The sequence below is a fragment of the Deinococcus sedimenti genome (assembly GCF_014648135.1).
Classification (GTDB): Bacteria; Deinococcota; Deinococci; order Deinococcales; family Deinococcaceae; genus Deinococcus; species Deinococcus sedimenti.
The window spans coordinates 164,128-218,774 of the sequence record NZ_BMQN01000002.1; the positions used below are offsets into that span (position 1 = coordinate 164,128).

The window sequence follows — 54,647 nt, forward strand, 5'->3', positions numbered from 1 at the left end:
TTCCACGCCGCAGGAGGCGCTGAGTGCGTTCCTGACGCACTGGCAGGGTGGGCAGTACCACGCGATGGCCCTGGCGCTCCCCGCGCGGGTGTTCCCGACGCGGCGGCGCAGCGTGCGGCAGGTGCGCCGCGCGTACCCCGGCACCCTGAGCGGGTTCAGCATCCTGTCCGCGCGGGACACCGACCCGGCCGCGACGAACGTGGACGTGCAGGTGCTGTGGCGGCAGCGCGGGGGGCTGGAACTGGGCCGCGTGCGCTACCGCATGGTGTACGTGGACGACCGCGACCAGCCCATCGCGCGGCACCACCCGGGCGGGCAGTGGAAGCCGTTCGCGACGTACACCCTCCCGGTGCCCCGGCCCCTGCGGGCGTAACGTGAATGGAGGAGAGGGGGCGGGCCTGCGCGGCTCGCCCCCCCATTTCACCCCCTCCCGGCCTCCCCCCTGAAGGGGGAGGAGAAGGCGTCCCTACGCCGTTCCCACTCCCACAACCCGTTCACTGCACGCGGAAGGCGGCGGCGTCCCGTGCGGGGAGGCTGAGGTGCAGGTACCCGCCGCTGACGCTGACCTTGGCGTCCTGCCCGGCGTACAGGGAGGAGGTGGCGGCCAGCGCGGCCCACTTCACGCCCAGGCTGCTCAGTTTCAGGGAGTAGGTGCGGCGCGCGTTGCCGCTGTGCCACGCGGCGAGGACGGTCTGGCCGTTCAGTTCGCGGGTGAACAGCAGCAGCTGTCCGCTGACGCGGTCGGGGGTGGGCAGCAGGGTCTGCGAGCCGTTGCTGAGGGCGGGGCTGGCCTTGCGCGCGGCGATGGCGGCTTTCGTGGCGTCGAACACGGCGCGCTCGGCGGGGGTCCACTGGTCCTCGAAGCGCATGTCGCGGCGGTTGTCGGGGTCCGTGCCGCCGCGCATGGCGATCTCGGTGCCCTGCCAGATAACGGGCACGCCGCGCAGGGTCATCAGGGCGCGCAGGCCGTAGCGGGTGCGCTCCTGGCCGACGTCCTCGAACAGGCTGCCCTGCGCGAAGCGCGGCACGTCGTGGTTGTCGAGGAACAGCGCCACCTCGCCCGGGCGGGGCAGTTCACCCTGGCGGGCAAGGACGCTGCGAACGGCGTCCAGGCTGCTCTCGCCCATCACGCTGGCCTTCATGGCGTCCTGCAGGCTGAACAGGAACAGGCTGTCGAAGCCCGCCTTCTGCCAGTCGGCGACGGTGCCGGTGTCCGCGCCGAACCACTCGCCCAGCGTCCAAGTGCCCGCCTGCCGGTCGGCGGCCAGCAGGTCGTTCAGGAAGGGCCGCTCGACGTGCTTGATCGCGTCGTACCGGAACGCGTTCACACCCTGTTCACGCCAGAAGTTCGCGTTGCCGAGCAGCAGGTCACGCACCTGCGGGTTGCTCTGGCGCAGGTCTGGCAGGCCCGACAGGGGGCAGTCCACGTCCTTGTTCTGGGTGGCGTCGCAGGTGGCCTGCGTGTTGAACCAGTCCCGGCGGACGCGCACGGCGGCGGCCTCGTAGCCGTAGTGGTTGATGACCTGATCGAGCACGACGCGCATTCCGGCGCCCTGCGCGGCCTTCACGAACGTCCCGAAGTCCGCCAGCGTCCCGAAGTGCGGGTCCACGTTCCGGAAGTCGGCGGGCCAGTACCCGTGGTACCCGGCGGTGCCGAACGAGTTCGCCGCCTGCTGCTGGTACACCGGCGTGAGCCACACGGACGTCGCCCCCAGCCGCTGGATGTATGCGAGTTTCTGCGTGAGGCCCGGCAGGTCCCCGCCGTGCCACGCGCGCGGGTCGTCGCGGTTCACACCCTGGTTGTTCGCGGGGTTCCCGTCGAAGAAGCGGTCGGGCATGACCTGATAGATCACCTGCCCCTCGAAATGGGGGATGGGCAGGGCCGTCTGCGCGCCCGACCCGCCCGTGAGGGAGGTCAGCAGCGCGCCCAGCAGGGCGAGGTGTCGCATGCCCGCATGGTATCGCTTCCAGCGACGGGGTGGATGGGTGACGGTTGAAAGTTGAGAGAGGGGGTCATCCCCAGTCCCCGCGCACGGAAAAGGGGAGAGGCCGCAACCTCCCCCCACAACCGATAGCCCACACCCCAATCGTCAACCGGTGTTGCGGACGCCCGCCGCGATGCCCTGGATGCTCAGGAGCAGGGGACGCTCGAACTCGTCGAGGCCGCCGTCCTTGCCGCGGCTGCGGCGCAGGAGTTCCACCTGGATGCGGTGAATCGGGTCGATGTACGGGTTGCGCAGGCCGATGCTTTCCTTCAGGCGCGGCTCGTTCGCCATCAGGTCCGCGCCCACCACGTCCTGCACCAGCGCCACCGTGCGGGCATAGGCGTCTTTCAGGTGCGTGGCGAGCGGGTGCGCGTCCCCCTCGGGCAGCAGGCGCAGGTACTCGTCGAAGATCAGCGGGTCGCTCTTGGCGAGGCTCATCTGCGCGTTGTCCAGCACCGTCCGGAAGAACGGCCACGTGGCGTACATCTCGCGGGCGGTCTCCACGCCGATCTCCTGCAGGCCCTCCTGAAGTCCGTACCAGCCGGGGAGGTTGGCGCGGTTCTGCGTCCAGCTCATCACCCACGGAATGGCGCGCAGGTTGCCCAGCGTGGGCGCGCCGGGGCGACGCACCGGGCGGGACGCGATGTTCAGCCGGGCGATCTCGTGGATGGGCGTCACGTGCTCGAAGAACGGCAGGAACGCCGGGTCGTCCACCAGCGCGCGGTACGCGCGGGCGCTGCTCGCGGCGGCGCGGGTCATGGCGTCCGTCCACGCGGGCTTCAGCTCCCCGGCGGGGCGCGCGGCGGACAGCAGCAGCCCGTACAGCGCCTGCTCCAGGTTACGGCGCGCCAGGACCGGGTGGCTGTACTTGTCGGCCAGCGCCTCGCCCTGCTCGGTGATGCGCAGCCCCGCGTCGATGGTCCCCGCCGGCTGCCCGAGGATCGCGCGGCTGGCCGGGCCGCCTCCCCGGCCGATGCTGGTGCCGCGCCCGTGGAAGAAGCGCCAGCGCACCCCGGCGCGGCGGCACACGTCACTGATCTGCCGCTGCGCCTCGTGCAGCGCCCAGTTCGCCGCGAGGAACCCCGTGTCCTTGTTGCTGTCGCTGTACCCCAGCATGATCTCCTGCACGTCCCCGCCCAGCACCGCGCGGTACTCGGGCAGCGACAGCAGCTCCCACACGACCTGCGGCGCCCGCTGCAGGTCGTCCAGCGTCTCGAACAGCGGCACGGGCAGGATGCGCAGCCCGACCTCGCGCGCCAGGATCAGAGGTTCGAGCACGTCACTGACCGACTCGGCCATGCTGATCACGTACCGCCCGAACGCGCGCGGCCCGGCGCGGCGCACCGCGTCCCGCACCTCGCGCACCGGACCGACCGCCGTTTCCAGGGTGTCCGGCAGCGCCTCCCCGGCGGGCCACAGCGGGCGGCGCGAGCGCAGCTCGCGGATCAGGAGTTCCTGCTTGGCATGCTCGGGCAGGGCCGCGTAGTCGGCCTCCACGCCCGAGGCGCGCAGCAGCTCCGCGACCGCCGCGCCCGTCTGCCCGCTGTGCTCGCGCACGTCCAGGCTCACGAGGTGCTGCCCGAACACCCGCGCGACCGTCAGCAGCGGCGACAGCAGCTGCTCCGCCGTGCGGCGCTGCCCATCCGCGATCAGGCGCGCTTCCAGCGCCTCCAGGCGACCGACCAGATCCAGCGTCTGACCGTCCTTCACCGCGTCGAACAGGCTCTGCAGCTCCTCACGGTACGCCTCCGCGCCCTCGTCCTCCTGGCTGAGGTCCGCGAATGCCTGCCGGATCAGGCCCAGCATCACCTCACGCGCCCGCTCGCCGTGCAGCGCCAGCGTCTCCCGCGTCGCCTGCGGCGTCACGAACGGGTTCCCGTCCCGGTCCCCGCCCATCCAAGACGAGAAGCTCAGCGGCAGCGTCGCCGCCGTGTCCCGCCCGAACACCTCGCGGAACGCGCCGCGCAGGTCCCGCTGCAACGCCGGGAGCGCCTGCGCGATGCTCGACACGTACGTCAGGCCACCCTTCACCTCGTCCAGCACGGTGGGTTTCAGGCGGCGCAGTTCCGGCGTGCGCCAGAGCGCCTCCACGTGCGCGGCGATCGCGGCGGCCTCCGGGCCGTCCACGCCCCCCTCGCTGAGGGTCGGCAGGGCCCGCGCCACCTGCTCCAGGTGACGGCGCACCGTGCGGCGACGCATCTCCGTCGGGTGCGCCGTGAACGTCAGGCCCAGATCCAGCCTCGAGAGCAGCGCCTCGACCTCCTCGGCCCTCAGGCCCTGCGCCTTCAACTCCTGCATCGCCTGCGCCAGACTCTGCGGGCGCACCCCCACCGACGCGCGCAGCACCCGCACCCGCTCGTACTCCTCGGCCAGGTTCACCAGCTGGAAGTACCACGTAAAAGCCCGCGCCAGGTTCCCCGCATCCTGCCCGGACAGTCCCGCCAGCATCGCGCGCAGCTCCGCGTCGCTGCCCCCGGCCCGCACCTCGCGCACCAGGGCGCGCGTGCGCTCCACCAGCTCGAAGAACGCCTCGCCCTCCTGTTCCTTCAGCACCTGACCCAGCGTGCGGCCCAGCAGGTTCACATCACTCCGAATGCTCATGCTCACTCCCTTCAACCGGCAGGGAACCCGTTCAGCTCTCCTGCCCTTCCACGTAACGGTACCGTTCAATGCCCACGGCGCGGTTCCCCTCTATCTGGACAAAGACGCCGTTCAGTTCCGACGGACCGTCCGCCGCGCCGTACCGGTGCGGACGCTCGGTCACGAACCGCTCGATCGGGCCGTGCGGATCACTGCCGATGATCGACTCGAACGGCCCGGTGAAGCCCGCGTCCGCCTGGAACGCCGTGCCGCCCGGCAGGATCCGTGTGTCCGCCGTGGGCACGTGCGTGTGCGTGCCGATCACCGCCGCCACCCGCCCGTCCAGGTACCGGGCCATGCCCTGCTTCTCGCTGGTCGCCTCGGCGTGGAAATCCACGAACACGCTGCCCAGATCGTCGCGTTCCAGCAGCGTGTCCATCGCGCGGAACGGGTTGTCCACCGCCTCCATGAACACCCGGCCCAGCAGGTTCACGACCGTCAACCGCTCCGTGCCCTGCGCGGTCTTCACGTCGAAGCTGCGCCAGCCCACCCCCGGCGTGCCCGGATCGCTGTAGTTCAGCGGGCGCACGATCGGGTACGTGCCCTCGTCCTGCATCAGCACGTACACGTCCTTGTGATGCCACGCGTGATTCCCCAGCGTCATGCAGTGCGCCCCGGCCTTCAGCGCGCCGTCCGCGCCCTCGCGGTGCAGGCCGAAGCCGCCCGCCGCGTTCTCCATGTTCACCACGATGAAATCCGCCTTCGACCGCAGGGTCGGCAGGTGCGCGCCCAGCACCCGCCGCCCCGCCGCCGCGAACACATCCCCCACAAACAGCAACCTGATCATTCGGTCAGGCTACCGTGTCGCGGCCACCCGGCCGTCACGTGCCCGCGCCGTAACGCGCCCGTAAGTGCCGGGGCGCACCGTGTGATCAGGAGGACATGACATGACATACATCCTGGTCACGACGGACGGCAGTGAACTCGGTCACCTGGCCCTGCCGCACGCGCGGGCGCTGGCGGACGCGCTGCACGCACAGCTGACGGTCCTGAGCGTCGTGCTGGACGACACGATGCTCGTGGGGGAGTTCGCGTACATCCCGCCGGTGAGCGGTCCGGACGAGGCGGCGCGGGTGCAGGCCACGCGGGAGGATCTCGCCGCGCGGCTGCCGGGCGCAGTCGTCAGGGTGGATCTGGCGCGTGGGCGGCACACGATCCGCGCGATCCTCGACGCCGCCGCTGAGCTGCGCCCCGACCTGATCGTCATGGGCACGCACGGCCGCAGCGGGCTGGGCCGGGCGCTGCTGGGCAGCGTCGCCGAGGGGGTCGCGCATCACGCCACCGCGCCGGTCCTGCTGGTGCGCGAGGGGCAGCCCGTGACGCGCTGGGCCGCGCCGGGGGCGCTGGGTGGTCCGGGGGGACGGCCGAGCGGCCCGGTCGCCTGAAGGCGATGTCGGGGGTGGCTCGCGTTCCGGGGGGGACGCGGGTCACCGTCTGCCCCGCGGCGGGCGGGTAGACTGGCGCGTTATGGCGGCGGTCAGGAAACCAGAAGTGATGAGCCCGGTGGGCGGTGAGGCGCAACTGCGCGCCGCAGTGGAGGCCGGCGCGGACGCCGTGTTCTTCGGCGTGAATCCCGCGCGGGGCGAGGGCCGCGCGGACGGGGCGGGCTTCCACGCCCGTGCGAAGGTCGGCTTCGATCTGGAGGCCCTGCCGGACATCATGGGCGGCCTGCACGCGCGTGGCGTGCTGGGCTTCGTGACGTTCAACGTGCTGGTGTTCGACCGGGAGCTGCGGCAGGCCGAGCGGCAGCTGATGGCCCTGGCGGAGGCCGGGGTGGACGCGCTGATCGTGCAGGATCACGGCGTGGCGCGCTTGGCGCACGAGATCTGCCCGGACCTGCCCATTCACGGCAGCACGCAGATGAGCATCACGTCCGCCGAGGGCGCCGAACTCGCGCGGCGCTTCGGGGCGAGCCGCGTGGTGCTGGGCCGCGAACTGAGCCTGCGCGACATCGAGCGGATCAAGAACGCGACCGACATCGAACTGGAGACGTTCGTGCACGGCGCGCTGTGCGTCAGTTACTCCGGGCAGTGTTTTTCCAGTGAGGCCTGGGGTGGGCGCAGCGCGAACCGCGGGCAGTGCGCGCAGGCGTGCCGCCTCCCGTACGAGCTGTTCGTGGACGGCGAGCACCGTGACCTGGGCGACGCCCGCTACCTGCTCTCGCCCGGCGACCTGTACGCGCTGCATCAGGTGCCCGATCTGGTGCGGATCGGCGTGGACTGCCTGAAGATCGAGGGCCGTTACAAGGACGCCGAGTTCGTCGCCCTGACGACCGCCGCGTACCGCAGGGCGGTGGACGAGGCCTGGGCGGGCCTGCCGCTGAGCGTCACCGCGCAGGAGGAACGCGACCTGGAACAGGTGTACTCGCGTGGGTTGGGGCCGCACTTCATGGCGGGCACCAACCACCAGACCGTCGTGCGTGGCCGCGCGCCGAGGCACCGTGGCGTGCGCGTCGGCACCGTGCGCGGCGTGACCGAACGTGGCGTGCTGGTCGAACTGAGCGAGGTCGTGAAACCCGGCGACGGACTGGTGTTCGACCCCGCGAACTGGCGCACCCCCGAGGGACGCGAGGAGGGGGGCTTCCTGTACGGCCTGTGGCAGGACGGCCGTCAGCTGGACGACGTGGCGCTGGACGGCGTGCGCGCCGGCGGCCTGTACGAGCTGCGCTTCGGGCGCGGCGCAGTCGACGGCCGCCGCGTGCGCGAGGGTGACCCGGTGTGGCGCACCCAGGACCCCACCCTGGCCGCCCGCGTGAAACCGCTGGTGGAGGCCGCCGATCCGCTGCACACCCGCCCGGTGGACGCGCACTTCGTCGGGCACGTGGGCCAGCCGCCGGCGCTGACCCTGACCGACGGGCAGGGCCGTAGCGTGACCATCACGCTGCCCGAACCCCTCTCGGAGGCCCGGAATCGCGCGCTGGACGAGGCGGGCCTGCGCGAGCAGCTGGGGAAACTGGGCGGCACGCCGTACCACCTCGGGGCCCTCAGCACCGACCTGCGCGGGGCGGGCTTCCTGCCGGTCAGCGCCCTGAACGCCCTGCGCCGCGAGGCCGCCGCCGCCCTGACCGACGCCCGCGCCGCCGCGCCCGAGCGCACCGTCACCCCGCGCCTGGACGACGCGCTGGCCGCCCTGACCCGCCCGCAGGCCCCCGCGCCCACCGCGACGCGCCTGCACGCGCTGGTCCGCACGCCCGAACAGCTGGACGCCGCGCTTGCGGCCCGGCCCGACTCGGTCACGCTGGACTACCTGGAACTGTACGGCCTGAAACCCAGCGTGGAACGCGTCAGGGCCGCCGGAATCCCCGTGCGGGTCGCCAGCCCCCGCATCCTGAAACCCACCGAGCAGAACCTCCAGAAATTCCTCGAATCCCTGGATGCGGGCATCCTGGTCCGCAGCGGCGGCCTGCTGGAAGGCCTGCATGAGGCCGGGACGACCGCAGAACTGACGGGGGATTTCAGCCTGAACGCCGCGAACGTCCTGACCACCCGCGCGCTGCTGGACCTGGGCCTGACCCGCCTGACGCCCACCTTCGACCTGAACGCGCAGCAGATCACCGAACTGGCCTCCCTCGTGGGCGGCGCCGCACTGGAACCCGTCGCGTATGGACACCTGCCGGTCTTCCACACCGAACACTGCGTGTTCTGCCGCTTCCTGAGCAGCGGCACCGACTACACGAACTGCGGTCACCCCTGCGAATCGCACCGCGTCGCCCTGCGCGACGAGCGGGGCCGCGCGCACCCGGTCATGGCGGACGTCGGCTGCCGCAACACCGTCTTCGAGGGCCGCCCCCAGGTGGCCGCCGCGCACCTGCGCGACTGGCACGCGGCGGGCATCCGCGACCTGCGCCTGGAATTCGTGCACGAGACGCCCGAACAGGTCCGCGAGGTCATCCACGCCCACCGCGCGTACCTGCGGGGCGAACTGACCGCCGCGCAACTCCAGGCGGCGCTGGACGAGCAGGTGGACCAGGGCACCACCGAGGGCAGCCTGTTCGTCCCGAACGACTTCGGGCTGCTGGACGCCCTGCCCATCCTGAGCTGACCCGGTCTCTGAGCCGAGCAGAGGAAAACGGACGCGCTGTCTCCCCCGGAATGCCCCCTGCCGGGGGCGTTTTCCTGGCCCGGCTCGTTTCTCACGTACGGCGCGCGGGGCTGTGTACGCTGGGTCATGGCGACCCTGGCGCACCCGGTGAAGGTGGAACGGCACGACGTGCTGGGTCGGCAGCATCACACGAACACCGGGGTGCGCCCGGTGCACACGTACCACCGCACGCCGCAGGGACTGTACGTCGCGCGGACGTTCGCGGGCCACCCGCGCATCCGGCACTGGCAGGCGCACCTGCTGCCCAAACTGAACCTCGTGGCGTGCCGCTACGACTTCCACGGGCGGCGCGAGCACGACTACTACCTGGACGTGGCGAACATCAGCCAGCAGGACGGCGTGTGGGAGGTCCGGGACCTGTACCTGGACCTGATCGTGCATGACGGCCTGATGGCCGAGATCGTGGACACGGACGAACTGCTGGCCTCACGCGCCGCCGGGCTGATCGGCGAGTGCGAGGCGCTGCGGGCCGTGCAGATCGCGCACGACACGCTGTCCGGACTGGCCCGCGCCCGCTACAGCCTGAACGACTGGCTGGCGACGCGCGGCGTGCGGCTGCACTGGCACGAGTGGAGCCTGCTCAGCCGCTGACCTGCCGCACCGGCGGACCGCCCAGGCCGCTACCCTGGAGGGCATGATCGACGCTGCCGCCGACCCGCAGGCCCGACTGGAGGCCGCCCTGCCCGCCGCCCTGGAGCGCCTGCGGGCCACGCCGGGCGCCTACGCGGCCCTGTGGTGCGGGAGTGCCGCGCGGGGCGAGGGGAACGCGCACAGCGACCTCGACTTCCACGTGCTCGTGAGAGGCGACGACCGCTGGCGCGCGAACTACGTCGTGGAGGGTGTGCCGGTCGAGGCGTTCCACAACCCCGTGCGGAAGGTCCGCGCGATGTTCGCCGCCGGGCAGGGCGACACCATCACCATGTACGCCGAGGGCCGCCCCGTGTGGCCGCACCCGGACCTGGACGCCCTGATCGCCGAGGCCCGCGCCCTGCACGCCGCCGGGCCGGACCCGCGCCCCCTGGGGCAGCAGGCCCGCTTCCGGCTGGTCGAGGAGGTCATGGACGCCCGAGCCCTGGCCGGGGCGGACGACCCGCTGCACGTGCTCGTGGCGTGCCGCGCCGCCGGACTGGCCGTGGAGGCGCTGTTCGGGGCGCGCGGCTGGTGGGCGGTCAAACCGCAGCGCTGGCTGAGCACGCTGGCTGGGCGTGATCCGCAGGCCGCCCACGACCTCCGGGCCGTCCTGACTGCGCCGGACGCCGGGGCGCGGCAGGCGGCGCTGGAGGCCCTGACCGTCCGCGTGACCGGCGACCTGACGTACCACGAGGGCGGCAGCGACCCGGTCCCGGTGCCCTGACCCCCCGATCCCCTGACCGCCGCCGGCGGGGTGAACCTGAAGAGCGTTCAGGCGCCCCTCAGCCGCCCGTGGGGTGGGCCGGGCAGACTGCCGGTCAGATGGCACGCTTCTCGAACCGCAGTCTCAGCAGTGGCCCCGGCGGGCGCGGCACCCGCGTGGACGGCCGGAAAGTCCTCGTCCTGATCCTCGCCGGGGGGAAGGGCGAGCGGCTGGGCGTCCTGACGCAGGAGCGCGCCAAGCCCGCCCTGACCTTCGGCGGCACGTACCGCCTGATCGACTTCGCGCTGAGCAACTGCATGCACAGCGGCCTGCCCGACGTGTGGGTGCTGGAGGAATACCAGCTGCACACCCTGAACGACCACCTGACCAACGGCCGCCCCTGGGACCTGGACCGCACGTACGGCGGCCTGGAGGTGCTGCCCCCCAGCCCGGACACCCTGACCGGCGCACTGGAGGACGCAGGCAACGCGGACGCACTGCACGCCCACCGGCACCTGATCCGCTCGTTCGCGCCGGACGTGCTGGTCGTTCTGTCCGCCGATCACGTGTACACCCTGGACTACACCGAGGTCATCCGCCATCACCTGAAGGTCGGCGCGGCAGTTACGATGGTCACCACCGACCTGCCCGCCGGGGAGGACGCGGGCCGTTTCGGGAACGTGCAGGTCACGAAACGGGGCCGCGTGAAGCGCTTCGCGTACAAACCCGAAGAGCCGCTGGGTGGCTCCATCACCACCGAGGTCTTCGTGTACGACGCGCCCGCGCTGCTGCGCACCCTGGACGACCTGCGCGCCGCCACGCCCGCCGGGAAGGGCCTGGGGGACTTCGGGCACGCGCTGATCCCCGCGTTCGTGAAGGCGAAGACGGCGCACGCGTACGCCCTGGACGGCTACTGGCTGGACGTGGGCCTGCCCAGCGCGTACTTCCGCGCGCACCAGGACCTGCTCGCGGGCCGCTCGGTGCGGCTGGACGCGCCCGACTGGCCGGTCCTGAGCAGCAGCATCCCCCGCATGCCCGCCCGGATCGCGCAGGGCGCGCGGGTGGAGGACAGTCTCGTGTCGTACGGCTGCCACGTGCAGGGCCGAGTGATCCGCTCGGTGCTGTCCCCCGGCGTGACCGTGGAGGCCGGGGCGGTCGTCGAGGACACCGTGATCCTCCGCGACGCGACCATCCGCGCCGGAGCGCACGTCCGCCGCGCCGTCGTGGACGAGGAGGCCGTCATCGCCGCCTGCGTGGACGGAGGCCCGGACGGTCTGGCCGTGATCGGCGCACGCGCCCACATCGCCGCGCCCGTCAAGGGTGACACGCAGGTCGAACCGGGCCGCCGCTGGCGCAGGGGCTCCCGCGAGCGCACCGCCGACGAGTGAAGCAGAACCCCCTCCCACCCATCCGGCCGGAGGGGGCAGGGGAGGGGCCGGTCAGTCCGTCCCGCTGGGCGCGTACCCGGACAGCGCCGGGTCTTCCACCCGCCGCAGCGCCGGGTTCAGCAGTTGCAGGCCTGCTACGACGGCCAGCGTCAGCCCCGCCGCGACGGCCACGCCGCCCGGTGCGTACCGCGCGGCCAGGAGGCCCGCCAGCGCGCTGCTGGCCGGGGACGTGAACTGCGCGATCAGGCGGCGGACGCTGAACACCCGCCCCTGCAACTCGGGCGGCACCTGCGACTGCCAGATGCTCTGCGAGTGCGCGTTCATTGCCGGGAACGTCAGCCCCATGACCAGCAGGGCCGCCGCTGCGCCCAGCACGGTGCCCGCCGCACCGAACGCCGCGAAACTCAAGCCCGAGACGATCATGGGCACCAGCACACCCAGCACCCGGTTCCGTTTCAGGCCGCCCCAGGTGCTGATCAGCACGCCGCCCAGCACGCCGCCGACGCTCTGCACGACGGCCAGGGTCGCCAGCGTGCCCTGGAGCGTCCCGCCGCGTGCCTCCCAGTCGCCATTCAGGCCGAACTTCACGATCAGGGGCTCCAGCACCCCCAGGTTGCTCGTGCACAGGTTCGCCACGGCAAAGGTCAGCAGCAGGGCCAGCAGCGGCCGCCGCTGCCCGATGAACACCCACCCGAAGCGCATGTCCGCCAGCAGACTGCCGCGCCCCGCGCCCTCCCGCCGCACCGGGGACGGCACGCGCAACCGCGACAGGATCAGCACCGCCACCAGGAACGTCACCGCGTCCACCGCGTACGCGAACGGCACCCCGTCATGCAGGCCCGAGAGCCACGCCGGACCGCTCCCATTCTCGCGCAGCAGCGCGGGCACGCCGATCAGCAGCGCCGCCGCCGCCGGACCCACCAGCCCCGCCAGACTCCAGACCGTCTGCATCATCCCGTTCGCGCGCGGCAGCCGCTCGCGCGGCACCAGACTCGTGTAACTCGCGTCGAACGCCGACCCGTGGAAGGTGGACACCGCGCCCATCAGGGCCGTGAGGACCACCATCGCCCACAGTGGCGTCGCCGCCGAACCCACCAGCAGCAGCGTCCCCAGCGTCAACGCGACCCCCGCCACGTCGCACGCCAGCATGATCCGCCGCCGGTCGTGCCGGTCTGTCCACGCGCCCGCCAGCGGCGCCAGCAGCGTCGCCGTGAGCGCCCACGCCAGCGCGGTCAGCGACAGCGCCGCCGCCAGCTGCGGTTTCTGCTCCGCCAGCGGAAACCGCGTCTGCGTCAGGTAGATGTTGAACGCGAACCCCGCGATGGCCGACCCGATCACGCTCAGCGCCTGCGACCCCCACAGCCACAGGAACGTCCGCCACCCATCCGGCGGCGACAGGGATTCAGGGGCAGCAGGGGAGGTCATGCGCCCAGCGTAGGCCCGCCCCCACGCGCCGCACATGCGCCAGATGACCTGCCCTACCCTGACCACATGCTGCGCCTGCACGCCACCCCCACCCCCGACACGGACGCCCTCCTGACCCGCGCCATGTCCCCCGACCCGGCCCGCATCCAGGCCGCGCTGCACCGCGCCCGCACCGACCCCGACTGGCAGCTGCACACCTGGGAGGCCGGGGGGAAGGTCGTCTGCGCCGCCACACTCACCGTCCACGGAGCACACGGCACCGTCCGGTACATCGGCACGCACCCCACTCACACCGGGCAGGGCCACGCCCGAGCCCTCCTGCACGCCCTGATGAACACCCTGCACCTGCACACCCTGACCGCCGAAACGGACGATGACGCCGCCGACTTCTACCGCCGCAGCGGCTTCCACGTCCAGGAAATCCCCAGCCCCTGGGACCGCCGCCGCTACCGCTGCACCCTCACGCGCGAGGCGTGATCAGGCCGGGAGACCGCGCCCGCGTCAACCCCGCAGCGGCTCAGGCCAGAGGTGCAGGTGATCCACAAGGACCTACTTCTGCCGGAGTTTCTTGCGTTCCTGCACGGCGAGTTCGTCCACGCGTTCGTTCTCGCCGTGCCCGGCGTGCCCCTTGACCCACACGAACGTCAGGGCGTGCGTGCGGGCCTGCGCGATGAGTTCCTCCCACAGGTCCTGGTTCTTCACGGGGTCGCCCCCGGCGGTCTTCCAGCCGTTGCGCTGCCACTTCAGGATCCAGCCGTCCGTGAACGCCTTGCGCAGGTACTGGCTGTCGGTCACGACCCGCACCTGGCAGGGTCGTTTGAGGACCTTCAGGCCTTCGAGGAGGCCGCGCAGTTCCATGCGGTTGTTGGTGGTGCCTTCCTCGTTGCCGCTCAGGACGAGTTCCTTGCCCTTGTAGTTGAGGATGGTGGCCCAGCCGCCGTGTCCGGCCTGGGTGTCGCACGCGCCGTCGCTGTACAGTTCGACGTTCTCCCCGGTGATGGGCGCGTCTGGCTGGATGCCGGCCTTGATGGGCAGGCGGTCGCGCGCGGCGGCCTGCGCTTTCTGCGCGGAAGATTGGGGGCGGTGCGGGCGGGACATCCTGGGAACTGTAGGGATGGGCGGCCCGTACTGTCAAGCATGATCCGCTCGCCGCTGACCATTCCTGAACCGGACCGTACACCCGCGATTGTCACGCACCTGTCGCCGCTGGCGGGGTTCCTGATCCCGACGGTGGGGAACCTGCTGGGGCCGCTGGTGGCGTGGCTGGCGTACCGGGACCGCAGCCGCGCTCTGGACGATCAGGGCAAGGAGGCGCTGAACTTCCAGATCAGCTGGTGGCTGTACTCGCTGGTGGTGGGCGTGCTGGGCTTCGCGCTGTTCAGCCTGGGCCTGCTGGGGGGTGCGGTGGGCGCGGCGGCGGGCGCGCCGGACGTGGGGGCGTTCGCGTTCCTGGGGTCGTTCGGAGCGTTCTTCCTGCTGTTCCTGCCGGTGCTGCTGATCACGAGTCTGGTGCCGTTCGTGTTCATGATCCTGGCGGTGGTGCGGGTCAGTGCGGGGCAGGCGTACCATTACCCGCTCAGCATCCGCTTTCTGAAGTAAAGCGCTGGGTAAAGCAGGACATTACCGGGGTATGCTGCCCGCATGCGGATCATGGCTGTGTTTGCGCACCCGGACGACGAGATCGGGTGCATCGGGACGCTGGCGAAGCACGCGGCGCGCGGGGACGAGGTGCTGCTGGTCTGGACGACGCTGGGGGAACTCGCCAGTCAGTTCGGGGACACCTCGCACGAGGAGGTGACCCGCGTGCGCCGCGAGCATGGCGCGTGGGTCGCCCAGAGGATCGGGGCGCGGTATCACTTCTTCGACATGGGGGACAGCCGCATGACGGGCGGCCGCGCCGAGGCGCTGCAACTGGCGCGGCTGTACGCGCAGTTCCGGCCGAACGCGGTGATCACCTGGAGTGACGATCACCCGCACCCGGATCACCGGATGACCGCGAAGATCGCGTTCGATGCGATCACGCTGGCGCGCATCCCGAAGATCATCAACGAGGCGGGGGGCGCCGCAATGCCGCCTGCGCCGGACCTGAGCGGGGACGCCGCGCCGGAAAGTGGCGAGGACGTGCGCCGCCTGGACGCGTGGCGGGACCCGGTGCGTTTCTACCAGTACTTCGCGCCCGCCAGCCCCTACCCGGAGGTGTTCGTGAACACGGCGGACACCCTGGACGTCGCGGCGGAGGTCATGGGCTTCTATCAGGCGTTCTACAGGTGGCAGTGGACGGCGGAGCAGTACCGGGCGGCGCGGGTGGACCTGGGTCGCCTGGCGGGCGTGGGCGCGGCCGAGCGGTTCAACCTGCGGGTCACGCACCTGCCCGCGCGGGACTACCTGCACTGACCGGGACTGCCCTGACCGGCGCCGAGTGAGCGGTTTGGGGGGCGGGACGCGCGCCCGGCGGGGAACGCGCTACAGTGTCGGGGCATGTCGGAGTCCATTCACATCAAGCAGACGATCGTGGTCCGTGCCCGCCCGGACGTCCTGTACCGCCTCGCGCTGGAGCCGAAACGCCGCGCGAAATGGGACCCGAACCTCGCCAAGGCCGAGTACGAGGGCGAGGGCGGCCGCCTCGCGAACAACTCGCTCGTGCGCTTCAAGTTCACGCGCCGCCTGCTGGGCCTGAGCTTCACCGCGAAGTACGGGCAGCTTCAGGCTCCGCAGCGCGGCGGCTGGGAAAGCGTCCGGCACGTCGGCCCGCTGGAGAAACTCACGCAGGGCTGGATCTTCAAACCCATGCCCGGCGGGACCGAGGTGACCCTGACCGTGCACGGCAAGGTCCGTTACAAGTGGGTGCGGGTACCCGTCGAGCGCGTCCTGCACAACATGGTCGCCACGACCCTGCTGGAACTCCAGCGGACCGTGGACGCCCAGGGCGCGCAGCTCATGGAGGACATGGGCCGCGAACTGGCCGAGAAGCAGAAAGCCGACCAGAAGGCCGCGAAGGAAGCCGCGAAGGCCGCCAAGCGCAAGAAGTAAGGTCGACGCAGATCGCGCCCCGGTTCAGCTGGGGCGCGACGTCGTTTGGCGCTCCTCGTCCGGCGTGAGGATCAGCACCGTGCCGTCCTTCGTTCCGAACGCCGTCCAGGGTTCCTCCGCACGGACGCGGTAGCCCTCGGCGGGGCGCAGGCGCACGAAATTGCTCAGCGGGAGATCCACGACCGCCTCGCCACTCAGACACAGCAGCCAGCCGGTCTCGGCAGGCCCGGACAGGGTGCCGGACAGGTTCACGACGCGCACGCGACCGCCGGGCAGCCGCACCCACTCGCCGGGACTGCCCTGCGCCAGCCGCGCCAGATGCAGGGATTGAGGAACGTCAGGTTTCACGGGCGTCACAGTGGAGCACGTCATATCACGCCCCGGCCCGCGTGAGGGCAGAGGGCCAGGAAACGTCCAACGCCCAGCGCACGGCTGTCCAGCTCAGCTGCACTCGATCCGGCCGCATGAAAGATCCCGCCGACTTCTGGGCGAGGTGGCGGGACGTGATGGGCTGACTCCTTACTCGCCGCGCGCGGCCTGATTGAGTTTCTTGCTGGCTTGGAGGGCCATGCCCTTGGCTTTCTTGACGTCCAGACCGAGTTCAGGGGCGACGTCCTCGACCTTGCGTCCCTCGCCGCGCGTGGCGGTCACGAGGCGGCGTTCGGGGTCGCTCAGGACGCCCAGGTGGGGTTGCAGGTCCGCCCAGGTGAACGTGGTCTTGGCGGGTGCGGCTTTCGCGGCTGGCTTCTTCGCAGCGGGTTTTTTGATTGCCGCCTTGCTGGCGGCGGGTTTCTTCGCCCCGGCCTTCGCGGTGGTCTTGCTCGTGCCGGTCTTGGGCGCAGCCTTCTTGGTGGCGGTCGCCTTGCCGGGTTTCTTCTTGGGTTCCTTGCCGCGTTCCTCCAGGATTTCCAGGGCGCGTTCGGCGGTCAGGTTTTCCGGAGTCTCACCCTTGCGCAGCGTGGCGTTGCGTTCGCCGTCGGTCAGGTACGGTCCGAAGCGGCCGTCCTTGAGCTGGATAGCGGCGCGGCCCGGGAACTCGAAGGTGCGCAGCGGTCCGGCGGCGGCGGCGCGTGCCCGGAAGCGCGGTTGCAGGAACAGCGCTTCTGCCTCGGGCAGCGTCACCGTGAACAGCTGCTCGTGCGTGGCGAGGCTGCGGCTGTCGTTCCCGCGTTTCAGGTACGGGCCGTACTTGCCGTTGAACGCCCAGACTTCCTCGCCCTCGCTGCTGCCCACCAGTCGGGGCAGGGTCAGGAGTTGCAGGGCGCGCTCCAGGCTCAGGGTGCCCAGGTCGTCGCCGGGGAAGAGGCTCGCGCTGCGCGCCGGTGGGTTCGTGTCGCCCAGCGTCACGTAGGGGCCGTACCGTCCGGCGCGGGCCACGACGGGCATCCCGGTGTCCGGGTCGGTGCCCAGGGGGCGGTCGCCGCTGGGCCGCGCGAGGATTTCCTCGGCCTTCTCGGCGGTCAGTTCGTCCGGCGCGAGGTCCTCGGGCAGGTTCGCCTTCTGCTCGCCGCGTTCCATGTACGGCCCGAAGCGGCCCACGCGGACTTCCACGCCGCTGCCTTCCAGTTTCGGCACGCGGATGGTGGCGATGCCGCGCGCGTCGATCTCGCCCATCTGCCGCTCGATGGTGGGTTTCAACGCCATGCCCTGCCCCTGGTCCCCCAGGTAGAAGCGCTTGAGGTACGGCACGCGGCTCTCGCGCCCCCCGGCGATCTCGTCGAGGTCCTCTTCCATCTTCGCGGTGAAGTCGTAGTCCACCAGCGTCCCGAAGTGGTGCTCCAGCAGGGCGCTCGTGGCGAATGCCGTCCAGGACGGAATCAGCGCCTGCCCCTTCTTCGTGGCGTACCCACGGTCCTGGATGGTGCCCAGGATGCTCGCGTACGTGCTCGGACGCCCGATCCCGGCGGCCTCCAGCGACTGCACCAGACTGGCCTCCGTGAAACGGGCGGGGGGCTGGGTCTCGTGCCCCTCGGGTTTGGCGCCGTCCGCCGTCACGCGCTGTCCCTCACTCAGGGGGGGCAGGGGCGTCTCGCGGTCCTCCAGCGCGGCGCTGGGATCGTCGCTGCCCTCCACGTACGCGCGCAGGAAGCCGGGGAAGTCGATGGTGCGGCCCGACGCGCTCAGGGCCACCTCCTCACCCCCCTTCGCCTTGCCGCCCAGGCGGACGCGCAGCCCACGACCACGCGCGTCGGCCATCTGGCAGGCGACCGTGCGCTTCCAGATCAGGTCGTACAGGCGCCACTCGTCGCCGGACAGTTCGGTCTTCAGGCTGTCGGGCGTGCGGAAGCTGCTCCCGGCCGGGCGGATCGCCTCGTGGGCCTCCTGCGCGTTCTTCGCCTTCTTCGTGTACACGCGCGGCTGCGGCGACAGGTAGTTCGCGCCGTACATCTGCGCCACCTGCGACCGCGCCGCCTTCACGGCCTCCTCGGAGAGGTTCGTGGAATCCGTACGCATATAGGTGATGTAGCCCTGCTCATACAGGCGCTGCGCGGCGCGCATGGTGCGGGTCGCGGCGAAGCCCAGCTTGCGGCTCCCCTCCTGCTGCAGCGTGGACGTGATGAACGGCGGGTACGGCCGCTGCGTGAACGGTTTTTCCTCCGCGCTCGTGACCGTCAGCGGCTGCCCGGCCAGACCCTCGGCCAGTGCGCGCGCCTCGGCCTCGGTCAGCAGGCGGGCCACCACGCCGTCCTTCAGTCGCCCGGTCAGCGGGTCGAAATCACGGCCCAGCGCCAGCTTCTGCCCCGCCAGATCGGTCAGGCGGGCCGGGAAGCTCTGCCCGTCCGCCGTCTGCGCCGTGACCAGCAGGTCCCACCACGTCGCGCTGACGAAGCGCATCCGCTCGCGTTCACGCTGCACCAGCATGCGCGTCGCGACCGACTGCACCCGCCCCGCCGACAGTTTCGGCGCGACCTTCTTCCACAGCACCGGACTGACCTCGTACCCGTACAGGCGGTCCAGCGCCCGGCGGGCCTCCTGCGCCTCCACGAGGTTCGTGTCGATCTGACGCGGCGCGGCAATCGCCGCCTGGATCGCTTCCTTGGTGATCTCGTGGAACACCATGCGCCGCACCGGCACCTTCGGCTTCAGCTCCTGGAACAGGTGCCACGCGATGCTCTCGCCCTCGCGGTCATCGTCGGTCGCGAGAATGATCTCGTCGGCGTCCTGCGCCAGCTTGCGCAGCTTCGCCACGTGCGCGCGCTTCTCGGGCGACACCACGTACAGCGGCTGGAAGTCGTTCTCGACGTCCAGGCCCAGGCGCGCCCAGGCCTTGCCCTTGTACTTCTCGGGAATGTCCGCCGCACTTTTCGGCAGGTCACGGATGTGCCCGATGGACGACTCCACCGTGTACCCCTTTCCGAGGTACTTCTCGATGGTGCGGGCCTTGGCAGGCGACTCGACGATAACCAGCGTGTGGGCAGAGGATCTGGGCATAAGCAAGGGTGCTCCCCTAAAGAAGTCAGGGGTGAGCGTAGCACGCCCCCGCAGAAGCTTCCGGGAGAAGCGGACCAATACCCCCTTATGAACGGACCCCGTCCCGGACGGCCCGGGCCCACGCGAGAAAGTCCTCAGGATTCAGATTTCCTTCATGCTACGCTGCCCGCATGCGAGCCCGGGGCGCCACGCTCTCCATCATTCCCCTCGCGGTCACCGCCCTGCTCCTGACGGGCTTCCTGACCGCGCCCCCTCTTCAACTCCCCAACTCCGCACCTAACCCCACCCTGATCGTCCTCGGTGCCGCGCAGTACGACGGACGGCCCAGCCCCGCCTTCCAGCGCCGCCTCGACCACGCCCTCAGCCTCTACCGCCAGGGCCACGTCCGGCAGGTCGTCGTCACCGGCGGCCGCCAGCCCGGCGACCGCTACACCGAAGGCCGCGTCGGCACCACCTACCTGTACCAGCATGGCGTCCCCAGCGGCGCCCTGATCGCCGAGGAACGCAGCCGCACCACCGTCCAGAACCTCGAGAACGCCCGCGCCCAGCTGCCCGGCGGGACACCCGTCACGCTCGTCACCGACGCGGCCCACGCCCCACGCGCCCTCGCGCTGGCCCGCGCCATGAACATGAACGCCAACGTCAGCGCCAGCCCCCTGAGCCCCCAGACCAGTCGCCAGTACGTCCTGCGCGAGAAATTCGCCCTGCTCGGCTACGCGCTGCTCGGCATCCGACTGTAAGAAAGAGAGGTGCGGGGCGCAGGAGGTCATCCCCTGCGCCCCGCACCTCTCTTTCCGAACTACCGCTTCAGTCGTCGTGTGACCGCCGCGACTTCCGGCATCCGCAGGGCGAGCGCGCCGCCCAGGTACACGGCGAGGCCCGCGCCGCCCGCCAGGGCCAGGACCGGGAGGCTGGTCAGGATGAACCCCGGCTGGATCGGCAGCGCGCGCGCGATCAGCCACGCCGCGCCCCCGGCCACCCCCGCCAGTGGCACGACGCGCAGCAGGTGCCCCATGACCTCGCGCGCGGGGAAGCCCACCGCGCGGCGGTACAGGACGATCAGGGCCGCCGTCATGAGCAGCCCGCTGATGGTGGTGCTCAGCCCGAAGCCAATCAATCCCAGCGGTGGCACCAGCAGCCGGTACAGGCCGACCTCCAGCACGAAGCCGATGGCGCTGATCGTCACGGCCTCCCGCGTGCGTTCCCGCGCGTAGAAGGTCCGCAGCAGCACCGTCACCAGCGCCCACGGCACCAGCGCCAGGGACCAGCTGCTCAGGATGCCCGCCCCGGCCAGAAATTTCACGGTCTCCTCGGCGCTGCGGGGCGCGTGGGTGTTGATGATGCTGATCACGTACGGGGACAGCGCAATGATCAGCGCGCTCATGGGGGCCGCCAGGAAGGTCGTGGTGCGGATGGTACTGGCCGTCAGCGCGCGGAACTGCGCCCAGTTCTGCTCGGCGGCCGCCTGCGAGAAACGCGGGAAAACCGCCAGGACGGGCGACACGACGAACAGGCCGTTCACGGTGGTGAACAGCGCCTGAGCGTTGAAGTACCCGGCCTGCGTGCCGGACTCGAACAGCCGCGCGTCGGACAGCAGGCGCAGCACGTACACGTTCAGGAACTGCCGCGCACCGGCGGTCAGGGTGAACGGCGCCATCTGACGCAGCACGCGACGCACCGCCGGGTGACCCATCAGGGCCGGGGTGGGCAGCAGCCCGAAGCGGTTCAGGGCGGGCAACTGCACGACCAGCTGCGCCACCCCGCCGAGCAGCCACCCGAACGCCAGCCACTCGGCCTGCTTGGGCAGCAGCACCAGCGCCGCGATGCTGGCGATGTTGAACGCCACGGGCGCGAAACTGCTCTCGCGGAAGTGCTCGTCGGCGTTCAACAGCCCCATGGCGATGGCGGACAGGCTGATCAGCATCAGGAACGGCATGACCATGCGCGTCATGAACAGCGCCAGTTCCCGGTCAATGTTCGACTGCCCGGCCAGCAGCAGGTCCACGAGGTACGGCGCGGCCAGGATGCCCGCCGCCATCAGCAGGAGGTTCACGGCGATCAGCACGCCGCTGAACGCCTGCGCCAGCCGCCTGCGCTCGGCGTCGTCCAGGGTCTTGTAGACCGGGATGAACGAGTTCACCAGGGCGCCCTCGGCCAGCAGTTCCCGCAGCAGGTTCGGGATGGTGATGGCCGTGTTGAACGCCTCGACCAGCGTCACGCTGAACAGGTTGTTCAGGGCCATCTGGCGCAGGATGCCGCTCAGGCGCGAGCCGAGCGTGCCGAGCATCACGATGATCGTGTTCGCCCGCAGGGACTTCTTCGGACTGGCGGGCCGGGGCGCGTCGGGCGGTCCGGCGTCCTCGAAGGTCATGTTCAGTTCGGGTGGGGCGGGCGGCTGGCCCAGCGGGGACTTGCTCACCGGGCCACTGTAGCGCCGCCCACGCTGCGGGGAGAGGGGCGGGTCAGTCGGTCAGGGCGTGCGCCTGTCCGTCCGGCCCGATGAACAGGCGCGCGGACCCCAGCGCCACCGGCAGGCGCAGCGTCCCCAGGTACGCCTGGAGGTGCGCCGGAAAGGCGTCCAGCGTGATGGGCGTGCGTGGCGCGGCGACCAGCCGGTACACGCCAGCCTCGCCGGGCACGTGGTCGTACACGAACGCACCCCGGCGCTGCGGGGCGCACAGGTGCTCGTCGAACCCTCCCACGTCCACGCTGGTGTCCTCGGTCTCGGGGCGGGTATCCAGCCACACGTGCGTGGCCTCCAGCAGTTCCTCGGACGCCAGCGCGGCGGCGGGCACCGTGTCGTCCCCGGCGGCCAGGAACTGCGCCACGAACCCGCGCGGGTCGGTGGCGAACCAGTCGAATTCCACGCCCGCGATCTCCTCGCGGGTCAGGGGTGTGTGCGGCGTTTCCCCGGTCATCAGGGGTTCAGGAGGTTCTGGATGGCCGGGGTCTGCTCGGGGAACTTCACCGCGACGTTCACGGTCGTCCCGGCGGGCGTGGCGGGGTCCACGTTGATCCAGTGGCTGGCCAGCACCGGCGGGTTCGGCTGCGGATCGATGGCCCGCACGAGCACGCGGCCCTGCGGCGGCACGAACGCACACCAGCCCTCGGCGGTCGCGGCGAACGCCCGGACGGGCAGCACGCTCTGCAGCGTCAGGTCGTCCGGGGTGGCCCAGTACTCGATCAGGAGGCTGGCCTGCTCGCGGCCCAGGTCCTCCGCGGCCACGTCCACCTGAATTTCGATGCCGTCGGCACGGCCGGGAACGAGGTTCATCCAGCCCGGCACGACCAGGCGACCACTGAGGGCACTCTTGAACTGCTGAGGGACGGGCTGAGTCATCCTGCCCAGCGTAGCGCACCGCCCTTCCCGGAATCTTTCAGACCGCGCGCCTCACTGTGCCGGGGCTTCAGCGGCGGATGGTGCGCAGCAGCGCGCGGATCACCACGAAGCCCACCGCGAAGAACAGCAGGGGCGTGAGGTTCACGGTCACTTCCGCGTCCTTCTCGGGTTCCAGGGGGTTCTGCCTGCGGTACTTGATCATGCGCCCCAGCCTACGCCGGGGCGCGCGCGGGGGCGCACACAAATCGTTAAGCCTGCCCGTTCAGTGCCGGGCGTCCAGTCCACGCGGCCCGGCCCGTTGCGCCCCGGCCCGCGCGGCGGTAGAACTGCCCCCGTGACCACCGACACCGCCCACCCCGGCGCCACCCTGCCCGGCACCATGCGCGCCCTGAGCAAACAACACGCCCAGGAAGGCATCTGGATGACCGAGGCGCCCGTCCCCACGCCCGGCCCGAACGACCTGCTCATCAAGGTCCGCAAGGGCAGCATCTGCGGCACGGACGTGCACATCTACAAGTGGGACACCTGGGCGCAGAAGACCATTCCCGTCCCCATGATCGTCGGGCACGAGTACGTGGGCACGGTCGCCGCGATCGGCAGCGAGGTCCGCGGCTTCCAGATCGGCGACCGCGTCAGCGGCGAGGGCCACGTCACCTGCGGGCACTGCCGCAACTGCCGCGCCGGACGCCGCCACCTGTGCCGCAACACCCTCGGCGTCGGCGTGAACCGCCCCGGGTCCTTCGCGGAGTACCTCGTGCTGCCCGCCTTCAACGCCTTCAAACTCCCCGACGATATCCCGGACGACATCGCCGCGATCTTCGATCCCTTCGGGAACGCCGTGCACACCGCCCTGAGCTTCGACCTCGTCGGCGAGGACGTCCTGATCACCGGCGCCGGACCCATCGGCGTGATGGCCGCCGCCGTCGCCCGGCACGTCGGCGCGCGCAACGTCGTCATCACGGACATCAACGACTACCGCCTGGACCTCGCCCGGAAGATGGGCGTCACCCGCGCCGTGAACGTCGCCCACGAGGACCTCCGCACCGTCATGACCGAACTCGGCATGACCGAAGGCTTCGACGTCGGCCTGGAAATGAGCGGCTCCGGCCCCGCCTTCGCGCAGATGGTCGACGTCATGAACAACGGCGGCAAGATCGCCCTGCTCGGCATCCCTGCCGGACGCGTGGATATCGACTGGAACGGCGTCATCTTCAAGATGCTGACCATCAAGGGCATCTACGGCCGCGAGATGTTCGAAACCTGGTACAAGATGGCCGCCCTCATCCAGTCCGGCCTCGACCTGACCCCCATCATCACCCACCACTTCCCCATCAGCGAGTACCAGCAGGGCTTCGACGCCATGCTCGGCGGCCAGAGCGGCAAAGTCATCCTGAACTGGGAATAGGGGATGCGGGTTAGGCGTCGCCCATCAGTTCGGCTGGAAAGGGCGGCACGCACCAGCGTCCGCTGGGGCCGGGCGGCGCCTGAAGCAACCTCAACCAAACGGCCTCCCCGGCCGCCAGCGGTCCGGTCAGGAACGCCTCGGCATCGATGCTGACCTCGCCGTCATCGTTCACCTGTGGATCAAACCCGATCTCGAATTCGGGTTCGGTCGGGTCGGACCAGAACAGTCGCGCCGATTCCATGACCGGTTCAAGGGTGAGCCCCAGCCCACGCAGCCGCAGGACGACCCCGTGAGCGAGGTCGCAGCGCCAGATGTCCTGATCTTGCCTCCAGGCGGGCGTCGTGGTCATTGCGCCCAGTGTAGGCGCCGCGCGCCGTTTCCCCCTCGCCATCTGGCGGATGCCCAACTCCGCTTCCCTGCGGCATGCTGCCTCGCATGAGCGTTCTCGTGCAGGTGTGGTGGCCCGGTGATCCGGGTGTCTTCGCCTGTTGACGTTCATCGTCGCGCCGCGCCCGGACACTGAATCCGGGCGCGGCTTTTTTCGTGTCTCTCGCGGAGGTCGGATGATGTCGAATACAGGAAATGGGATGGGGGAGAGGGTGCGCGTGTTGACGGGGGACCGCCCGACGGGACGGTTGCACCTGGGGCACCTGGCGGGGTCGCTGCGGTCGCGGGTGGCGTTGCAGGACTCGCACGAGGTGTTCGTGCTGGTCGCGGACGTGCAGGGCCTGACCGATCACTTCGACCGGCCCGACGTGCTGCGTCGGAACGTCCCGGAGGTGATGCTGGACTACCTGGGCGCGGGCCTGGACCCGGCGCGGGTGACGTTCGTGCAGCAGTCGGGCGTGCCGGAACTGACCGAGTTGACCGTGTACCTGCTGAACCTCGTGACGGTGTCGAAGCTGCGGCAGAACCCCACCGTGAAGACCGAGATCGCGCAGAAAGGCTTTGGGGACGCAGTCCCGGCGGGGTTCTTCATCTACCCGGCGGCGCAGGTGGCGGACATCACGGCGTTCGGCGCGCAGGTCGTCCCGGTCGGGGAGGATCAGCTGCCCATGCTGGAACTGACGCGCGAGGTGGTCCGGCGCTTCAACGGGCTGTACGGGCCAGCCGCCGACGTGACGGACGTGCTGGTGGAACCGCAGGCCCTCCTGTCCGCCTCGCCGCGCCTGCCGGGCCTGGACGGGCACGCGAAGATGGGCAAGAGCCTCGGCAACGCCGCATACCTGAGCGACCTGCCGGACGAACTGCGCCGCAAGGTGATGGGCATGTTCACCGACCCCACCCACCTGCGCGCGGCGGACCCCGGCACCGTCGAGGGCAACCCGGTCTTCACGTACCTGGACGCCTTCGACCCCGACGCCGCCCGCGTGCAGGCCCTGAAGGACCACTACCGCGCCGGAGGCCTGGGCGACGTGACCGTCAAACGCCACCTGCTGGACGTCCTGAACGCCGAGTTGACCCCCATCCGCGAACGCCGCGCCACCTACGCGCAGGACCCACAGGCGGTCATGACCCTGCTACGCGACGGCACCCAGCGGGGCCGCGAGATCGCCGCGCACACGCTGGCACAGGTGCGGGCCGCGATGTTCTGAACGGGGTGCGGGAGGCGGTGCGCGGGAAGTGGGTCGGGAGTGTCGGGGGGGTTAGTCTTGTGAACGCCGCGCAGCTGGACCTCTCAGGGGTTCCCACTTCCCACTCTCCACTTCCGACTCACTCCGCGCACCGCTTCCTGCATCCCGCCTCCCTGTTCCGTGCCCACTTTTCCTGAGTGTGGTCGTGTTAACCTGTGGCCGGAGGTCGGGCCTCGCCCGGCGAGACACGACATATGGATTACTACGAACTGCTGGGCGTCGCGAAGACTGCGAGTGCCGATGAAATCAAGTCCGCCTACCGTAAACTCGCGCTGAAGTACCACCCGGACCGGAACAAGGAAGCCGGGGCGGCCGAGAAGTTCACGCAGATCAACGAGGCGTACGCCGTCCTCAGCGACGCCGAGAAACGCGCGCATTACGACCGCTTCGGCAGTGTGCCGGGCGCGGGCATGCCGGGCGGTGACCCGTTCGGTGGGATGGGCGGCGCGGGTTTCGACCCGATGGACATCTTCGAGCAGCTGTTCGGCGGCGCGATGGGTGGCCGTGGCGGGCGGCGCGGCCCGGCGCGCGGGGACGACCTGGAGACCGAGGCGTTCGTGACGCTCGCGCAGGCCCGCGCGGGCGAGGAGATCGAGGTCACGGTGGACCGCCTGACCACCTGCGAGCACTGCGACGGCTCGAAGACCGAACCCGGCGGGAAGCCGCCCAAGACCTGCACGACCTGCGGTGGGGCGGGCGCGGTGCGCGCGCAGGCCCGCACGATCTTCGGCGTGGTGGAGACGCAGCAGGCCTGCCCCACCTGTCGCGGCGAGGGCCAGATCGTGCAGGACCCCTGCACGGTCTGCAAGGGCCGGGGCCGCACCCTGAAGGCCGAGACCGTGAAGGTCAAGCTGCCCAAGGGGATCGACGAGGGCTACCGCATCCGCGTGAGTGGCGCGGGCAACGAGGGGCCCGGCGGGAACGGCGACCTGTACGTGCACATCGAGATGGAGAAGCACCCCGAGCTGCGCCGCGAGCAGGAGCACCTGATCCACACGGCGAAGATCGGCTTCGCGAAGGCCGCGCTGGGCGGGCAGATCACGGTGCCCACCCTGGACGGCCCACACACGGTCGAGGTGAAGGCCGGAACGCAGCACGGCGAACTGCACCGCCTGCGCGGGCAGGGCATGCCGCGCCTGCAGGGGTCTGGGAGCGGGGACCTGATCGTCGAGTACGACGTGATTGTGCCCAGGCCGGGTCAGCTGACGCCCGAGGCGCGCGAGGCGCTGCTCGCCTATGCCCGCGCGGTGGGGGACGAGGTGAACGAGAAGCACGAGGGTTTCTTCGATCGCGTCGGCAAGATCTTCCGGGGGGAATGATGAACTACACGAACCGCAGGGGGGGGCTGCTGGGCGCCGCGATTCTGAGTGTGACTCTGGTGGCCTGCGCCGCCGATCAGATCGTCACGCCGGACGAATACACGCGCCTGATGCCCGGCATGACGCTGGTGCAGGTGCAGCAGGTTGTCGGGGATCAGGGGCAGCCGGTGCAGGCCATTGCCGGTCAGGTGCACCGCTGGCAGAACCAGGACGGCAGCTTCGCGCAGGGAACGTTCCTAGCGGGCCGCGCCGTGGACTTCGACCAGGAGGGCCTGATGGGCAGCGTGTCCAAGTCGAAAAGCAAATCCAAGAAGTCCCGCCGCCGCTGAACCCGCTGGCTTTCGACGGCTCCCGGTGTGATCCCGGGGGCCGTCGGTCTGTCATGGAGCGCGGAGCCTGAACTCGTCGTGCAGGGCGGCATGAGCGGCGTGGTATCCGCTCATGCCGTGGATGCCGCCGCCGGGCGGGGTGGCGCTGGAGCAGAGGTACACCCCTTTCACCGGGGTGCGGTACGGGGTGGGGGTGGGCAGCGGGCGGGCCAGCAGGCCCCACAGGTCGCCGCGCCCGCCGTTCACGTCCCCGCCCTGGAAGACCGGACTGAACGCCTGTAACTCGGGGGCGGTGGTGCGGCGCCGGGCCAGGATCAGGTCGCGCCAGCCGGGCGCGAAGCGGTCGATCTGTGCCTCCATCGGCCCGCTGGCGTCGCCCGCGAAGCCGGACGGGACGTGCGAGTACGCCCAGAACGTGTGCTGCCCGGCGGGTGCGCGGCTGGGGTCGAACAGGCTGTGCTGCGCGGCGAGCACGTAGGGCCGCGCAGCCACCTGCCGCCCCGCGACCCGCTCGGACAGGGTGACGTCCGGCGCGAGGCCGCCCAGGTGTACGGTCGCGGCGCGCGCCACGCGCGGGTCCGCCCAGGGCATGGGGCCGGACAGCGCGTAGTCGAGTTTCTGAAGGCCCGGCCCGTAGCGGTACCCCTCCAGCGCGGCGCGGTACCAGCCGGGCGCGCGGTCCCCCAGCACATCCAGCAGCACGTGGGGGCTGCTGTCCACCAGGGTCACGCGGGCGGGCGGCAGGTCACGCGCGGACCTCACGGTCACGCCGGTCAGGACCTTGCCGCCCAGGAATTCCAGGTACGCGCGCAGGGCGTCCGCCAGCGCCTGCGCCCCCCCGCGTGGGAACGGCCAGCCGACCGCATGCGCCAACAGCGCCAGCACCAGCGTCACGGCCGCCGTGCCGGGCGCACTCAGCGGCAGGTTGCTGTGCGCCGCCAGACCCGCCCACAGCGCGCGGCCCTCCGGCGTGCGGAAGAGGGTGTCGCCGACCAGCTGCGCGCTCGGGAGGCCCCGCAGTCCGAACCGCACCAGGGACAGCGGGTGACGGGGCAGGCGCGGCAGGGGCCGCAGCAGGTCGTCCAGCAGCCCCTCCCAGTCGTGCATGAGCGGCCCCATCAGGCGCACCCAGGCGGGACCATCCCGCCCCAGGGCCTCGGCGGTCGCGTGCAGGTCCCGTTCCAGAGTCGCGCTCCGCCCGCCCGGCAGCGGATGGGTGGCGGGGGCGTCGGGCTGCACCCAGTCCAGCCCGAACGCGTGCAGCGGCCACGCCCGGAACGCCGGACTGGCCGCCGCCAGCGGATGAATCGCCGACCCCACGTCATGCGTGAAGCCCGGCAGCGTCAGGGGCGCGCTGCTCAGGCCACCTCCGACCCGGGCATGCGTTTCGAGCACCTGCACGCGCAGCCCCGCGCGGGCCAGCGTCACGGCCGCCGACAGGCCGTTCGGTCCGGCCCCCACCACCACGGCGTCCAGCGTCATACCCACAGGCTAACGCCCCCGCCCCCGCGTCCCCCTTGAGCGGACATTCACCGCCCGTGTTCCCCGCCCGGGCACGCCCCCCCGGTATGACAGTCCCATCACGGGGCAGGTATGCTGCTGAGCGGTCAACAGCCGCGCCCGCCCGGGCGCGTATCAACACCCCGCCCACGTCCCACCCCCTTCTGGAGGATTTCCCGTGTCCGTCCCCCACCGCGCCCCCACCAGCCTGCTCAACAGCCGCCGCTCACCCCTGCTCGTGTTCGCCGGTCAGAGCAACCGACCCCTCGCCCAGGCCATCTGCGACCACCTGGGGGTCCCGCTGGGCCGCAGCAAGACCGAGAAGTTCACGAACGACAACATCATCGTGCACTACGAGGAAAGCCTGCGCGAAGGGGACGTGTTCATCGTCCAGACCTTCAGCAACCCCGTCAGCGACTCGATCATGGAACTCATGCTCATGATCGACGCCGCCAAGAGCGCCAGCGCCGGACGCGTCACCGCCGTCATCCCCTACTACTCCTACGCCCGCAGCGACAAGAAGGACAGCCCCCGCATCAGCATCGCCGGGCGCCTGATCGCCGACCTGCTCCAGGAAGCCGGCGCGGACCGCATCCTGACCATGACCCTGCACGCCCCGCAGGTCCACGGCTTCTTCAAGGTCCCCGTCGACCACCTCTCCGCCGACCTCGTGCTCAGCGAGCACTTCAAGAAGTGCGTCCCGAACGCGCACGAGGGTGTCGTCCTCGCGCCCGACGCGGGCAGCATCAAACGCGCCTCGCAGATCGCGCGCCGCCTCGACAGCGGCCTCGCCATGATCGACAAGGAACGCCTCTCGGACACCGAGGTCCGCCCCCGCGCCCTGATCGGCGACGTGGACGGCCGGACCGTGTTCATCGTCGATGACGAGATCAGCACCGCCGGGAGTCTCGTCGAGACCGTGAACATCGCCCGCAGCATGGGCGCCAAGGACGTGTACGTCGCCGTCACGCACGGCGTGTACTCCGGCCCCGCCATCCAGCGCATCGCGGCCCTGGACGTCACGCAGGTCGCCAGCACGAACACCGTGCTCGTGCCCGACTCGAAGATTCAGGCGTCCAACGGCAGGCTGGCCGTGCTGGACGTCGCGCCGCTGTTCGCGAACGCCATCACGAACATCCACACCGGCGCCAGCGTCAGCACCCTGTTCACCTGAGCAGCGCGTCAGGACGGTGGGGAGGGGTCGCGAGATCCCTCCCCGCTCTGTCTTGCCGTGTGGGCTGAGCCGGTCTTACTGGGGTTTCCGGGACACCCGGTACTTCCACGAAATCTGCTCCACTGGGGCCGGGCGCGTCTCGATCAGGTGTGCCGTTCCGAAGGGCCGGGCGATGCCGAGGCGTCCATACCCGGTGTCGCCCACGAACAGATCGTAGGCATGCAGCGCGTCCTGAGCCGGATCCAGGGTCAGCCGGAAGTAGACGGGGGTCAGGCCAGGGTCGATCAGGAGAATGGCCCAGCCATAGAGTTCTGCCGCGTTCGCCGCCAGCTTGCGGACGCTGGTGAGCAGAGTGCCGTCCAGGTATTCATTTTCCCACGCTGGGTACGTTTCGCGCAGCAGCTGCGGAATGAAGTACGTCAGGTCGTCCTGGAGACTGATGGACAGTTCCGGGGAGACTTCTGAATCGGTCTGGGTCTGGCTGAGCAGTTCACGCAGGTGGGCTGCGAGCCGTGATTCGAGTGACTGGGACATTGGGCGCTCCGGGCACCATTATGCCGTGGGCGGGGCGAGCCAGCGGGCGCGGGGCAGGAGCAGGAGCAGCAGCGTGGCGGCCAGGACGGTGAGGATCAGGCCCGCGTGACCGCCGGTCAGGAACGCCAGGGGCAGCGCGGCGCTGGCGAGCAGGGGCAGGAGGGGCGTGCGGGCCTGTCTGGGACCCCCGAGGATCACCCAGGCGAGGGCCGCGCCCGCGAGGCTGCCGAGGATCTCGGCGAGCAGGAGGGGCAGGTACGCGGTCAGGACGCCGCCGAGGGTGAAGCCCAGCGCGAGGCCCAGCAGCGCGCCGCCGAGCGTGAGGGGCGCGAGGGGCGTGCGGCGCGTGACGGCCCACAGCGGGATCAGGAGGGCGGCGAGCACGACGGCGAGGCCCTGCGTGAGGTGGACCTTGGTGAGGGTCTCGCGGACGCTGCCCTGCGTGAAGACCACGGCGACGTCCTGCGCGGTGACGGCGTTCTTCAGCTGCCAGCGCAGCGTGGCGGGGCCGCCCAGCCCGGAACTGCCCAGCGCGGGTCGGGTCTGGCTGGTGGGAAACAGCGAGTACCGCTGGAACTTGGCCGGGCGGTCGGCGGTGACGGTCACGTCGAGGTCCCGGATGGCCTCGCGGCGGCTGAGCTGGTAACTCCAGGCGCGGGAGCCCTGGTGTGCGTACGCGACCTGCACGTCCACGCTGCCCCCGGCGGGGACCTGCCCCTCCCAGACGTTGCCGTTCAGGAGGTCGCTGGCGCTGAGGGCCTGCCCGTTCACGGTCAGGGTGAAGCCGCTGAGGGTGCCGCTCCCGCCGGGCAGCGGGAACGCGAAGCGCAGCGTGGCGGGCGTGTCCAGCGGGTTGCGGAAGCGGTAGCTGGCCTGGAAGGCGGCGTTGTAGTACGTGCCGCGCCCCCCGGCGGGGTCCACGAAGCGCAGGTCCGCGCGGACGACGCTGCGGTCGAAGTCCAGCGGGCGTTCGGACTGCATGACGACCTCTCGCGTGTACCGCAGGCCTTCGGGCGTCCGGGTGAAGTTCTCGCGGAGGTCCTGCACGGTGTCGCCGGGGTTTCCCAGGTACGGCAGCAGCCCTTCGAGGCTGTTGTTGACGCTGACGCGCGTGGCGACGTCGTTCGGCAGCAGGAGGCTGCGGGTGTACGTGCGGTTCTCGACGAGGCTGGCGCGGGGGGCGGTCTGCACGGTCTGGCCGCCGTCGGGGTCGGCGGCGTTGGCGTAGCGGGCGCTCTGCTGCGCGGCGATGCGGGCGTCCACGGCGCGGCGCGACACGTTCAGCACGAGCAGCGCCCCGCCCAGCAGCAGCGCGGCCAGCGCCCACCCGCCGAGCTGTGGCGCGCGGGTGCCCAGCCAGTGCAGCGTGCGGCGGGCGCGGTCCCGGTCGATCAGGGCGAGCCCCGCGAGGGCCAGCGCCAGTGCAGCCAGTACCAGGGCAGCGGGCAGGGCGAGGTCGAGCAGGGCGTGCAGCGCGCCGAGCAGGGCGGTCAGGGCAGTCTGAACCATGGGGCCTCCTGGGGATGGGGGAGAGGTTGTGGTGGGTGTTGCTCTCCGGAGTACACCACTCATGCGCTTCGTGAAGCGTCCCTCTTTGGTTGCAGGGATCGGCGCGCGGCACGATGGAGCATGACGCTCCTCGACCTGCCCGTGCGGCCCCTGACCCCGCTGCTGGAGATGCACCTGGGCGCTGGGGTCCGCTCGGCGCAGCGGCTGCACGGCGGGGACATCAGCGACACGTTCCGGCTGGACACCACGCGCGGCCCCTTTGTCCTGAAGACCTCGCCGCAGAAGGCCGGCCGCTGTCTGCCGGACGGCTTCTACGCCGCCGAGGCGCACGGCCTGAGCCTGCTGCGTGCCGCGCCACTGGTCACCCCGGACGTCATCGCGCACGGCAGTGGTCCAGGCGGGCAGCCGTACCTGCTGCTGTCGTGGCTGCCGCCCGGCGAGGACACGCCCGCCGCGCAGGACGCCCTGGGGCGCGGCCTCGCGGCGCTGCACGCCCGTCCAGCTCCGTGCTTCGGGGAGCTGCCGGACAACTACTTCGCGTCGCTGGCGCAGCGCAACCCGTCCGCCGCGGGTGCCGCCGAGTTCTTCTGGTCGGCGCGGCTGGAGCCTCTGCTGACCCGCGAGCGGCTGCACCTGACGCCCCGCGACCGGGCGGGCTTCGACACGCTGCGGGAGCGCCTGCCGGACCTGATCCCACCCGAGCCGCCTGCGCTGGTGCACGGTGACCTGTGGCACGGGAACGTGCACTACACGCCGCGCGGTCCGGCCCTGATCGACCCGGCAGTCGGCTATAGCCACCGCGAGGTGGACGTGGCGGCCCTGCGGCTGTTCGGCGGGGTGCCCCGGCGGGTCTTCCAGGCGTACCACGAGGCGTTCCCGCTGGCGGACGGCTGGGAGGCCCGCGCGGCATTGTGGAACCTGTACCCGCTGCTGGCGCACCTGCTGCTGTTCGGCGAGGGGTACCTGGGCCGCACGCGCGAGGCGCTCCACGCGGCCCTCAACCCCGTTAGGTAAGTTTTGCAAATCAGTTGATTTATCAAAGTATAAGGGGCACACTGGAGGCATGACCATCACCTCCGTCCTGCCTGCCAGCACCCACGTCGGCCCGGTCCACCTGAACGTCCGCGACCTGAACGGCACCGCCGCGTTCTACGCCACCCTGCTGGGGCTCAGCGCGACCACGCAGGCCGACCCCACCCAGGCGGACACCGACATCACCCTGGCCGCGCAGGGCGCGCCGCTGCTGCACCTGCACGCCACGCCGGACCTGCCGCGCGCGCCCGTCAGCCGACCTGGCCTGTACCACACTGCCTTCCTGCTCCCCACCCGCGCCGACCTGGGCCGCTGGCTGGCGCACGCCGCGCGGCTGGGCCTGCGGATCGGCAGCGGCGACCACCTCGTCAGCGAGGCCTTCTACCTCAGCGACCCCGAAGGGAACGGCATCGAGGTGTACGCCGACCGCCCGCGCGACACCTGGACGTGGCGCGGCGGGCAGGTGCAGATGGACACGAAAGCCGTGGACGCCGCCGCCGTCCTCGCGGCCGCCGGGATCGATCCCGCCACGCTGGACGGCGCTGTCGCCTTCACCGCGCCGCAGGGCACGACCGTCGGGCACGTGCACCTGAAGGTCGGCAGCGCCGCGCAGGCCGCCCAGTGGTACCGGGACACCCTCGGCCTGGACGTCGTCGCGGACCTGGGCAGCGCCGCGTTCCTCTCGTGGGGTGGGTACCACCACCACGTCGGCCTGAACGAATGGCACAGCGCCGGGCAGCCCGCCCCCACCGCGCCCGCCGCCGGACTGAGTGGCGTGACCTTCCACACCCCCGACCTCGGCGCCCTGCGCGCCCACCTTGCGGGCCGCGCGGACGTGCAGGACGCGGGCGACCACCTGACCCTGAGTGACCCCTGGGGCAACCGCGTGACCGTCGCGCACAGCAGAATTCAGGAGGATTGAAGGTGCCCTTCAATCCTCCTGAACGAGCGGAGCGAGCACCTGACAATACCGGCGGTTGGAAGTGGAATTGAAGGGCGTGGTGTTGGCCCTTCAATGGAACTGGACACCGCTGTCAGCGCTGATTCTGTACGCTGGGGCATGCGCGCCCCCCACCGAACCCTGCTCCTGGCTGGCCTGCTGACCCTGACCCCCGGCACGGCGTGGGCCGCCGCGCCTGCCGGACTGCACCCCGTCCTCGCCACGCTGCCCGGCAGTGGCGGCACGTACCTGCTGGGCGGCTGGCAGGACGGACGCTGGCTGACAGACGCCCAGACCCGCGCCAGAATGACTGGAGCGGCCACCTACACCCGCCTGACGCTGGGCGCCGCTCCCGGTCGCGTGCAGGGCGGACAGCCCGGCCCACTGGGCGCACCGGAGGAACCGTGCAGCGAGACGCTCGCCGTGACCCTCACGCCTGCCCGCGAGGGACTGGCCATCCTCACGTCAGCCCGGCTGAACGCCCAGCCGCGCGCCGTCACCGCGCTGCCCACCCGCAACGCCACGTACGAGGCCGCCGTACGAACCGAACTGACCCGCCGGGGCCTGAGGAATCCACAGGTGAGCATCACCCGGCTGATCCGCACCGACCTGGACGGCAACGGCACCCAGGAAGTCCTCATCGAGGCCAGCCGGTTCCAGGAACGCAACGGGGACTTCCCGCCGCCCGTCGGGCAGCCCGGCGATTACAGCCTCCTGCTGCTGCGCGCCGTGGTGAACGGGAAGGTCGTGACCACCGTCGTTGGCGAGCACATCGCCCCGCTGAAACCCTGGGATCCCGGCAGCAGTGCTCCCATGCCCATGGCCACCCTCCACCGTCTGGCGGGCGTGGCCGACCTGAACGGCGACGGCCGCATGGAACTCGTCCTGTACGGCGCGTACTACGAGGGCTCGGGCTTCAGCGTGCAGCAGTGGACGCCCGCCGGACTGAAGGGGACACCGCTGGAAAGTGGCTGCGGCGTGTAATACGGATTCCGTTTGTTTCGCCGACAATCCGGAACGTCACCGGATTGCCATCTCCACGTCCGGGACCCGCCCCGCTCCCACTCGCTCTGCTCGGATTGAACGGGTTTTGCAACCCATTCAATCGGAGCCCGTATAAAGCCCGCGCGGGCAGGCGCTACACTCGCGCCTGATGAGCGACACGACCGCCCGCACCCTCGTCGGCCCCGCCGAAGCCCTGCCCGACGGACAGCAGACCGCCGTGGATGTCGGTGGGATCAGCGTGGTCGTCGTGAACTTCGAGGGACAGTACTACGCCCTGCGGAACAACTGCACCCACAAGGACTTCCCGCTGCTGGGCGGGGACGTCAGCATGGGCCGCATCACCTGTGAGAAACACGGCGCGAAATTTGAACTCGCGACCGGGAAGGCCAAGACGCTGCCCGCCGTGAAGCCCGTCAGGCTCTACCGCACGCAGGTCGAGGACGGCCAGCTGTACGTCTCCGAGCTGTAGGCCCGCATAAGGAGGCGCAGGACCTCAGGTGAATCACGTCCTGGGTCACCCGGTCCCGGAGGCTGATTCGCAACGCACTACAGGAGCGCTGAGATGATCTCAGCGCTTCTGCATCGAGGGAAGCTGGGGGGCTCAGCTATCGAGTGGGTCCCGGCCCGAACCAGTCGGGGGGACCCGCGCCTGCGGTCAGAGGCCGTTCTTGTTGTCGCCGTGCACCTGATGCTGAAGTTCCGGCGTTTCGCCTTCCGGCAGGTCGCCGGGGCGCTGACTGACATGCGGGGGACTCTGCTCACTTGGAGGGGTGTAGCCCGGGTTGCGGTCGATCGCCTCGCGGTGATGCTCGGCAGCCAGGGCGGTCGAGGCGCTGATCCCCACGCCCGCCGACGGCACGATGGTGTCCAGGTGCTCGCCGCCCAGGCCCGCCACGGTCTGCGCGCCGGCGAACTCCGCATCCTGCGGCTCGTGCTCCATGGCCGTCACATCCCGCGTGGCAAGGTGATCGAACGCGCCAGTCACGTCCTTCGCGCTGTGCGGCTGAGCCGACGCGCCTAGGCCCTGATCGGCGGCCCCCACGCGGTCCCCGGCAGGCGTCGTCGTGTAGGCCTCCTGATGGTCGTCCTTGCGGTCGGGCGTGTCGAAACCCGTCTGCGCGCCGTGCTCGCCCGTCACGGGCGGGTTGCGGTCATCGTGATTGGTCATGCCGCCAGTCTGCCCCCACCCCACCCGCGCTGCCTTCCGGCTTTCTTCAGACGGCCGAACGGAACCGTTCAGGAAGGCTGAACCGCAGCGCTGATCACGTCGGGAGAGGCCCCTCCAGCGAGTCGGCCAGCACTGCGTGGCCCTCCTCGCGCGCGAAGTCCGCGGCGCGGCGACCGTCCGCCGTGCGGGCGTCCGCGTCCGCGCCGCGCTGCCGCAGGAACAGCGCGAGGCCCGCGTCGCCGTTCTGCGCGGCGGCCATCAGTGGCGTGAACTCGTCCTGTTGCGTGGCATTCACGTCCGCGCCCGCCATGATCAGCGCCCGCGCGAGTGCCCCGTGCCCGCCCGCCACCGCCGAGTGCAGCGGCTGCACCCGCATCGCGTTGCGGCTCACGGCGTTCACGTCCGCACCGCGCGACAGCAGCGCCTCTGCCACGCCCGCGTGCCCGAAGAACGCCGCGAGGCCCAGCGGACTGAACCCGTCCCCACTCACGCCATGCACCAGCGCCGGGTCGGCGTCCAGTTCGCGCGTCAGGGCCGCCTCGTCCCCCAGCGCCGCCGCCTCGAACACGTTCAGCGGCGCGCCCAGCTCCACCAGCACGCGCGCCATGTCCGCCCGGCCGTAGTACACCGCGAACAGCACCGGACTCACACCCATCGGGCTGGGCAGGCTCAACAGCTCCGCGTCCCCGGCCACCAGGGCGCGCAGCAGCGCCTCGTCCCGCGTCTTGATCGCCAGGAAGAACGCCGCCTCGCGGTCCCCCACCACCTCACCAGCTCCGTCACTCATGCGCCCAGGGTAGAGGGTCGGGCGCTCAGCGTGTGGCCCTCGCCGTAGTGCGGGGCGCACAACTGTACGCTCAGGGGCGCGTCGGGCGCGGGCCAGCGCACCTCCCAGCGGGCGCCGTCCTCGATCAGCAGCAGGGTCAAGGCCAGCGCCCCGTCGGCCTGCCAGCCCGCCCGGACGGTCAGGGCGACGGTGGTGCCCCAGGTGTCCAGCGTCTGCTCCTCCCAGGCGTTCAGGGTGAAGCGGACCGTGTTCGATGTCGGCCCAGCAAGGGCCAGCGTGCCGTGTTCGCCTGTGATGGTCAGCGTCGCGGCTTCCCACCCCTCGTCGTTCGGGTCGAACGTGAAGTGCGCCTGCACGTCCCGCAGCGGGGGCGGATCGAGGAGCTCCGGCACGTCCAGCATGAGGGCCGCGCAGCGTACCCGCAGCGCCTCCGTGTCCGCACCGGGCGGCAGGGGAGACTCCTGCGCGTTCCCCAGCAGGTGCGTCCAGGTGTGATCCAGCACGCCCTGCATGTCGCCCACGCCCGCCGTGACCGCCAGCACCATGTCCTGCTCCGGCAGGACCACGCAGAACTGCCCGAACGCGCCGTCCGCCCGGTACGCCCCGTGACGGCAGCGCCACACCTGATACCCATACCCCTGTGCCCAGTCGCTGTTTTCGTCGCCGGGGTTCGTGCCGGGCGGGACGTCCGCGGCACTCATGGCGTCCACCCACGCCGCAGACAGCAGCCTCTGCCCCTGCCACACTCCCCGGTTCAGCAGCAGCTGCCCGAAGCGCGCCACGTCCCCCGTCCGCAGGTGCAGGCCCCACCCGCCCAGGTTCACGCCCCGCGCGTTGCTGACCCAGCGCGCCTCCCGGAACCCCAGCGGCTCCAGCAGGCGCGGCGTCAGGAACGCCAGCAGCGTCTCCCCGGTCACGCGCTGCACCAGCGCCGACAGCAGGAACGACGCGCCGCTGTTGTACACGAAGTGCGTCCCCGGCTGGAACTCGACCGGCTGTGACAGGAACGCCTCTATCCAGTCCCCGTCCCCCGCCGCGACCAGCGCATCCGTCACGTCCGCTGCGTGCCCGGTCCGCATGGTCAGCAGATCCTCGACCCGCATGGCCCGCAGGTGCTCACCCACGACCGGCGGCAGGGCGTCCGGGAAGAGGTCCACCACCCGGTCCTCCACGCCCAGACGACCCTCCTGCACCAGCAGCCCCACCCCCGCCGCCGCGAGCGCCTTGCTCAGCGAGTACACGTGATGCACCCGCTCCGGCCCGTACGGGAACCAGTGCCCCCCGGCCACCACCCGACCCAAGCGCCGCAGCGTGAACCCATGCACCTCCAGCCCGTCCGCCGCCAGGGCGTCCAGCCACGCCAGCACCGCCCCGGACGGCAGACCCAGCGACTCCGGCGACACCTGAACCATAGAAAGAGGCACGCCCCACGCTACGGGACGTGCCACTGCGGCGGCATCCGCCAGGTGGCGCAGTGTTACGCCCGCGCGCGGACGACGACGGCGATGCCCATGCCGCCGCCGATGCACAGGCTGGCGACGCCGGTTTCTTTGCCCAGGCGGCGCAGCTGGTGGATCAGCGTGACGAGCACGCGCGCCCCGGAAGCGCCGATGGGGTGCCCGAGGGCGACGGCGCCGCCCGTGACGTTCACGCGGGCGGGGTCGGCGTTCAGGTCGCGCATGACGGCCAGGGACTGCGCGGCGAACGCCTCGTTCAGTTCGAACAGGTCCACGTCGCCCACGCTCATGCCGGCGCGGGTCAGAGCGACGGGGACGGCCTTGGCGGGTCCGATGCCCATGATGGCGGGGTCCACGCCGATGGCGGCGTAACTGGCGATTTCGGCCAGGATGGGCAGCCCGTGCGCCTGGGCGTATTCTTCGCTGGCGACGAGGAGCATGGCGGCGCCGTCGTTGATGCCGCTGGCGTTCCCGGCGGTGACGGTCCCGTCCTTCTTGAAGGCGGGTTTCAGTTTGGCGAGGGCCTCGGCGGTGGTGGCACGCGGGTACTCGTCGGCGCTGAAGATGGTGGGGCCTTTACGGCCAGGCACCTCCACGCTGACGAGTTCATCCGCGAAGTGGTTGCCTTCCAGCGCGGCGGCGGCGCGGGTCTGGCTTTCCAGCGCGAAGGCGTCCTGTTCCTCGCGCGTCAGGTTCCACTGCGCGGCGATGTTCTCGGCGGTGATGCCCATGTGGTAGTTCCCGAACACGTCGGTCAGGCCGTCCGAGAGGATGCTGTCCAGCGCCTGCGCGTGCCCCAGCCGGTACCCTTCGCGGGCGCGGGGGAGGAGGTACGGGGCGCGGCTCATGCTCTCGGTGCCGCCCGCGAGGTACAGCCTCCCGTCCCCGGCGCGGATGCCCTGCGCGGCGCTGATGACTGCTTGGAGGCCGCTGCCGCACACGCGGTTCACGGTCAGGCCCGGTACGTCCTGCGGGAGGCCCGCGCCGATGCCGACCTGACGGCCCACGTTCATGCCGCTTCCGGCCTGCAGGACGTTCCCTACGATCACGTCCGCCACGTCCGCCCCGCTGACCCCGTCCAGCACGGCCTTCGCGGCGGTGACGCCCAGGTCGGCCGCCGAGACGTCCTTCAGGCTGCCCATGAAGCTTCCGATCGGCGTGCGCTTCGCCGCCACGATCACCAGTTTGCTCATGCCCGGAGAATAACGGGCGTTCGTTCCAGCGGCGGGTCACCGGAGTGGGAACGAGGGCGTGCAGGTCTGCTTGACGGCCCACGATCCCCCATGCATATTGAAAAACGATAATATCGAAGATCGATAAATCCTGGAGGCCCCATGCTGACCCCCGCCCGCGCCCAGACCATCCTGACCTACCTGATCACCACCATGATGATCCTGACCATGCTGTTCCTGATGGTCAGCCTGATCATTCCTGCAGTGCAGGCCACGCTCAGCCTGACCATCCCACTGAACACCACGTTGAATCTGTCGGGCGCCCGGTACGATCTCGCCAGCTTCCACCTGCCTCTGGACGACCTGCCGGGCTGGGTGAGACTCACCTGCCTCGCTGCCTTCTCCCTGCTCCTGGTGGGCGTGACCGGCCTGCTGTGGCGCGCCCGGCAGTTCACGCGCCGCCTGCTGAGTGACCCGTTCCACCCCGACAACGCTCGCGACCTGACCCTCACCGCCCGGCTGGCCCTGATCGGGCAGGTGTTTGCCGTGCTGCAACCCTTGCTGAACAGTTGGATGACTGCTCGTATCCAACCGCTTGAGGCCCTGCGCCGCCACTTGCCCGAGGAGGCCGTGGTGCTGGGGAATACCGTCAACACCAGTCTCTTCAGCCTGTTCGGAGTGAACCTCACGCCCCTCTTGATCGCTGCGGTCTGCGTGCTGTTCGCGGCTGCCCTCACCCAGGCGGCGCACATCCGCGAGCAGGAACGGCAACTGCGCGCCGAACAGGAGCTGACCGTATGACCCGATCCGGTCGCCTTCTGAATCCCTTGCTCCTGTTGCTGATCGTCACCACCGTGCTGATCCTGACTGTTCTGGGCATCCTGCTGATTGGGGATCTTCTGGTGCTGTCCTACGGTGATTGGCCGGGCGCCCTGACGCTCCCTTGGACAGTCGTGACCTTCGCCGGGTACTGGTTCCTGACCCTCGCCCTTGTCGCTGCCTGGCGCGGGGGGCCGCTGTGCAGTCGGGTCAGCAGTCATCTGTTCTGCGCCGGTCAGTGGTTGTTCTGGAGTCCGCTGCTGCTGATTCCAACGGTGTTGGGCCTCGACCGGTTGCTCACAGTCCAGGGATGGCGTACGGATTCGAGTCAAATGCACCTGCCGAGTGAATCCTTCAGCCCGGACGTTCTTCTCTCTATGGTGGTGTCCGTGGCGCTGCCGCTGCTGCTCATGGCCCTGTCCGGTTGGCTGGACGAGGGCCGTGCCAGCCTGGACCGACAGAGGACGACCATATGACCCTGACCACGCTCCTCCGCACCCGCGCCCTGACGCGTCTGGAACGCCTGTGTCAGCTGGCCCTGCTCCTCGGCGTCGCCGCGCTGATCTACGGCCTGACGCAGCGGGGGTGGTCCGCGCTGCCCCAGATGCTGCTCGGGAGTCTGCCCGGCGCGCTGGCCCTGCTGTTCCTGTGGCGGGCCGCCCGCGCCAGCCGCCAGGGCACCCTGAGCGTCGTCCCGCGAGAGGTCGCGCTGGCGGGCGCGGCGCTGCTGGCCGGGCAGGTCGTTCCGGGCCTGCTGCCGCTGGTCACCACCGATCCGCTGCTGCTGGCGGGCAGCGCCGGGATGCTCGTCATGACCAGCCTGCCCGGCGTGGGGCTGCTGGCGTTCGCGGCGGTCCTGAACGTCACGTTCCAGGTGCTGCGCGACGAGGAACTGACGGTCTGACATGCCGATCCGCGTGCATCTCGACGACCTGCTGGCCCAGCGGGGCATGACCCTGTCGGAACTCTCGGCGCGGGTGGGCATCACCCTGGCGAACCTCAGTATCCTGAAGACCGGGAAGGCCCGCGCGGTGCGGTTCAGCACCCTGGACGCCCTGTGCCGCGCGCTGGCGTGTCAGCCGGGCGACCTGCTGCGCTGGGAGGACGGCCCCCCCGACCCGGACGAGGCGTGATCGGCGGCTCGCGGGTCAGTGGACGTCGGCGGCGCCTGCGAGCAGGTCGGACAACTGCTCCTTTGCGCGGAACACGCGACTTTTGGCCGTGCCGATCGCGACGCCCTGAATCTGCGCGATCTCGTCGTAACTGAGGTCCTCGACGAAGCGCAGCACGACCGCCTCGCGGTACTCGTGCGGCAGCTGCGACAGGGCGCGCTGCACGCGGTCCTGCGCGTCGGCACTCTCGGCGGCCTGCACGGGCGAGCGGCGTTCGCTGGTCACCTCGAAGCCCACGTCCTCGCGGGCCTGCTCCAGCGAGAAGCGCTGCAACTGCTTGCGGCGGTGCGATTCGATCTGCGTGTTGCGCGCCACCTGATACAGCCACGGCAGGACCCGCTCCCCGGCGCGGAACGTGCGGATGCTACGCCACGCGCGGTAGAAGACCTCCTGCGTCAGGTCCAGCGCGTCCTCGCTGTTGCCCTCCAGGCGGTACAGGTAGCCGTACATGCGGCCCTCGTACTCCTGCACGAACTCGAACCACGTCTGCTCGTCACCCGCGCACAGGCGTTCGTACAGGTCAGGTGAGATCACGTCGGGAAGGGAGGGCTCGGTCGGGAGGGTCACGGTCCCTACACCATACCGCGCCGCGCCGCCCGTGCCGTCCGCCTTTCAGCGCAGTCCGCCACGCGCCCACACGCTAGGATGCCCCCACCTTGAGCGCCACCGGTTCCACCACCCTCCTTCACGTCAACGCGGCCGCGCCCGCCCCGGCGGGATTCGCGGACGCCCTGAAGCCCCTGCTGCCCGACCTGAGCGTCGGCGCGCTGCTGGGCTTCGCGACGGGCGTCGCCCTGAAGCACATCGGCCGCTGGGCGCTGGTCGGACTGGGCCTGCTGTTCATCACGCTGCAGGTCCTGGCGTACTTCGATCTGGTCAGCGTGAACTGGCTGCGCGTGCAGGCGCTGGCCGAACCGTGGCTGGCGCAGGGCCGCGAGAACGGCGGCGCTTGGCTGACCCGCATCCTGACCGCGAACCTGCCGTTCGCCGGGGCGTTCACCGCCGGGCTGCTGCTGGGCCTGCGCGCCCGCGTGTAACGCGGCGGCACGCCTCCGCTCGACCTTCACCGCGCACCCGCACCCGCCGGGCGGAAGTCCGGCACACAAGTCACCGCCCCGGACCGAGAAGGGTCCGGGGCGGAGGAGGGAAGGGAGATTACTTGTCGGCGGGAGGCGCCTCGGTGGCGCTGTCGCCGGTGCTGCCCGCCGGCGCGGCGTCAGTCTTGCCGTCGGTGGCGCCGTCCTTGGTGGGCGTGGCCGGGGCCTTGGGCGTCGCGGCGGCCACACGCTTTTCCTGTGCGGCCAGGACGTCCTTGAGCTTGTCAGTGACTTTCAGGGTCTTCACCTGGGCGTCCAGGAACTGCTGACCTTCGGTGCCCTTCTTCTGGCTCAGGACGACCGGCTCGATCTGGTCGCGCACGTCGGCGAAGCTCTGGCTCTCGGCGGGTTTCAGGTCGGTGACGTACAGCACCGAGTAGCGGTCGCCGACCTTCACGACGTCACTCAGGCTGCCGTCGGCGGCGTCCTTGAGACTGCGGGCGGTGAACACGGCGGCGTTCAGCTCCTCGCTGAGCTTGCCGTCCCCGGCGGTCACGCTGCCGCGCTCGCTGACGGTACCGCCCGCCTTGCTGGCGGCGGCCACGAAGTCACCGCGGGTGTACGAGTTGCGGAACGCCACGGCCTTCGCCTGGTCCTTGAAGCTGGCCTCGCTGACGGTGGCGCTGGCGGGCGATTCGAACTGCGCCTTGTTCTCGGTGTAGTACGCCTGCAGGTCCGCGTCGCTGACCTTCGCGCCCCGCGCGCCGTACGCGGCGACGCCCTGCGCGATCTCCTGGCGGGTGCCGACGAGGTTCAGTTTCAGGCGCTCCGCGATGGACGGCGCCGCGTACCCCTGGATCAGCTGCTGCATGACCTGAGGTTTCAGGATGCCGTTCACGAGCTGCGAGGCATTCTCAGCTGGCACCTGCTGCAGGAGGCTGGCGAACTGCTGGTTGTTCACGACCTGCTCCACGACCTGCGAGTACCGGATGTCCTGCCCGGCGACGGTCGCGACGGTGGGGTCCTCGACCTTCCAGTTCAGGTCCTTGAACTCGACCTTGGCGTCCTTGCGCAGCCCCTCGACCCAGGCTTCCACCGCGGCGTTCTTCTTGCTTTCGTTCACGGCGGTCGCCACGTCACTCTTCGCTTCCGCGAAGGGTTTGGCGCTGGGCGCGAGGTACTGCTCGACCTTCACGATGTAGAACTTCCCGCCGCTTTCCACGACGTCGGTCAGGCCACCGTCCTTCAGGGCGAACGCGGCCGCGCCGACCTCGCTGGGCAGCGCCACCTGCGCGACCGGGCGGGGCGCGCCGTTCTCGATGGGGCCCAGGGCGCCGCCCCGGTCCTTGAACTCCGTGCTGTTCGCGCTGGCCAGCTGCGCGAAGTCCGCGCCACCCTGAAGCTGCTTGAGGAGGTCCTGCGCCTTGGCTTTGTCAGCCACGACGATCTGACGGCCCTGGATGCGCGGGTCGGTCTGGTACTTCTCGGCGTTCAGGTCGTAGTACGCCTGCAGTTCCGCGTCGGTCGCGGCGGGCACGGCCTTTTTCAGCTCGTCGATCTTGCGTTCGATGGCGAGGCTCTGGCGCACCTGCTTGCGGTACTCGCTGTCGGTCAGGCCCACGCCCTGCAGCGCGTCCGTCCAGGCTTTGTTGTCGGTCAGGTTGTTCTGCGCGCGGACTTCCTTGACCTTGGCGTCCACGTCGCCGCGGCTGACCTTGATGTCCTTCACGGCGTTCGACACCAGCGTCTGATCGACCTGCTGCGCGACCACGAAGGTCTTGAAATCGTCGCCCAGCACGCCGGTGTCGGTGCTGCTCAGCACGGGGTTCTGGCGCCGGGCGGCTTCCAGTTGCTCGACGGTGACGGTCGTGCCGTTCACGGTCAGGGCGGGCGTGCCGGTCTGCTTGTTGAACAGGTCACCCAGGTTCGGGGTGAACTGGTAGGCCATGCCGACCACGAGCAGCAGGGCCAGGACGCCCATCAGGACGTTCACGAGTTTCTTCTTGTTCACTTGATCTCCTTCATGCGAGGTGCTAGGGTACCGGAGCTCTGCACTCGTAGCTCAGGTGGATAGAGCGTTGGCCTCCGGAGCCAAAGGCCACTGGTTCGAGTCCAGTCGAGTGCACCACCCACCGAACGCCACCCCACGGGGTGGTGTTTTGCGTTCGGGACGGCGATGTCCCCGGCAGTTGTCTGGAAGCGCACGCGCCGGATTCTAGCACGCTGAATTAAGCGAACGTGAAGAAATAAAAGACGTGCTGGACGCCATTTTGCCACCTCCCAGGTCCGGCGGGTCGCCGCGCGCGACCCGGGCCCCGGGACGGACGCCGCGCCCCAGCCTGTACCCTGAAGCGCATGAGTACCCACCTCCTGACCCTGCTTGAAACGCTGCCCGGCAGCTACAGCGGCCCCACCCGCCCCGAAGACGCCCCCTACGGCCTCGTGGGCGCCGGCGAGGGCCAGCTGGCCGCGCACCTCGCGCAGACGCTGGTCGCCAGCAGCCTCACCCGCAGCGGCACGCAGTTCGTCCTGAGCAGCCCCGACGCCGCCGCCCTGGCCACCGACTACGCCGACCTCGCCAGCGTCGCCGGAGCGCAGGTGCGCCGCGTCGCCACCGGCGGCACCCCCGAGGAGATCGACACCCTCGTCCCCGGCGGGCCGCTCGCCACGTACCACTTCGCGCAGTACGTCGCCCACGCCACCGGGCACAGCGAGGACGCCCAGGCCGCCGACACCCTGATCGCGGACCTCGCCGCCCGCTGCGCCCCGCACGTCACGGAGAACAACCCCGCCCGGGACCTCGCCTGGAGCCTGTGGGGCCGCCTCCCGCTGCTGCTCGCCGCGCCCGACGCGGACGCCCTGCCGCACGCGTGGCAGCAACTGCTGGCCCGCACCGGCAAGACCCTCAGCGTCCCCCTGATCGGCGACCCCCTGCCCCTCGTGACCGGCGCGTTCGAGGCGCAGCACGAGAAGGGCGACGCCAAGGTCGCCGTGATCCTCGGTGACGCCGACGACACCCTCCTGCTCGCGCGCGAGGTCCTGGAATCCCGCATCGACGAGATCATCCACGTGCCCTACCCGGACGGCGCGGTCGGGTACCCGGCGCAGCTGGCCCTGTGGTACTTCGGCGCGTGGGTCGCCGCGTACCTCGCTGAGCGCTACGGCGCGTCCGCCGCCGACCAGCCCGTCCTGGGCCGCGCGCAGGGCGTCATGAGCGGCGAGGACCGCGAACAGGCCCGCCTCGCCGCGCCCCGCGACGACCTGCGCCGCACGAACGTCGTCAAGGACTGGGCCGACGACCAGGACGTCGCCGACGTGGAACTCGACGAGGACGAGGACGACCGCGACGAGGAGTGAATGGGGGAGTGGGGAGTGAGTGGGTCGGGCGCCTGACCCGCCCACGCTGAAGCCACCAGACAGCAGAAGCAGGGAGCGTCGGCACGGGCCTTCGCTCCCTGCTTCTGCTGTTCCCACGTCCCACTGCCCACTCCCCACAACCCAGAATTCAGTGCAGCGGCACGTGCCCGGGGAAGCCGATCACCCAGTCGAGCAGGTCGCCGACCATGGCGCTCGCGGTGACCATGCCGCCCGCGCCGCCCCCGGCGAAGATCAGGGTGCCGCATTCCTCGCCCTCGTACACCATGGCGTTGCGGCTGGCTCCGGCGTTGCACAGCGGGTGGTCCTCGGGGAGGGACTGCGGGGAGACGCGGGCCTGCCACTCGCCGCCGCCGCTTTCGAGTTCCGCCACGAGTTTGATGCGTTCGCCGCGCGCGCGGGCCCCCTGCACGTCCTCGAGGGTCAGGTGCTCGATGCCCTGCACCTGCACGCGGCCATACGGGAAGTTCCCGTCCGCGCAGAAGCGCGCCAGGACCGTCAGCTTGTGCGCCGTGTCGAAGCCGCCGACATCCAGGGTGGGCGGGTCCTCGGCGTACCCGAGCGCCTGCGCTTCGGCGAGGGCCTGCGCGTACTCCTTGCCCTGTTCCATCTGCGTGATGATGTACAGGCACGTGCCGTTCAGCACCGCCTGGAGGCGCTGGAAGGTGCTGGCGCGCAGCACGGTGCTCATCGGGCCGATCACGGGCGTCCCGGCCATCACGGACGCCTCGTAGTACAGCTTGCCGTCCAGCGCGTAGTCGCGCAGCTCGTCCCATTTCTCGGCCAGCAGCGCCTTGTTCGCCGTGATCACCGGGCGGCCCGAGCGCAGGTACGGGCGCAGCAGGTCCATGGGGCGCTCCACGCCCCCCATCGCCTCGATCACCACGCCGCACTCCTGCAGGAACCCCGGGTCGGTCGTCAGGGGCGTGCCGGGCGGGCAGGCGCGCGGACGGGACATGTCGCGCACCAGCACGCCCGCCACCTCGATCCGCACGCCCAGATCGGCGAAGATCGCCTCGCGTTTCTGGATCAGGTTCAGGACGTCCTGCCCCACGGTCCCACAGCCCAGCACGCCGACGGTCACGGTTCTCATGCGCCCGACTGTAGCGCCCCCGCCCCCCACCCCCGGACCCCTGGATTAGACGCATTCCCGGCGGGAGAGAGGCTGCCGGGTGTCAGGCTGGAGCGGGCAGACACCTGATGCGGACTCCGGTTGAAAGGTTTGCAAAAACGTTCAACCCGAGCGGAGTGAGTAGGAGAGTAACGGGTTCCGGGCGTGGAGTTGGCAACCCGGTGTCCTTCCGGGTTGTGAACGAAACAGACGGAATCCTTATGACACCCGGCAGGCCCACTGTGAGGCGCGCGTCAGGGGAACGTTTCCGCAGCCGCTCGCGGGGGGGCGCTAGACTGCACTCATGATTCCCGTGTCCACCCTGTCTGCCGCCAGCCGTCCGCCGTGCCCAGCACGCGGGCGCTCCCCCGCCACGTGAGCCGCCCACCGTCTGCTGCCCAGGCCCGCCCCCGCACCGGGGTCCGACCTGACCCGCGCCCGGTGCGCGGCCCGGCCCGGCTCACTCCGCTCGGCCAGCGCGCGGCGCGCCGCATCCTGGCGGGCAACGCATGAGCCGCCTCGATGAACTCGCGGCGGAATTCGGGAAGGTCGAGCGCGCCCTGGGCGACCCGGCCGCGCTGGCCGACCCGCGCGAGTACGCCCGCCTGACCCGCCGCCACCGCGAACTCCTGCCGCTCGTGACCCTGCTGCGCGAACGCGACGGGCTGGAAGGCGACCTGAGCGGCGCCCGCGAACTCCTCACCGACCCCGACATGCGCGAACTCGCCGCCGGGGAGGTGCAGGCCCTGGAGGCGCGGCTGGCCGAGATCGAATCGGACCTCGTCGTGCTGCTGCTCCCGACCGACCCGGACGACGCGAAGGACGTGATCCTGGAACTGCGCGCCGGGGCGGGTGGTGCCGAGGCCGGACTGTTCGTGATGGACCTCCTGCGCATGTACACCCGCTACGCCGAGGGCGCAGGCCTGAAACTCAGCGTGCTGGACGCCAGCGAGAGCGACCTGGGCGGCGCGAGCAAGGTCGTCGCCGAGGTCACGGGCGACGGCGCCTTCCGCGCGTTCCGGTGGGAGCGCGGCGTGCACCGCGTGCAGCGCGTCCCCGCCACCGAGAGCCAGGGCCGCATCCACACGAGCACCGTCACCGTCGCCGTGCTGCCCGAGGCGGACAGCGAGGAGGTCCAGCTGGACCTGTCCGAGGTCCGCATCGACGTGTTCCGCTCGCAGGGTGCGGGCGGGCAGGGCGTGAACACCACCGACTCCGCCGTGCGCGCCGTGTACCGCGCGGGCACCCCCGACGAGATCATGGTCGTGTGCCAGGACGGGCGCTCGCAGATCAAGAACCGCGAGAAGGCCCTGCAGGTCCTCGCCGCGCGCCTCGCGGAACGCGAGCGGATCGCGCGGGAGGAACGCGAACGCAGCGACCGCGCCGCGCAGGTCGGCAGCGGCGACCGCAGCGAGAAGATCCGCACGTACAACTACCCCCAGAACCGCGTGACCGACCACCGCCTGGAAGGCGAGGGCAAGAACCACCCGCTCGACAGCGTCATCGCGGGCGCGCTGGGGCCGGTCGTGGCGAACCTCGCCCGCGCGCAGCGCGAACTGCAACTGATCCAGATGGGCGAGGAGGGACAACATGGCGCGGCGTGACCTGCTCGTCGCCGCCGGGATCCTCCGCGACCGCTTCGGCCGCGTGCTGCTCGTCGGGAACGACTGGCAGGGCCACGGCCGCGTCCGCCACACCCTGCCGGGCGGCGTCGTCGAACCCGGCGAGACCCTCCCCGAGGCGCTGTACCGCGAGATCTACGAGGAAACCGGCCTGAAACTGACGGGCATCAAGCACATGGCGTACACGGTGCACATCGAGGACGAACGCCGCGGGGAACGCGCCATCGCCGTGGCGTTCGAGGCCACCTGGGACGGCCTCCTGAACCCCGCCGACCCCGATGGGTTCATCGTCGAGGCGCGCTTCTGCACCGTCGAGGAAGCCCTGCAGAAAATCGAGGCGCCCCCCATGCGCGAACCCCTCAGCGACTACCTGCTGACCGGCGAGCCCGGCCGCTTCTACGCCTTCAAAGGCTGGGACGGTCGCGGCGGCCTGCGCATCCCCGCGCTGAAACCCCGCACCTGACGCGATGCAGCAGCGGCCCCGGACCTGAGCTGGTGGGTCCGGGGCCGCTGGGCTTCAGGCGGCGGGGACCGTGTCCCCGGATGGCACGACCGGCTGCGGCACACGCAGAGCGCCGCTGTCCTCCTCCCGGCCGTCCTGCCCGACCGTGGCGTCCGGGCGGGGCGCCCGCACGGCCAGCAGTAGCAGTGCCAGTCCAGTCACGAGCACCGCGAGGCCCGACGCGACGCGCGGCAGGTCATACAGGGGGGCGTCGAGCAGCGCGGCCTTCACGCCCGCCGCCGCGCCGATCCCGACGCCCATGTCCCACAGAGGACGCGCCCCACCCCGGCCCACGCCCCCCCAGCGCCACGCGCCCAGCGCGACCAGCACCCCGGTGATCAGCGCGCCCACGCTGCCCAGCGTCCCCAGCGGACCATCCAGCATGACGGCCAGTCGGGGCGCCAGCGCCAGCCACAGCGTGCTGACCGCCAGCGCCAGTCCGCCCGCGATCAGCGGCGCGCGCCAGATGCGCGCAGGCATGGGCGGAAGGGACGCGCCTTGCGGCGTCCAGCGGGTCCACAGGCGGCGACCGGTCGGGGTGTGCAGCAGCGCCCACGCGCCCAGCAGCGCCAGCGCCGTGAACGGCAGCGCCCACCGGTCGGCGGTGCCGTCCGCCTGCATCGCCCGCCAGGGGGACGCGGCGCGGGTCAGGACCTCGCTCGCCAGGTTCAGGGAGACGAACCCCGCGCCCACCAGCAGAGCGGCCGTCGACACGACATCCGCGCGCCGCAGCGCCAGGCGGTGCCCGACGAGCGCGAGGGCCGCCGCAGCCAGCCCCACGCTCGAAGCCCGGTCGATGCCGGTCCAGACGCCCAGCGCGGCGAGCAGGGCCGCCACCGCGAGACAGGCGGCAAACTGCGACGCCGGAGCGCCCGGCAGCGCCGGGAACGACGCCGCCGGTGCCAGTGCGTCCGCACCGCCCACCCCCTGAGGCGTCGTGCGCCGCGCCGCCGTCCGCGCAGGGGCATCCACCCGCGACGCCAGCAGCGCCAGCACGCTGCCCAGCAGGGCCAGCAGCAGCGCCGTCAGGCTGACCGGAACGGCAGGCAGCGCACGGAACACTCCCCACACCGCCAGGAGGATCGACGCCCCGGTGACCGCCACCTGCGCGCCCGCCCGCAGTGGCTCCAGCGGCGCGCCCGCCCGCCGCAGGGTCCCCTCGGTCCACAGCGCCGCGCCGAACAGCAGGGCCACGCCCGCCGCCTCCAGCAGGCCGCCCAGTCCGAACACGGTGGCCGCGATGCCCAGCGCCACGGAGTGCGCCTGCGCTTCCGGTCGCCAGCCCCGCCGGGCCACGCGGGCCGCCGCGACCCACGCGACCAGCAGCGCCGCCGCCGTGCCCCACACCAGCGTCGGCGCGGCCCCACTTCTCAACGTCAGGGTCACGGCGACCAGAGCACTCACGCCAGTCAGGACCCCGCCGAGACGCACCCAGGTGCGGCTGCGGGCCGCGAGGCCCACCCTGGTCAGCGCGACCCCCAGCCCCAGGTACGCCAGCGGGCGACTGCGGGCCCCCAGCAGGCCCAGCACCGCCGAACCCAGCAGCGCGGCCGTCCCTGCCGTCGCGCCGCCCGCCACGGCGCCCGCCAGCGCCGCGCCCGGCGTGCGGCCCACTGCCGCCTCGCGCAGCTGCGTGCGCCACCCCCAGGCACTCAGGGCCGCGCCCCCCACCGCGAGCAGCAGCAGGGCCACCAGCGAACCGCCCTGCGACAGCCGAACCCCCACGCCCAGCGCACCCGCCGCCGCCAGCAGGGGCGCGGCCGCCGCCATGGCGGCAGCCACGCCCAGCTCCAGGTACCCGGGCCGGTCATCCGGTCCCGCCCGGGGCGGCAGGGCCACGGCGCCGCGCAGCAGGACCGCCGCCGTCCCACAGGTCAGCAGCGTGCCCGACACCCACGCCCACACGCCCCACCCCGTCAGGTGCAGCGCCGTCAGCGCGCCCGGCACCGGGCCGCTGAGCGGGTCCGGGACGTGCCCCAGCGCCGCCAGCAGGTGCCCGGCGGGCAGCGCGGCGGCGACCAGCACGGTCAGCATCAGACTCGACTCGCGCGGCAACCCGGCGGGAGCGTCCGCGCCCGTCAGGGTGTCCTCGCTACGCAGGGCGCGCAGCAGCGCCGGGACGGCCAGCGCGGGAATCAATCCCGTGACACCCATCACCAGCGGCGACCAGACGCCCAGGTCGTCGCCCAGCATCCAGCTCGACACGGCCGCCCCCGCCCCGGCCATCGCGGCCAGCAGCGGCTCACCGGCCCGCAGGCTCCGCCCCGCCATCAGCGCCGACAGGACCAGCAGGCCCGCCATGACCACCCCCGGCCCCCAGAGCCCCAGGTGCTGTGCCAGTCCGCCCAGCCCCAGCGCGCCCGACGCGTACGCCAGGCCGCGCAGCGCGCCCGCCACCGGCTGCGGCACGCCCCGCGCCGTCCACCACAGCAGCGCCGCGAACGCGTACACCGCCACCAGCGTCGTCCAGCCCGGCAGGGACAGCGCCCGCAGCGTCCACGCCAGCCCCCCGATGACCAGCCCGCCGCCGATCACGCTCATGCGCGCCCGGCTGAACTCCGGTGCGCCCAGGTCCAGGTCCGGCATCCAGCGGCGCCGCACCGGCTGCGGCGGCGGCTCGTCCGGCCAGGCGGGGGGGACCACCACGGCTGCTGGTGCCGCGGCGCCTAGGCCCACCCGTTCCGGCTCGACGGCCGGTTCAGCCGCGGCCGGTGCGGCAGCCGGAAGGCGCGGCGGCGCAGCGGAGGGCGCGGAGCGGGTCAGGGCGTCCACCTGGCGACGCACGTCATTCAACCTGCGTTCCAGACGGACGCTGCGCACGATCAGGACGACCAGCAGACCCACGAGCAGCAGCTCGGTGATGGGGGACATGCCCGCAGCATAAGCGAGCGCCGCACCAAACCCGGCCGCAGGTGACCACCGCTCTGGTCAGCCCAGGGGGCCCGGCAGCGTCACCGTGAAGTGCGCGCCGCCCAGCCCCCTGGACGCCGCCAGGGCCGCCTGCCCCCCGTGCGCGGCGGCCAGGGCGCGCACGATGGCGAGGCCCAGGCCGCTGCCGCCCGTGTCGCGGGAGCGGCTGGCGTCCAGGCGGGTGAAGCGCGTGAAGACCGCCTCGCGGCTGCCCTCGGGGATGCCGGGACCGTCGTCCTCGACGTGCAGAATGACGTGCTCGCCGCGCGTCTCCACGCGGACCAGCACGCGACTGCGGGCGTGCCGCAGGGCGTTGTCCACGAGGTTCGTGGTGATCTGCCGCACGCGGTCCCGGTCGGCCAGCGTGGGCGCGGCGTCTGCCTGCACGCCCAGCGTCAGGCCCAGGGCGGCGGCGCGGTCCTGCAGGGCCTGCACGACCTCCTGCCCCAGCGCGCCCAGGTCCAGCGGGCGCGGGTCCAGCGCCAGACGCCCGGCGTCCGCCAGCGTCAGGGTGCGCAGGTCCCCGACCAGTCGCGTCAGCAGCTGCGTCTGCGTGCTCAGCAGCGCGATCTGCTCGGTGTTCAGTGGGTACACGCCGTCCTCCAGCGCGTCCAGGCGCGCCTGGATCACGGCGATCGGCGTGCGCAGTTCGTGTGCGATGTCCGCGACTGCCTGCTGCCGCTCGCGTTCCAGCGCCTGCAGGTTCTCGGCCATGTCGTTGAACGAGTGCGCCAGCGCCGCGATCTCCCGCTCGCCGCCCAGGACAGGCGCACGGGCACTCAGGTCCCCGCCGGCCAGCCGCGCCGCCGCGCCCGACACCGCCGAGACGGGGCGCGCCACGCGGCGCGAGATCAGGAACGCCAGCAGCGCCGACACGGCCGCCGCCACCAGTCCCACCTGCAGCAGACTGCTCTGCACGTCCCGCAGGAAATCCTGCGCGCGGCTGCGGGGCGGCGGTTTGCCGTCATTGACCCACAGGTTCCGGGGGCGCTTCCCGGCCTTGATGACCGCGTCGTTGCCGCTGCCCTGCCGGATCGTTCCGCCCACGTCGGGGCTGCTCTCGAACGGTTCGAGGTACGGGTCCGCCGCCGACCCGGTCCGCACGACGGGCAGCGGCGGCGTAGGCGTGATCACCTCGCCGCGCAGGGTTGCCGCCTGCTGCTCGCGGATCATCTCGCGCACGCCGCTCGGCAGCCGCTCGAATTCGCGTTTGACGACCAGATTCGAGAAGTAGAACGTGCTGCCCACCGCCACACCCACCACCAGCAGCATCGCCAGCAGCAGCGTCACCGCCAGCGGCTGCGTGCGCTGCGGTTTTCCGGCGGGCGGCGTCATCCGGCGGCCTCCAGGCGGTACCCGACGCCCCGCACCGTGTGCAGCAGCCCCCCGGCCCGCGCGGCGTCCAGTTTGCGGCGCACGCTGGCCAGGTGCGCGTCCACGACGCGTTCCAGCGCGTCACTGTCCGGCAGGGCCGCCGCGAGGAGTTCCTCGCGGGTGTACGCGCGGCCCGGCGCTTCGGCCAGCTGCGACAGCAGCCGGAACTCGGCCGGGGTGAGGCTCAGCGTCTCGCCGTGCACGCGCGCCACGACCGCGCGGCGATCCACCTCCAGCGGCCCCACCCGCAGCGGGCGGTCCGAATCGTCCAGCAGGGCGGTCGCGCGGCGCAGCACGGCCTTCACGCGCGCCATCACCTCGCGCGGGCGGAAGGGTTTGACCACGTAGTCGTCCGCGCCGAGTTCCAGCCCGACGATCTGGTCAGTCTCCTCGGCGCGGGCGGTCACGAGGATCACGGGCGTGCCGCCCTCGGCGCGGACGGTCTTCAGGACGTCCAGGCCGCTGCGGCCCGGCAACATCACGTCCAGCAGGATCAGGTCCGGACTGGCGGCCCGGTAGGCGGTCAGGGCGGCGTTCCCGTCGGCGGCGCGTTCGGTGCGGTAGCCCTCCTGGCGGGCGTACGCCTCGAGCACCTCCGCCAGTTGCGGTTCGTCCTCGACGATCAGGATCAGGGCACTCATGCCATGAGCGTACGTGAACTCCGTGAAGGACGCGCGAAGACCCCGCAGGTCCCGGCGCGCCGCTGTCACTGGGCACAAACCCCTACCGGCGGCCTGCCCGGCCCCTTCGACAAATCTTCACAGAGGCTGCGCGGAGTCTTGACCCCCGCCCCGCACGCTGGGCGACATGACCCGTCCCCCCCCGCCTCGCCTGCTCACGCTGGCCCTGCTGCTCGGCGCGGCGCACGCGCAGACCGCCGCGCCGTCCGCCCCGCCTCCCGACCTGACGCTGTCGCAGGCCACCGCGCAACTGGCCCAGGCGCCCAGTGTCACCCGCGCCGCGCTGAGCGTGCAGGTCGCGCAGCAGAACCTCCAGTCTGCCCGCGCCGCGCTGGGCCTGACCGTCAGTGTCAATGGGAGCGCCAGTTACGCCGGGCCGACCAGCACCACCGCCAGCGACGGCACC

Annotated in this window: 54 protein-coding genes and 1 tRNA gene (2 of these 55 only partly in view); 30 read left to right on the forward strand and 25 right to left on the reverse strand. The window is 71.3% G+C overall.

The window, feature by feature from the left end:
- A protein-coding gene (locus IEY69_RS07535; protein WP_189072536.1) for a hypothetical protein crosses the window boundary here: on the forward strand, window positions 1-373 show its 3' portion. It extends 20 nt beyond the left edge of the window; 373 of the gene's 393 nt are visible here — the last part of the coding sequence; its start codon lies off the left edge, out of view; it ends in the stop codon at window positions 371-373.
- Window positions 374-494: 121 nt separating this feature from the next.
- Here the strand turns inward: IEY69_RS07535 and IEY69_RS07540 are convergent, their stop codons facing one another.
- From IEY69_RS07540 to IEY69_RS07550, 3 genes are all read right to left on the reverse strand, one after another.
- Window positions 495-1,949: an alpha-amylase family glycosyl hydrolase gene (locus IEY69_RS07540; RefSeq protein WP_189072537.1), complete on the reverse strand. Its 1,455-nt coding sequence runs from the start codon at window positions 1,947-1,949 to the stop codon at window positions 495-497.
- A gap of 141 nt (window positions 1,950-2,090) precedes the next feature.
- The gene (locus IEY69_RS07545; protein ID WP_189072538.1) at window positions 2,091-4,586 is read right to left on the reverse strand and encodes a phosphoenolpyruvate carboxylase; all 2,496 of its coding nucleotides are present in this window, start codon (window positions 4,584-4,586) and stop codon (window positions 2,091-2,093) included.
- 31 nt (window positions 4,587-4,617) lie between these two features.
- Complete coding sequence (locus IEY69_RS07550) at window positions 4,618-5,412, reverse strand: TIGR00282 family metallophosphoesterase (protein ID WP_189072539.1); 795 nt, start codon at window positions 5,410-5,412, stop codon at window positions 4,618-4,620.
- Window positions 5,413-5,512: 100 nt separating this feature from the next.
- On the opposite strand from IEY69_RS07550, the gene IEY69_RS07555 reads away from it, so the two are divergent.
- The 5 genes from IEY69_RS07555 to IEY69_RS07575 all read left to right on the forward strand — a co-directional run bounded on the left by IEY69_RS07555 (window position 5,513) and on the right by IEY69_RS07575 (window position 11,447).
- Window positions 5,513-6,010, forward strand: a complete 498-nt coding sequence (locus IEY69_RS07555; protein ID WP_189072540.1) for a universal stress protein — start codon at window positions 5,513-5,515, stop codon at window positions 6,008-6,010.
- Window positions 6,011-6,092: 82 nt separating this feature from the next.
- Entirely contained in the window at window positions 6,093-8,666 is a 2,574-nt protein-coding gene (locus IEY69_RS07560; RefSeq protein ID WP_444542398.1) for a U32 family peptidase, read from the forward strand.
- A gap of 126 nt (window positions 8,667-8,792) precedes the next feature.
- On the forward strand, window positions 8,793-9,317 hold the full coding sequence (locus IEY69_RS07565; protein WP_189072542.1) for a DUF402 domain-containing protein: 525 nt from the start codon (window positions 8,793-8,795) through the stop codon (window positions 9,315-9,317).
- Window positions 9,318-9,360: 43 nt separating this feature from the next.
- Window positions 9,361-10,080, forward strand: a complete 720-nt coding sequence (locus tag IEY69_RS21685) for a nucleotidyltransferase family protein (protein ID WP_229783733.1) — start codon at window positions 9,361-9,363, stop codon at window positions 10,078-10,080.
- Between the two features lie 98 nt (window positions 10,081-10,178).
- Window positions 10,179-11,447, forward strand: coding sequence for a glucose-1-phosphate adenylyltransferase family protein (locus IEY69_RS07575; protein WP_189072543.1), 1,269 nt, complete (start codon window positions 10,179-10,181; stop codon window positions 11,445-11,447).
- Between the two features lie 51 nt (window positions 11,448-11,498).
- On the opposite strand, the gene IEY69_RS07580 is transcribed toward IEY69_RS07575, so the two are convergent.
- On the reverse strand, window positions 11,499-12,872 hold the full coding sequence (locus IEY69_RS07580; protein WP_189072544.1) for an MFS transporter: 1,374 nt from the start codon (window positions 12,870-12,872) through the stop codon (window positions 11,499-11,501).
- Window positions 12,873-12,938: 66 nt separating this feature from the next.
- Here IEY69_RS07580 and IEY69_RS07585 point away from each other — a divergent pair, with 66 nt between their 5' ends.
- Window positions 12,939-13,349, forward strand: coding sequence for a GNAT family N-acetyltransferase (locus IEY69_RS07585; RefSeq protein ID WP_189072545.1), 411 nt, complete (start codon window positions 12,939-12,941; stop codon window positions 13,347-13,349).
- Between the two features lie 72 nt (window positions 13,350-13,421).
- Here the strand turns inward: IEY69_RS07585 and rnhA are convergent, their stop codons facing one another.
- Window positions 13,422-13,970, reverse strand: a complete 549-nt coding sequence (gene rnhA, locus IEY69_RS07590; RefSeq protein WP_189072546.1) for a ribonuclease HI — start codon at window positions 13,968-13,970, stop codon at window positions 13,422-13,424.
- Window positions 13,971-14,009: 39 nt separating this feature from the next.
- Between rnhA and IEY69_RS07595 the strand changes: the two genes are divergently transcribed.
- From IEY69_RS07595 to IEY69_RS07605, 3 genes are all read left to right on the forward strand, one after another.
- A complete protein-coding gene (locus IEY69_RS07595) occupies window positions 14,010-14,471 on the forward strand; it encodes a DUF4870 domain-containing protein (RefSeq protein WP_174368172.1) in 462 nt (153 codons plus the stop codon).
- Between the two features lie 42 nt (window positions 14,472-14,513).
- The gene (locus IEY69_RS07600) at window positions 14,514-15,266 is read left to right on the forward strand and encodes a PIG-L deacetylase family protein (RefSeq protein ID WP_189072547.1); all 753 of its coding nucleotides are present in this window, start codon (window positions 14,514-14,516) and stop codon (window positions 15,264-15,266) included.
- An 84-nt stretch (window positions 15,267-15,350) separates the two neighbouring features.
- Complete coding sequence (locus tag IEY69_RS07605; protein ID WP_189072548.1) at window positions 15,351-15,902, forward strand: SRPBCC family protein; 552 nt, start codon at window positions 15,351-15,353, stop codon at window positions 15,900-15,902.
- A gap of 24 nt (window positions 15,903-15,926) precedes the next feature.
- On the opposite strand, the gene IEY69_RS07610 is transcribed toward IEY69_RS07605, so the two are convergent.
- Window positions 15,927-16,250, reverse strand: a complete 324-nt coding sequence (locus IEY69_RS07610) for a hypothetical protein (protein ID WP_229783735.1) — start codon at window positions 16,248-16,250, stop codon at window positions 15,927-15,929.
- 171 nt (window positions 16,251-16,421) lie between these two features.
- The gene (topA, locus tag IEY69_RS07615) at window positions 16,422-19,334 is read right to left on the reverse strand and encodes a type I DNA topoisomerase (protein ID WP_189072550.1); all 2,913 of its coding nucleotides are present in this window, start codon (window positions 19,332-19,334) and stop codon (window positions 16,422-16,424) included.
- Window positions 19,335-19,504: 170 nt separating this feature from the next.
- On the opposite strand from topA, the gene IEY69_RS07620 reads away from it, so the two are divergent.
- Window positions 19,505-20,074: a YdcF family protein gene (locus IEY69_RS07620; protein ID WP_189072551.1), complete on the forward strand. Its 570-nt coding sequence runs from the start codon at window positions 19,505-19,507 to the stop codon at window positions 20,072-20,074.
- A 59-nt stretch (window positions 20,075-20,133) separates the two neighbouring features.
- Here IEY69_RS07620 and murJ read toward each other — a convergent pair whose 3' ends face one another.
- The 4 genes from murJ to IEY69_RS21930 all read right to left on the reverse strand — a co-directional run bounded on the left by murJ (window position 20,134) and on the right by IEY69_RS21930 (window position 22,876).
- Window positions 20,134-21,705, reverse strand: coding sequence for a murein biosynthesis integral membrane protein MurJ (gene murJ, locus IEY69_RS07625; protein ID WP_189072840.1), 1,572 nt, complete (start codon window positions 21,703-21,705; stop codon window positions 20,134-20,136).
- Between the two features lie 91 nt (window positions 21,706-21,796).
- Window positions 21,797-22,252 carry a hypothetical protein gene (locus IEY69_RS07630; RefSeq protein WP_189072552.1) on the reverse strand — a complete coding sequence of 152 codons (456 nt, stop codon included), beginning with the start codon at window positions 22,250-22,252 and terminating at the stop codon, window positions 21,797-21,799.
- Entirely contained in the window at window positions 22,252-22,674 is a 423-nt protein-coding gene (locus IEY69_RS07635) for a uracil-DNA glycosylase (protein WP_189072553.1), read from the reverse strand. Before IEY69_RS07635 ends, IEY69_RS07630 begins: the two co-directional genes overlap by 1 nt.
- Before the next feature lie 67 nt (window positions 22,675-22,741).
- Window positions 22,742-22,876: a hypothetical protein gene (locus IEY69_RS21930; protein WP_268243858.1), complete on the reverse strand. Its 135-nt coding sequence runs from the start codon at window positions 22,874-22,876 to the stop codon at window positions 22,742-22,744.
- Window positions 22,877-23,053: 177 nt separating this feature from the next.
- Between IEY69_RS21930 and tdh the strand changes: the two genes are divergently transcribed.
- Window positions 23,054-24,079 carry an L-threonine 3-dehydrogenase gene (gene tdh / locus IEY69_RS07640; protein WP_189072841.1) on the forward strand — a complete coding sequence of 342 codons (1,026 nt, stop codon included), beginning with the start codon at window positions 23,054-23,056 and terminating at the stop codon, window positions 24,077-24,079.
- Window positions 24,080-24,089: 10 nt separating this feature from the next.
- Here tdh and IEY69_RS07645 read toward each other — a convergent pair whose 3' ends face one another.
- Window positions 24,090-24,428: a hypothetical protein gene (locus IEY69_RS07645; protein ID WP_189072554.1), complete on the reverse strand. Its 339-nt coding sequence runs from the start codon at window positions 24,426-24,428 to the stop codon at window positions 24,090-24,092.
- Between the two features lie 238 nt (window positions 24,429-24,666).
- Between IEY69_RS07645 and trpS the strand changes: the two genes are divergently transcribed.
- The 3 genes from trpS to IEY69_RS07660 all read left to right on the forward strand — a co-directional run bounded on the left by trpS (window position 24,667) and on the right by IEY69_RS07660 (window position 27,361).
- The gene (gene trpS, locus IEY69_RS07650; protein WP_189072555.1) at window positions 24,667-25,674 is read left to right on the forward strand and encodes a tryptophan--tRNA ligase; all 1,008 of its coding nucleotides are present in this window, start codon (window positions 24,667-24,669) and stop codon (window positions 25,672-25,674) included.
- Between the two features lie 233 nt (window positions 25,675-25,907).
- On the forward strand, window positions 25,908-27,032 hold the full coding sequence (gene dnaJ, locus IEY69_RS07655; protein WP_189072556.1) for a molecular chaperone DnaJ: 1,125 nt from the start codon (window positions 25,908-25,910) through the stop codon (window positions 27,030-27,032).
- On the forward strand, window positions 27,032-27,361 hold the full coding sequence (locus IEY69_RS07660; protein ID WP_189072557.1) for a hypothetical protein: 330 nt from the start codon (window positions 27,032-27,034) through the stop codon (window positions 27,359-27,361). The genes dnaJ and IEY69_RS07660 overlap by 1 nt, the downstream gene beginning before the upstream one ends.
- A 51-nt stretch (window positions 27,362-27,412) precedes the next feature.
- Here the strand turns inward: IEY69_RS07660 and IEY69_RS07665 are convergent, their stop codons facing one another.
- Window positions 27,413-28,843 carry a phytoene desaturase family protein gene (locus tag IEY69_RS07665; RefSeq protein WP_189072558.1) on the reverse strand — a complete coding sequence of 477 codons (1,431 nt, stop codon included), beginning with the start codon at window positions 28,841-28,843 and terminating at the stop codon, window positions 27,413-27,415.
- 196 nt (window positions 28,844-29,039) lie between these two features.
- Here IEY69_RS07665 and IEY69_RS07670 point away from each other — a divergent pair, with 196 nt between their 5' ends.
- Window positions 29,040-30,035, forward strand: coding sequence for a ribose-phosphate diphosphokinase (locus IEY69_RS07670; protein WP_189072559.1), 996 nt, complete (start codon window positions 29,040-29,042; stop codon window positions 30,033-30,035).
- 75 nt (window positions 30,036-30,110) lie between these two features.
- On the opposite strand, the gene IEY69_RS07675 is transcribed toward IEY69_RS07670, so the two are convergent.
- Window positions 30,111-30,569, reverse strand: a complete 459-nt coding sequence (locus IEY69_RS07675) for a hypothetical protein (protein ID WP_189072560.1) — start codon at window positions 30,567-30,569, stop codon at window positions 30,111-30,113.
- A gap of 18 nt (window positions 30,570-30,587) precedes the next feature.
- Window positions 30,588-32,078, reverse strand: coding sequence for a hypothetical protein (locus IEY69_RS07680; RefSeq protein ID WP_189072561.1), 1,491 nt, complete (start codon window positions 32,076-32,078; stop codon window positions 30,588-30,590).
- A 120-nt stretch (window positions 32,079-32,198) separates the two neighbouring features.
- On the opposite strand from IEY69_RS07680, the gene IEY69_RS07685 reads away from it, so the two are divergent.
- From IEY69_RS07685 to IEY69_RS07700, 4 genes are all read left to right on the forward strand, one after another.
- Window positions 32,199-33,092 (forward strand): fructosamine kinase family protein, encoded by an 894-nt coding sequence (locus IEY69_RS07685; RefSeq protein ID WP_189072562.1) that lies wholly within the window; start codon window positions 32,199-32,201, stop codon window positions 33,090-33,092.
- A 49-nt stretch (window positions 33,093-33,141) separates the two neighbouring features.
- On the forward strand, window positions 33,142-34,032 hold the full coding sequence (locus tag IEY69_RS07690) for a VOC family protein (RefSeq protein ID WP_189072563.1): 891 nt from the start codon (window positions 33,142-33,144) through the stop codon (window positions 34,030-34,032).
- 138 nt (window positions 34,033-34,170) lie between these two features.
- The gene (locus IEY69_RS07695) at window positions 34,171-35,034 is read left to right on the forward strand and encodes a hypothetical protein (protein WP_189072564.1); all 864 of its coding nucleotides are present in this window, start codon (window positions 34,171-34,173) and stop codon (window positions 35,032-35,034) included.
- Between the two features lie 169 nt (window positions 35,035-35,203).
- Entirely contained in the window at window positions 35,204-35,524 is a 321-nt protein-coding gene (locus tag IEY69_RS07700; protein ID WP_189072565.1) for a non-heme iron oxygenase ferredoxin subunit, read from the forward strand.
- Window positions 35,525-35,710: 186 nt separating this feature from the next.
- Here IEY69_RS07700 and IEY69_RS07705 read toward each other — a convergent pair whose 3' ends face one another.
- The 4 genes from IEY69_RS07705 to IEY69_RS07720 form a co-directional block, all read right to left on the reverse strand.
- Window positions 35,711-36,223: a hypothetical protein gene (locus tag IEY69_RS07705; protein WP_189072566.1), complete on the reverse strand. Its 513-nt coding sequence runs from the start codon at window positions 36,221-36,223 to the stop codon at window positions 35,711-35,713.
- Between the two features lie 94 nt (window positions 36,224-36,317).
- On the reverse strand, window positions 36,318-37,010 hold the full coding sequence (locus IEY69_RS07710) for an ankyrin repeat domain-containing protein (RefSeq protein WP_189072567.1): 693 nt from the start codon (window positions 37,008-37,010) through the stop codon (window positions 36,318-36,320).
- Complete coding sequence (locus IEY69_RS07715; RefSeq protein ID WP_189072568.1) at window positions 37,007-38,434, reverse strand: serine hydrolase domain-containing protein; 1,428 nt, start codon at window positions 38,432-38,434, stop codon at window positions 37,007-37,009. The genes IEY69_RS07710 and IEY69_RS07715 overlap by 4 nt, the downstream gene beginning before the upstream one ends.
- A gap of 53 nt (window positions 38,435-38,487) precedes the next feature.
- Window positions 38,488-39,660, reverse strand: coding sequence for an acetyl-CoA C-acetyltransferase (locus tag IEY69_RS07720; RefSeq protein WP_189072569.1), 1,173 nt, complete (start codon window positions 39,658-39,660; stop codon window positions 38,488-38,490).
- A gap of 141 nt (window positions 39,661-39,801) precedes the next feature.
- Between IEY69_RS07720 and IEY69_RS07725 the strand changes: the two genes are divergently transcribed.
- From IEY69_RS07725 to IEY69_RS07740, 4 genes are read left to right on the forward strand one after another with little or no spacing between them, the layout of a single operon-like run.
- Entirely contained in the window at window positions 39,802-40,440 is a 639-nt protein-coding gene (locus IEY69_RS07725) for a hypothetical protein (RefSeq protein ID WP_189072570.1), read from the forward strand.
- The gene (locus IEY69_RS07730) at window positions 40,437-40,934 is read left to right on the forward strand and encodes a hypothetical protein (protein WP_189072571.1); all 498 of its coding nucleotides are present in this window, start codon (window positions 40,437-40,439) and stop codon (window positions 40,932-40,934) included. Before IEY69_RS07725 ends, IEY69_RS07730 begins: the two co-directional genes overlap by 4 nt.
- On the forward strand, window positions 40,931-41,362 hold the full coding sequence (locus tag IEY69_RS07735) for a hypothetical protein (protein ID WP_189072572.1): 432 nt from the start codon (window positions 40,931-40,933) through the stop codon (window positions 41,360-41,362). The genes IEY69_RS07730 and IEY69_RS07735 overlap by 4 nt, the downstream gene beginning before the upstream one ends.
- Before the next feature lies 1 nt (window position 41,363).
- Window positions 41,364-41,591, forward strand: coding sequence for a helix-turn-helix domain-containing protein (locus tag IEY69_RS07740; protein ID WP_189072573.1), 228 nt, complete (start codon window positions 41,364-41,366; stop codon window positions 41,589-41,591).
- Between the two features lie 15 nt (window positions 41,592-41,606).
- Here IEY69_RS07740 and IEY69_RS07745 read toward each other — a convergent pair whose 3' ends face one another.
- Window positions 41,607-42,197, reverse strand: a complete 591-nt coding sequence (locus IEY69_RS07745) for an RNA polymerase sigma factor (RefSeq protein WP_229783737.1) — start codon at window positions 42,195-42,197, stop codon at window positions 41,607-41,609.
- Between the two features lie 164 nt (window positions 42,198-42,361).
- Here IEY69_RS07745 and IEY69_RS07750 point away from each other — a divergent pair, with 164 nt between their 5' ends.
- Window positions 42,362-42,667, forward strand: coding sequence for an FUN14 domain-containing protein (locus IEY69_RS07750; protein WP_229783792.1), 306 nt, complete (start codon window positions 42,362-42,364; stop codon window positions 42,665-42,667).
- 118 nt (window positions 42,668-42,785) lie between these two features.
- Here IEY69_RS07750 and IEY69_RS07755 read toward each other — a convergent pair whose 3' ends face one another.
- Window positions 42,786-44,678, reverse strand: a complete 1,893-nt coding sequence (locus tag IEY69_RS07755; protein WP_189072575.1) for a peptidylprolyl isomerase — start codon at window positions 44,676-44,678, stop codon at window positions 42,786-42,788.
- Between the two features lie 40 nt (window positions 44,679-44,718).
- Here IEY69_RS07755 and IEY69_RS07760 point away from each other — a divergent pair.
- Both IEY69_RS07760 and IEY69_RS07765 read left to right on the forward strand, forming a co-directional pair.
- Window positions 44,719-44,795: transfer RNA gene (locus IEY69_RS07760), tRNA-Arg, on the forward strand.
- A gap of 227 nt (window positions 44,796-45,022) precedes the next feature.
- Window positions 45,023-46,024 (forward strand): SIS domain-containing protein, encoded by a 1,002-nt coding sequence (locus tag IEY69_RS07765; protein WP_189072576.1) that lies wholly within the window; start codon window positions 45,023-45,025, stop codon window positions 46,022-46,024.
- Window positions 46,025-46,172: 148 nt separating this feature from the next.
- On the opposite strand, the gene IEY69_RS07770 is transcribed toward IEY69_RS07765, so the two are convergent.
- Entirely contained in the window at window positions 46,173-47,135 is a 963-nt protein-coding gene (locus IEY69_RS07770) for a homoserine dehydrogenase (RefSeq protein ID WP_189072577.1), read from the reverse strand.
- A gap of 527 nt (window positions 47,136-47,662) precedes the next feature.
- On the opposite strand from IEY69_RS07770, the gene prfA reads away from it, so the two are divergent.
- Window positions 47,663-48,757 carry a peptide chain release factor 1 gene (prfA, locus tag IEY69_RS07775; protein WP_189072578.1) on the forward strand — a complete coding sequence of 365 codons (1,095 nt, stop codon included), beginning with the start codon at window positions 47,663-47,665 and terminating at the stop codon, window positions 48,755-48,757.
- The gene (locus IEY69_RS07780; RefSeq protein ID WP_189072579.1) at window positions 48,744-49,238 is read left to right on the forward strand and encodes an NUDIX hydrolase; all 495 of its coding nucleotides are present in this window, start codon (window positions 48,744-48,746) and stop codon (window positions 49,236-49,238) included. Before prfA ends, IEY69_RS07780 begins: the two co-directional genes overlap by 14 nt.
- A 54-nt stretch (window positions 49,239-49,292) precedes the next feature.
- On the opposite strand, the gene IEY69_RS07785 is transcribed toward IEY69_RS07780, so the two are convergent.
- Genes IEY69_RS07785 through IEY69_RS07795 form a run of 3 tightly spaced genes read right to left on the reverse strand, consistent with a single transcriptional unit; the run spans window position 49,293 to window position 54,202 of the window.
- A complete protein-coding gene (locus IEY69_RS07785; protein WP_189072580.1) occupies window positions 49,293-52,148 on the reverse strand; it encodes a hypothetical protein in 2,856 nt (951 codons plus the stop codon).
- A gap of 57 nt (window positions 52,149-52,205) precedes the next feature.
- Window positions 52,206-53,522, reverse strand: a complete 1,317-nt coding sequence (locus IEY69_RS07790) for a sensor histidine kinase (protein WP_229783738.1) — start codon at window positions 53,520-53,522, stop codon at window positions 52,206-52,208.
- Entirely contained in the window at window positions 53,519-54,202 is a 684-nt protein-coding gene (locus IEY69_RS07795; protein WP_189072581.1) for a response regulator, read from the reverse strand. Before IEY69_RS07795 ends, IEY69_RS07790 begins: the two co-directional genes overlap by 4 nt.
- 166 nt (window positions 54,203-54,368) lie before the next feature.
- On the opposite strand from IEY69_RS07795, the gene IEY69_RS07800 reads away from it, so the two are divergent.
- Window positions 54,369-54,647, forward strand: partial view of a TolC family protein gene (locus tag IEY69_RS07800; protein WP_189072582.1) — the start only. Its footprint extends 1,092 nt past the window's final position; the window shows 279 of its 1,371 coding nt (coding positions 1-279); it begins with the start codon at window positions 54,369-54,371; its stop codon lies beyond the right edge, outside the window.

Coding starts and splice junctions, on each gene's coding strand:
- IEY69_RS07540 (WP_189072537.1), bottom strand. CDS start 1,949: ATGCGACACCTCGCCCTGCTGGGCGCGCTGCTGACCTCCCTCACGGGC.
- IEY69_RS07545 (WP_189072538.1), bottom strand. CDS start 4,586: ATGAGCATTCGGAGTGATGTGAACCTGCTGGGCCGCACGCTGGGTCAG.
- IEY69_RS07550 (WP_189072539.1), bottom strand. CDS start 5,412: ATGATCAGGTTGCTGTTTGTGGGGGATGTGTTCGCGGCGGCGGGGCGG.
- IEY69_RS07555 (WP_189072540.1), top strand. CDS start 5,513: ATGACATACATCCTGGTCACGACGGACGGCAGTGAACTCGGTCACCTG.
- IEY69_RS07560 (WP_444542398.1), top strand. CDS start 6,093: ATGGCGGCGGTCAGGAAACCAGAAGTGATGAGCCCGGTGGGCGGTGAG.
- IEY69_RS07565 (WP_189072542.1), top strand. CDS start 8,793: ATGGCGACCCTGGCGCACCCGGTGAAGGTGGAACGGCACGACGTGCTG.
- IEY69_RS21685 (WP_229783733.1), top strand. CDS start 9,361: ATGATCGACGCTGCCGCCGACCCGCAGGCCCGACTGGAGGCCGCCCTG.
- IEY69_RS07575 (WP_189072543.1), top strand. CDS start 10,179: ATGGCACGCTTCTCGAACCGCAGTCTCAGCAGTGGCCCCGGCGGGCGC.
- IEY69_RS07580 (WP_189072544.1), bottom strand. CDS start 12,872: ATGACCTCCCCTGCTGCCCCTGAATCCCTGTCGCCGCCGGATGGGTGG.
- IEY69_RS07585 (WP_189072545.1), top strand. CDS start 12,939: ATGCTGCGCCTGCACGCCACCCCCACCCCCGACACGGACGCCCTCCTG.
- rnhA (WP_189072546.1), bottom strand. CDS start 13,970: ATGTCCCGCCCGCACCGCCCCCAATCTTCCGCGCAGAAAGCGCAGGCC.
- IEY69_RS07595 (WP_174368172.1), top strand. CDS start 14,010: ATGATCCGCTCGCCGCTGACCATTCCTGAACCGGACCGTACACCCGCG.
- IEY69_RS07600 (WP_189072547.1), top strand. CDS start 14,514: ATGCGGATCATGGCTGTGTTTGCGCACCCGGACGACGAGATCGGGTGC.
- IEY69_RS07605 (WP_189072548.1), top strand. CDS start 15,351: ATGTCGGAGTCCATTCACATCAAGCAGACGATCGTGGTCCGTGCCCGC.
- topA (WP_189072550.1), bottom strand. CDS start 19,334: ATGCCCAGATCCTCTGCCCACACGCTGGTTATCGTCGAGTCGCCTGCC.
- IEY69_RS07620 (WP_189072551.1), top strand. CDS start 19,505: ATGCGAGCCCGGGGCGCCACGCTCTCCATCATTCCCCTCGCGGTCACC.
- murJ (WP_189072840.1), bottom strand. CDS start 21,705: ATGACCTTCGAGGACGCCGGACCGCCCGACGCGCCCCGGCCCGCCAGT.
- IEY69_RS07630 (WP_189072552.1), bottom strand. CDS start 22,252: ATGACCGGGGAAACGCCGCACACACCCCTGACCCGCGAGGAGATCGCG.
- IEY69_RS07635 (WP_189072553.1), bottom strand. CDS start 22,674: ATGACTCAGCCCGTCCCTCAGCAGTTCAAGAGTGCCCTCAGTGGTCGC.
- IEY69_RS21930 (WP_268243858.1), bottom strand. CDS start 22,876: ATGATCAAGTACCGCAGGCAGAACCCCCTGGAACCCGAGAAGGACGCG.
- tdh (WP_189072841.1), top strand. CDS start 23,054: ATGCGCGCCCTGAGCAAACAACACGCCCAGGAAGGCATCTGGATGACC.
- IEY69_RS07645 (WP_189072554.1), bottom strand. CDS start 24,428: ATGACCACGACGCCCGCCTGGAGGCAAGATCAGGACATCTGGCGCTGC.
- trpS (WP_189072555.1), top strand. CDS start 24,667: ATGGGGGAGAGGGTGCGCGTGTTGACGGGGGACCGCCCGACGGGACGG.
- dnaJ (WP_189072556.1), top strand. CDS start 25,908: ATGGATTACTACGAACTGCTGGGCGTCGCGAAGACTGCGAGTGCCGAT.
- IEY69_RS07660 (WP_189072557.1), top strand. CDS start 27,032: ATGAACTACACGAACCGCAGGGGGGGGCTGCTGGGCGCCGCGATTCTG.
- IEY69_RS07665 (WP_189072558.1), bottom strand. CDS start 28,843: ATGACGCTGGACGCCGTGGTGGTGGGGGCCGGACCGAACGGCCTGTCG.
- IEY69_RS07675 (WP_189072560.1), bottom strand. CDS start 30,569: ATGTCCCAGTCACTCGAATCACGGCTCGCAGCCCACCTGCGTGAACTG.
- IEY69_RS07680 (WP_189072561.1), bottom strand. CDS start 32,078: ATGGTTCAGACTGCCCTGACCGCCCTGCTCGGCGCGCTGCACGCCCTG.
- IEY69_RS07685 (WP_189072562.1), top strand. CDS start 32,199: ATGACGCTCCTCGACCTGCCCGTGCGGCCCCTGACCCCGCTGCTGGAG.
- IEY69_RS07690 (WP_189072563.1), top strand. CDS start 33,142: ATGACCATCACCTCCGTCCTGCCTGCCAGCACCCACGTCGGCCCGGTC.
- IEY69_RS07695 (WP_189072564.1), top strand. CDS start 34,171: ATGCGCGCCCCCCACCGAACCCTGCTCCTGGCTGGCCTGCTGACCCTG.
- IEY69_RS07700 (WP_189072565.1), top strand. CDS start 35,204: ATGAGCGACACGACCGCCCGCACCCTCGTCGGCCCCGCCGAAGCCCTG.
- IEY69_RS07705 (WP_189072566.1), bottom strand. CDS start 36,223: ATGACCAATCACGATGACCGCAACCCGCCCGTGACGGGCGAGCACGGC.
- IEY69_RS07710 (WP_189072567.1), bottom strand. CDS start 37,010: ATGAGTGACGGAGCTGGTGAGGTGGTGGGGGACCGCGAGGCGGCGTTC.
- IEY69_RS07720 (WP_189072569.1), bottom strand. CDS start 39,660: ATGAGCAAACTGGTGATCGTGGCGGCGAAGCGCACGCCGATCGGAAGC.
- IEY69_RS07725 (WP_189072570.1), top strand. CDS start 39,802: ATGCTGACCCCCGCCCGCGCCCAGACCATCCTGACCTACCTGATCACC.
- IEY69_RS07730 (WP_189072571.1), top strand. CDS start 40,437: ATGACCCGATCCGGTCGCCTTCTGAATCCCTTGCTCCTGTTGCTGATC.
- IEY69_RS07735 (WP_189072572.1), top strand. CDS start 40,931: ATGACCCTGACCACGCTCCTCCGCACCCGCGCCCTGACGCGTCTGGAA.
- IEY69_RS07740 (WP_189072573.1), top strand. CDS start 41,364: ATGCCGATCCGCGTGCATCTCGACGACCTGCTGGCCCAGCGGGGCATG.
- IEY69_RS07765 (WP_189072576.1), top strand. CDS start 45,023: ATGAGTACCCACCTCCTGACCCTGCTTGAAACGCTGCCCGGCAGCTAC.
- IEY69_RS07770 (WP_189072577.1), bottom strand. CDS start 47,135: ATGAGAACCGTGACCGTCGGCGTGCTGGGCTGTGGGACCGTGGGGCAG.
- prfA (WP_189072578.1), top strand. CDS start 47,663: ATGAGCCGCCTCGATGAACTCGCGGCGGAATTCGGGAAGGTCGAGCGC.
- IEY69_RS07780 (WP_189072579.1), top strand. CDS start 48,744: ATGGCGCGGCGTGACCTGCTCGTCGCCGCCGGGATCCTCCGCGACCGC.
- IEY69_RS07785 (WP_189072580.1), bottom strand. CDS start 52,148: ATGTCCCCCATCACCGAGCTGCTGCTCGTGGGTCTGCTGGTCGTCCTG.
- IEY69_RS07790 (WP_229783738.1), bottom strand. CDS start 53,522: ATGACGCCGCCCGCCGGAAAACCGCAGCGCACGCAGCCGCTGGCGGTG.
- IEY69_RS07795 (WP_189072581.1), bottom strand. CDS start 54,202: ATGAGTGCCCTGATCCTGATCGTCGAGGACGAACCGCAACTGGCGGAG.